This window comes from Cupriavidus pinatubonensis, assembly GCF_019602855.1.
Classification (GTDB): Bacteria; Pseudomonadota; Gammaproteobacteria; order Burkholderiales; family Burkholderiaceae; genus Cupriavidus; species Cupriavidus pinatubonensis.
The window spans coordinates 2,556,250-2,612,438 of sequence record NZ_CP080766.1; the positions used below are offsets into that span (position 1 = coordinate 2,556,250).

General features: G+C 65.4%; 53 protein-coding genes and 1 pseudogene (2 of these 54 only partly in view). 19 read left to right on the forward strand and 35 right to left on the reverse strand.

The features are described from left to right. A protein-coding gene (locus tag K2O51_RS11580) for a hypothetical protein (protein WP_140950245.1) crosses the window boundary here: on the forward strand, positions 1-167 show its 3' portion. 52 nt of this gene lie to the left of the window's left edge; the window shows 167 of its 219 coding nt (coding positions 53-219); its start codon lies beyond the left edge, outside the window; its stop codon occupies positions 165-167. A 6-nt stretch (positions 168-173) separates the two neighbouring features. Here K2O51_RS11580 and K2O51_RS11585 read toward each other — a convergent pair whose 3' ends face one another. From K2O51_RS11585 to K2O51_RS11595, 3 genes are read right to left on the reverse strand one after another with little or no spacing between them, the layout of a single operon-like run. Next, positions 174-3,074, reverse strand: a complete 2,901-nt coding sequence (locus tag K2O51_RS11585; protein ID WP_220630261.1) for an FAD-binding and (Fe-S)-binding domain-containing protein — start codon at positions 3,072-3,074, stop codon at positions 174-176. Further along, complete coding sequence (locus tag K2O51_RS11590) at positions 3,056-4,156, reverse strand: enolase C-terminal domain-like protein (RefSeq protein ID WP_011300558.1); 1,101 nt, start codon at positions 4,154-4,156, stop codon at positions 3,056-3,058. The genes K2O51_RS11585 and K2O51_RS11590 overlap by 19 nt, the downstream gene beginning before the upstream one ends. Beyond that, positions 4,153-5,967: a thiamine pyrophosphate-requiring protein gene (locus tag K2O51_RS11595; protein ID WP_041680220.1), complete on the reverse strand. Its 1,815-nt coding sequence runs from the start codon at positions 5,965-5,967 to the stop codon at positions 4,153-4,155. The genes K2O51_RS11590 and K2O51_RS11595 overlap by 4 nt, the downstream gene beginning before the upstream one ends. Positions 5,968-6,238: 271 nt before the next feature. Here K2O51_RS11595 and K2O51_RS11600 point away from each other — a divergent pair, with 271 nt between their 5' ends. Together K2O51_RS11600 and K2O51_RS11605 are read left to right on the forward strand one after the other, a co-directional pair. Beyond that, on the forward strand, positions 6,239-7,249 hold the full coding sequence (locus K2O51_RS11600) for an SDR family oxidoreductase (protein WP_220630262.1): 1,011 nt from the start codon (positions 6,239-6,241) through the stop codon (positions 7,247-7,249). A 45-nt stretch (positions 7,250-7,294) separates the two neighbouring features. Beyond that, positions 7,295-7,525 carry a hypothetical protein gene (locus tag K2O51_RS11605; RefSeq protein ID WP_041680219.1) on the forward strand — a complete coding sequence of 77 codons (231 nt, stop codon included), beginning with the start codon at positions 7,295-7,297 and terminating at the stop codon, positions 7,523-7,525. On the opposite strand, the gene K2O51_RS11610 is transcribed toward K2O51_RS11605, so the two are convergent. From K2O51_RS11610 to tolA, 14 genes are all read right to left on the reverse strand, one after another. Continuing rightward, a complete protein-coding gene (locus K2O51_RS11610) occupies positions 7,522-7,851 on the reverse strand; it encodes a cytochrome C oxidase subunit IV family protein (protein WP_140950249.1) in 330 nt (109 codons plus the stop codon). The genes K2O51_RS11605 and K2O51_RS11610 overlap by 4 nt on opposite strands. Then, the gene (locus K2O51_RS11615; RefSeq protein ID WP_220630263.1) at positions 7,848-8,477 is read right to left on the reverse strand and encodes a cytochrome c oxidase subunit 3 family protein; all 630 of its coding nucleotides are present in this window, start codon (positions 8,475-8,477) and stop codon (positions 7,848-7,850) included. Before K2O51_RS11615 ends, K2O51_RS11610 begins: the two co-directional genes overlap by 4 nt. Then, positions 8,474-10,111, reverse strand: coding sequence for a cytochrome c oxidase subunit I (gene ctaD, locus K2O51_RS11620; RefSeq protein WP_140950251.1), 1,638 nt, complete (start codon positions 10,109-10,111; stop codon positions 8,474-8,476). The genes K2O51_RS11615 and ctaD overlap by 4 nt, the downstream gene beginning before the upstream one ends. After that, the gene (gene coxB / locus K2O51_RS11625; RefSeq protein ID WP_220630264.1) at positions 10,092-11,042 is read right to left on the reverse strand and encodes a cytochrome c oxidase subunit II; all 951 of its coding nucleotides are present in this window, start codon (positions 11,040-11,042) and stop codon (positions 10,092-10,094) included. Before coxB ends, ctaD begins: the two co-directional genes overlap by 20 nt. Continuing rightward, positions 11,039-11,821, reverse strand: coding sequence for an SCO family protein (locus tag K2O51_RS11630; protein ID WP_011300551.1), 783 nt, complete (start codon positions 11,819-11,821; stop codon positions 11,039-11,041). Before K2O51_RS11630 ends, coxB begins: the two co-directional genes overlap by 4 nt. Beyond that, entirely contained in the window at positions 11,818-12,159 is a 342-nt protein-coding gene (locus K2O51_RS11635; RefSeq protein WP_011300550.1) for a hypothetical protein, read from the reverse strand. The genes K2O51_RS11630 and K2O51_RS11635 overlap by 4 nt, the downstream gene beginning before the upstream one ends. Beyond that, the gene (locus tag K2O51_RS11640; RefSeq protein ID WP_011300549.1) at positions 12,156-13,070 is read right to left on the reverse strand and encodes a hypothetical protein; all 915 of its coding nucleotides are present in this window, start codon (positions 13,068-13,070) and stop codon (positions 12,156-12,158) included. The genes K2O51_RS11635 and K2O51_RS11640 overlap by 4 nt, the downstream gene beginning before the upstream one ends. Beyond that, positions 13,067-13,669, reverse strand: coding sequence for a c-type cytochrome (locus K2O51_RS11645; RefSeq protein WP_041680218.1), 603 nt, complete (start codon positions 13,667-13,669; stop codon positions 13,067-13,069). The genes K2O51_RS11640 and K2O51_RS11645 overlap by 4 nt, the downstream gene beginning before the upstream one ends. Continuing rightward, positions 13,666-14,187 (reverse strand): DUF3341 domain-containing protein, encoded by a 522-nt coding sequence (locus tag K2O51_RS11650; RefSeq protein ID WP_041680217.1) that lies wholly within the window; start codon positions 14,185-14,187, stop codon positions 13,666-13,668. The genes K2O51_RS11645 and K2O51_RS11650 overlap by 4 nt, the downstream gene beginning before the upstream one ends. Beyond that, a complete protein-coding gene (gene nrfD / locus K2O51_RS11655; RefSeq protein ID WP_011300546.1) occupies positions 14,184-15,584 on the reverse strand; it encodes an NrfD/PsrC family molybdoenzyme membrane anchor subunit in 1,401 nt (466 codons plus the stop codon). Before nrfD ends, K2O51_RS11650 begins: the two co-directional genes overlap by 4 nt. Then, entirely contained in the window at positions 15,581-18,418 is a 2,838-nt protein-coding gene (locus K2O51_RS11660; protein ID WP_166487085.1) for a 4Fe-4S dicluster domain-containing protein, read from the reverse strand. Before K2O51_RS11660 ends, nrfD begins: the two co-directional genes overlap by 4 nt. A gap of 11 nt (positions 18,419-18,429) precedes the next feature. Continuing rightward, positions 18,430-19,080 (reverse strand): cytochrome c3 family protein, encoded by a 651-nt coding sequence (locus K2O51_RS11665; RefSeq protein WP_011300544.1) that lies wholly within the window; start codon positions 19,078-19,080, stop codon positions 18,430-18,432. A gap of 230 nt (positions 19,081-19,310) precedes the next feature. Next, entirely contained in the window at positions 19,311-19,595 is a 285-nt protein-coding gene (locus K2O51_RS11670) for a hypothetical protein (protein ID WP_140950254.1), read from the reverse strand. A 138-nt stretch (positions 19,596-19,733) separates the two neighbouring features. Beyond that, positions 19,734-20,495 carry a cell envelope integrity protein TolA gene (gene tolA / locus K2O51_RS11675; RefSeq protein ID WP_220630265.1) on the reverse strand — a complete coding sequence of 254 codons (762 nt, stop codon included), beginning with the start codon at positions 20,493-20,495 and terminating at the stop codon, positions 19,734-19,736. Between the two features lie 299 nt (positions 20,496-20,794). Here tolA and ligD point away from each other — a divergent pair, with 299 nt between their 5' ends. Genes ligD through K2O51_RS11690 form a run of 3 tightly spaced genes read left to right on the forward strand, consistent with a single transcriptional unit; the run spans position 20,795 to position 25,036 of the window. Continuing rightward, a complete protein-coding gene (ligD, locus tag K2O51_RS11680) occupies positions 20,795-23,272 on the forward strand; it encodes a DNA ligase D (RefSeq protein ID WP_011300541.1) in 2,478 nt (825 codons plus the stop codon). Between the two features lie 40 nt (positions 23,273-23,312). Beyond that, positions 23,313-24,218, forward strand: coding sequence for a non-homologous end joining protein Ku (gene ku / locus K2O51_RS11685; protein ID WP_011300540.1), 906 nt, complete (start codon positions 23,313-23,315; stop codon positions 24,216-24,218). Between the two features lie 2 nt (positions 24,219-24,220). After that, positions 24,221-25,036 (forward strand): tetratricopeptide repeat protein, encoded by an 816-nt coding sequence (locus tag K2O51_RS11690; protein WP_011300539.1) that lies wholly within the window; start codon positions 24,221-24,223, stop codon positions 25,034-25,036. 518 nt (positions 25,037-25,554) lie between these two features. On the opposite strand, the gene K2O51_RS11695 is transcribed toward K2O51_RS11690, so the two are convergent. Beyond that, a complete protein-coding gene (locus K2O51_RS11695) occupies positions 25,555-26,664 on the reverse strand; it encodes a CaiB/BaiF CoA transferase family protein (protein ID WP_140950258.1) in 1,110 nt (369 codons plus the stop codon). Positions 26,665-26,671: 7 nt separating this feature from the next. After that, positions 26,672-27,673 carry a tripartite tricarboxylate transporter substrate binding protein gene (locus K2O51_RS11700; protein WP_011300536.1) on the reverse strand — a complete coding sequence of 334 codons (1,002 nt, stop codon included), beginning with the start codon at positions 27,671-27,673 and terminating at the stop codon, positions 26,672-26,674. Between the two features lie 101 nt (positions 27,674-27,774). Here K2O51_RS11700 and K2O51_RS11705 point away from each other — a divergent pair, with 101 nt between their 5' ends. Beyond that, complete coding sequence (locus tag K2O51_RS11705; protein WP_011300535.1) at positions 27,775-28,743, forward strand: LysR family transcriptional regulator; 969 nt, start codon at positions 27,775-27,777, stop codon at positions 28,741-28,743. Between the two features lie 99 nt (positions 28,744-28,842). Here K2O51_RS11705 and K2O51_RS11710 read toward each other — a convergent pair whose 3' ends face one another. After that, complete coding sequence (locus K2O51_RS11710; RefSeq protein ID WP_011300534.1) at positions 28,843-29,310, reverse strand: cupin domain-containing protein; 468 nt, start codon at positions 29,308-29,310, stop codon at positions 28,843-28,845. A 213-nt stretch (positions 29,311-29,523) separates the two neighbouring features. Continuing rightward, positions 29,524-29,994 (reverse strand): annotated as a pseudogene (locus K2O51_RS35185) (chemotaxis protein CheB). Positions 29,995-30,305: 311 nt separating this feature from the next. Here K2O51_RS35185 and K2O51_RS11725 point away from each other — a divergent pair. Beyond that, positions 30,306-31,676, forward strand: coding sequence for an FAD-binding oxidoreductase (locus K2O51_RS11725; RefSeq protein WP_011300533.1), 1,371 nt, complete (start codon positions 30,306-30,308; stop codon positions 31,674-31,676). Positions 31,677-31,735: 59 nt separating this feature from the next. Here the strand turns inward: K2O51_RS11725 and K2O51_RS11730 are convergent, their stop codons facing one another. Both K2O51_RS11730 and K2O51_RS11735 read right to left on the reverse strand, forming a co-directional pair. Further along, on the reverse strand, positions 31,736-32,560 hold the full coding sequence (locus tag K2O51_RS11730; RefSeq protein ID WP_011300532.1) for a substrate-binding domain-containing protein: 825 nt from the start codon (positions 32,558-32,560) through the stop codon (positions 31,736-31,738). A 69-nt stretch (positions 32,561-32,629) separates the two neighbouring features. Continuing rightward, positions 32,630-33,538 (reverse strand): tripartite tricarboxylate transporter substrate binding protein, encoded by a 909-nt coding sequence (locus tag K2O51_RS11735; RefSeq protein WP_011300531.1) that lies wholly within the window; start codon positions 33,536-33,538, stop codon positions 32,630-32,632. A gap of 174 nt (positions 33,539-33,712) precedes the next feature. Between K2O51_RS11735 and K2O51_RS11740 the strand changes: the two genes are divergently transcribed. Then, a complete protein-coding gene (locus K2O51_RS11740) occupies positions 33,713-34,615 on the forward strand; it encodes a LysR family transcriptional regulator (RefSeq protein WP_011300530.1) in 903 nt (300 codons plus the stop codon). 59 nt (positions 34,616-34,674) lie between these two features. Here K2O51_RS11740 and K2O51_RS11745 read toward each other — a convergent pair whose 3' ends face one another. Next, positions 34,675-34,860, reverse strand: coding sequence for a hypothetical protein (locus K2O51_RS11745; RefSeq protein ID WP_041680213.1), 186 nt, complete (start codon positions 34,858-34,860; stop codon positions 34,675-34,677). A 226-nt stretch (positions 34,861-35,086) separates the two neighbouring features. Between K2O51_RS11745 and K2O51_RS35560 the strand changes: the two genes are divergently transcribed. The 5 genes from K2O51_RS35560 (at position 35,087) to K2O51_RS11765 (ending at position 40,171) form a co-directional block, all read left to right on the forward strand. Then, positions 35,087-35,212 carry a hypothetical protein gene (locus K2O51_RS35560; RefSeq protein ID WP_258234600.1) on the forward strand — a complete coding sequence of 42 codons (126 nt, stop codon included), beginning with the start codon at positions 35,087-35,089 and terminating at the stop codon, positions 35,210-35,212. Between the two features lie 70 nt (positions 35,213-35,282). Next, the gene (locus K2O51_RS11750) at positions 35,283-36,521 is read left to right on the forward strand and encodes an Nramp family divalent metal transporter (protein WP_245001808.1); all 1,239 of its coding nucleotides are present in this window, start codon (positions 35,283-35,285) and stop codon (positions 36,519-36,521) included. A gap of 250 nt (positions 36,522-36,771) precedes the next feature. Next, on the forward strand, positions 36,772-37,656 hold the full coding sequence (locus K2O51_RS11755) for a manganese catalase family protein (RefSeq protein ID WP_041680212.1): 885 nt from the start codon (positions 36,772-36,774) through the stop codon (positions 37,654-37,656). 209 nt (positions 37,657-37,865) lie between these two features. Beyond that, on the forward strand, positions 37,866-39,437 hold the full coding sequence (locus tag K2O51_RS35645; protein ID WP_342394089.1) for a YihY/virulence factor BrkB family protein: 1,572 nt from the start codon (positions 37,866-37,868) through the stop codon (positions 39,435-39,437). Positions 39,438-39,811: 374 nt separating this feature from the next. Next, positions 39,812-40,171, forward strand: a complete 360-nt coding sequence (locus K2O51_RS11765) for a hypothetical protein (protein ID WP_086004453.1) — start codon at positions 39,812-39,814, stop codon at positions 40,169-40,171. Between the two features lie 122 nt (positions 40,172-40,293). On the opposite strand, the gene K2O51_RS11770 is transcribed toward K2O51_RS11765, so the two are convergent. The 5 genes from K2O51_RS11770 to catA all read right to left on the reverse strand — a co-directional run bounded on the left by K2O51_RS11770 (position 40,294) and on the right by catA (position 45,073). Further along, positions 40,294-41,079: a 1,6-dihydroxycyclohexa-2,4-diene-1-carboxylate dehydrogenase gene (locus tag K2O51_RS11770; protein ID WP_011300524.1), complete on the reverse strand. Its 786-nt coding sequence runs from the start codon at positions 41,077-41,079 to the stop codon at positions 40,294-40,296. A gap of 5 nt (positions 41,080-41,084) precedes the next feature. Further along, on the reverse strand, positions 41,085-42,104 hold the full coding sequence (benC, locus tag K2O51_RS11775) for a benzoate 1,2-dioxygenase electron transfer component BenC (protein WP_140950858.1): 1,020 nt from the start codon (positions 42,102-42,104) through the stop codon (positions 41,085-41,087). A gap of 63 nt (positions 42,105-42,167) precedes the next feature. Then, entirely contained in the window at positions 42,168-42,659 is a 492-nt protein-coding gene (gene benB, locus K2O51_RS11780; RefSeq protein ID WP_011300522.1) for a benzoate 1,2-dioxygenase small subunit, read from the reverse strand. Beyond that, entirely contained in the window at positions 42,656-44,053 is a 1,398-nt protein-coding gene (benA, locus tag K2O51_RS11785) for a benzoate 1,2-dioxygenase large subunit (protein ID WP_220630267.1), read from the reverse strand. The genes benB and benA overlap by 4 nt, the downstream gene beginning before the upstream one ends. 96 nt (positions 44,054-44,149) lie before the next feature. Beyond that, the gene (catA, locus tag K2O51_RS11790; RefSeq protein WP_011300520.1) at positions 44,150-45,073 is read right to left on the reverse strand and encodes a catechol 1,2-dioxygenase; all 924 of its coding nucleotides are present in this window, start codon (positions 45,071-45,073) and stop codon (positions 44,150-44,152) included. Positions 45,074-45,245: 172 nt separating this feature from the next. Here catA and K2O51_RS11795 point away from each other — a divergent pair, with 172 nt between their 5' ends. Together K2O51_RS11795 and K2O51_RS11800 are read left to right on the forward strand one after the other, a co-directional pair. Beyond that, positions 45,246-46,169, forward strand: coding sequence for a LysR family transcriptional regulator (locus K2O51_RS11795; protein ID WP_041680497.1), 924 nt, complete (start codon positions 45,246-45,248; stop codon positions 46,167-46,169). A 100-nt stretch (positions 46,170-46,269) separates the two neighbouring features. Next, a complete protein-coding gene (locus K2O51_RS11800) occupies positions 46,270-47,388 on the forward strand; it encodes a muconate/chloromuconate family cycloisomerase (RefSeq protein ID WP_220630268.1) in 1,119 nt (372 codons plus the stop codon). Positions 47,389-47,406: 18 nt separating this feature from the next. On the opposite strand, the gene K2O51_RS11805 is transcribed toward K2O51_RS11800, so the two are convergent. From K2O51_RS11805 to K2O51_RS11815, 3 genes are all read right to left on the reverse strand, one after another. Beyond that, positions 47,407-48,492, reverse strand: coding sequence for a calcium:cation antiporter (locus tag K2O51_RS11805; protein ID WP_011300517.1), 1,086 nt, complete (start codon positions 48,490-48,492; stop codon positions 47,407-47,409). Positions 48,493-48,699: 207 nt separating this feature from the next. Then, positions 48,700-48,858: a hypothetical protein gene (locus tag K2O51_RS11810; RefSeq protein ID WP_166487083.1), complete on the reverse strand. Its 159-nt coding sequence runs from the start codon at positions 48,856-48,858 to the stop codon at positions 48,700-48,702. Between the two features lie 458 nt (positions 48,859-49,316). Then, positions 49,317-49,697: an NUDIX domain-containing protein gene (locus K2O51_RS11815; protein WP_011300515.1), complete on the reverse strand. Its 381-nt coding sequence runs from the start codon at positions 49,695-49,697 to the stop codon at positions 49,317-49,319. A 317-nt stretch (positions 49,698-50,014) separates the two neighbouring features. Here K2O51_RS11815 and K2O51_RS11820 point away from each other — a divergent pair, with 317 nt between their 5' ends. The 3 genes from K2O51_RS11820 (at position 50,015) to K2O51_RS11830 (ending at position 54,083) form a co-directional block, all read left to right on the forward strand. Continuing rightward, positions 50,015-50,638, forward strand: coding sequence for a UdgX family uracil-DNA binding protein (locus K2O51_RS11820; protein ID WP_011300514.1), 624 nt, complete (start codon positions 50,015-50,017; stop codon positions 50,636-50,638). A 194-nt stretch (positions 50,639-50,832) separates the two neighbouring features. After that, entirely contained in the window at positions 50,833-51,327 is a 495-nt protein-coding gene (locus K2O51_RS11825) for a CBS domain-containing protein (RefSeq protein WP_245001809.1), read from the forward strand. A gap of 35 nt (positions 51,328-51,362) precedes the next feature. Beyond that, entirely contained in the window at positions 51,363-54,083 is a 2,721-nt protein-coding gene (locus K2O51_RS11830) for an ATP-binding cassette domain-containing protein (RefSeq protein ID WP_011300512.1), read from the forward strand. Here the strand turns inward: K2O51_RS11830 and K2O51_RS11835 are convergent. The 3 genes in view from K2O51_RS11835 to K2O51_RS11845 are tightly spaced (at most 51 nt apart) and all read right to left on the reverse strand, a layout consistent with a single transcriptional unit that may run on beyond the window. After that, positions 54,080-54,955 (reverse strand): glycosyltransferase family 2 protein, encoded by an 876-nt coding sequence (locus K2O51_RS11835; RefSeq protein ID WP_011300511.1) that lies wholly within the window; start codon positions 54,953-54,955, stop codon positions 54,080-54,082. The genes K2O51_RS11830 and K2O51_RS11835 overlap by 4 nt on opposite strands. Next, entirely contained in the window at positions 54,952-55,662 is a 711-nt protein-coding gene (locus K2O51_RS11840; RefSeq protein WP_235679798.1) for a PIG-L deacetylase family protein, read from the reverse strand. Before K2O51_RS11840 ends, K2O51_RS11835 begins: the two co-directional genes overlap by 4 nt. Positions 55,663-55,713: 51 nt before the next feature. Then, a protein-coding gene (locus K2O51_RS11845) for a UDP-glucuronic acid decarboxylase family protein (protein WP_220630270.1) crosses the window boundary here: on the reverse strand, positions 55,714-56,189 show its end. The gene runs 577 nt beyond the window's last position; only the last 476 of its 1,053 coding nucleotides appear in the window; the start codon falls outside the window, past its right edge — the gene reads right to left on this strand; its stop codon occupies positions 55,714-55,716.

Consider the following 56,189-nt stretch of genomic DNA (forward strand, 5'->3'; position numbering starts at 1 on the left):
AGATCAAGGCCATGCTCAACGACACGTTGCAGCACTTGCGCGACGATGTCACCAAGGTCACCGACCCGAAGGCGCAAGCATTGTTTGAGACCTCTGCCGAAGTGCTGCAGGGTTTGCTGACGGCCTATGACCATTTCGAGCAGCGTAGCGAACCGGCATGGCGTTAGCGCGGCTCACCCCGTTGATGCGGTTCCGGCGCGCGCCAGCATCTGCGCGATATGAAGCGGAACGGTGCCCGCGTGGTGCCGGATCTGCAGGCGGCAACTGAAGCCGTCGGCAACGACCATCGTTCCGGCTGATTTCGCCAGGATCTTCGGGATCAACGTCCGTTGCGCGCACGCGTTCGACACCGTTTGCTTGTCCGGCAGAAAGCCGAACGATCCGGCCATGCCGCAGCAACCGGAATCGAGCACGGTGGGCACGACGCCCACCGCACGCAGCGCTTCTTCCTCGCCCGCGGTCTTCCAGATCGACCGGTGATGGCAATGCGCGTGGACGAGCGCGTTCCCCGACAACGTGTGCATGCCGCGCAGCGCGTCCCGCTGGCACAGGAAATCGGGCAGCAGGAAGGATTGCTGGCGCAGGCGCATTGCCTGCTCGTCGCCGCCCAGCAGTTCGCGCATTTCCTCGTGGAAGACCGACAGGCAGGCGGGTTCCAGCACGACTACCGGCGTCCCGCGGCGGATATCCTCGGCCAGGGTATCGAGCACGTCGCGCAGATACGCGCGCGCCCGGTCCAGCATGCCGTACTCGTAGAGTGGGCGGCCGCAGCATAGCGGCTGGGGTGGAATGTGCACGTCGTGGCCGGTGGCTTCGAGCACCGATACGGCGTCGCGCGCGATGTCGGGCTCGAAGGCATTGGTGAATGTGTCCGGCCACAGGATCACCCGGCGCCCGTGCGGAGCCTGGCGCGGCCGGGTGGCAAACCAGTCCCGGAACGATTGCTTCGCGAAACGTGGAATCTCGCGGCCGCTCGCGACGTTCGCCAGCTTGTGGGCCGCCAGCGACAGCAGCGGCGCGTGCGTGAGCAGGTTGAACAAGCCAGGCGCATGCATGCCCAGGCGCGCCCATTGGTCGACCAGCCCGAAGGCGAACGCTTCGCGTGGCCGGTGGCGGCGTTCGTAGTAGTGGGCCATGAACTCGGCACGGTAGATCGCCATGTCCACGTTCACGGGACATTCGCCCCTGCAGCCCTTGCATGACAGGCACAGGTCCAGCGCCTCATGCACGGCCTCGGAACGCCAGCCGTCCTGTACCACCTCGCCCTTGAGCATCTCGAACAGCATGCGGGCGCGGCCGCGTGTCGAATGCCGTTCCTCGCCCGTTGCCATGTAGCTCGGACACATCACACCCTTGTTCTTGCGGCATTCGCCCACGCCGACGCAGCGCAGCACCGCACGTGGAAAGCTGCCGCTGTCCGTGGTGTAGTGAAAATAGATGGGCTGCTCGGGCGGGTTGTAATCCGTGCCGATCCGCAGGTTCTGGTCGATATGCCAGGCGTTGACGACCTTGCCTGGGTTCATGCGGTTGAGCGGATCCCATATCTGCTTGAACCGGCCGAACGCGCGCATCAGCCGTTCCGGGTACATGATCGGCAGCAGGTCCGCCTTGGACTGGCCATCGCCATGTTCGCCGGAGATGGAGCCGCCAAGGCTGACGACAAGATGTGCGGCGTCCTGCAGGAATCGCTGCCATATTTCGATGCCCTGCGCCGTTTCCAGGTCGAAATCGATGCGCGTGTGCACACAGCCCTGGCCGAAGTGGCCGTACAGCGCGCAGGCGTAGCCGTAGCGATCAAACAATTCGCGCAACCGGCGCAGGTATTCGGCCAGATGCCTGGGCGGGACGGCGGAGTCCTCCCACCCTTCCCACGTGATCTTCTGGTTGGGCACATGCGCGGTCGCGCCAAGGCCGGATTCGCGCACGCGCCAGATCAGCTGTTCCTCGGCGGGGTCGTCGAAGAGCTTCATCGAAGGCGCGTCGCTGCCGGCCTTGAGCGTGTCCATCAGCTTGCGTGCACGGTCGTCTGCCTGCGCCTTGTCGTCGCCGCCGAATTCCGCGAGCAGCCATCCGTTGCCCGGTGGCAGCAGCGCTACGTCTTCGGGGTGCAGGTGCAGTGCGGTCATGTCGGCAATCAGCCGGTCGTCCATGCCTTCCACGGCGATCGGGCCGGACGCCATGACATCGAGCACGTGATCGGCGGCATGGAATACATCCGGATAGCCAAGTGCGAGCAACGACCGTGCGCGCGGACTATCGACCAGGCGCAGCTTCGCTTCGAGCACGATCACGCACGTGCCCTCGGTGCCCACCAGCGAATGGGCGATATTGCCGTTGTACTCCGGCAGCAGTGCCTCCAAAGGGTAGCCCGAAACGCGTCGCGGAATGCGCGGCATGTGCTGGCGGATGTCGTCCTGGTATTCATCGCGCAGCGTGCGCAGCAGCCGGTAGATCTCGCCGACGCGGTCGCTTCGTGCGGCAAGCGCGTCCCATGCCTGCGGCGTGGTGGCGCCGACGGTCAGCCGGGTGCCGTCGTACGTGAGGATGTCGAGCTCGATCACATTGCGGATGGTCTCGCCCCCCATCACCGAATGCGGCCCGCACGAGTTGTTGCCGATCATGCCGCCGAGCGTGTTGTGCGTATGCGTGGCAGGGTCCGGTGCAAACGTCAGGTGATGGGCTTCGGCCGCATCGCGCAGGCGGTCGAGCACCACGCCGGGCTGCACGCGGGCTGTCTTCTCCTGCGGGTCGATGGACAGGATGCGGTTGAGGTACTTCGAGAAATCGAGCACGACCGCGACATTGCAGGTCTGCCCGCACAGGCTGGTTCCGCCCCCGCGCGACAGCACCGGTGCGCCGTGCCGGCGGCACAACGCGACGGTATCGATGACGGCCTGCACGCTGCGCGCAATCACCACGCCGATCGGTACCTGGCGGTAGTTGGATGCATCCGTCGCATACAGCGCGCGGCTTCCCGCGTCAAAGCGGACTTCCGCATCGACGGTATCGCGGAGCGCCGTCTCCAGCGCGGCGAAGCCTTCGCCGTGGGCCGAGGCTAGCAGGCCAGGTGACATCGTGCATCCCCTTCGCGGAAGCGCAGGCCGAGCCCGGGCTGGTTCGCGTGCGGGCACAGGTTGCCGTCGTGCAGCGTGGGTATACCGTCGAAGTACTGCGCTTCAATGTGGGCATGATCCTCGAACACTTCGACGTGGACGGCCGGAGAGGCCGCGCAGCACAGGCTCGCATGCAGCGCAGGGGCACAGTGGCTGGACAGCGGCACATGGAAGGCTTCGCAGAGGTTCACGGCGCGCAGCCATCCGGTGATGCCGCAGCGTGTTGCATCCGCCTGCAGTACATCCACGCAACGCGGCTCCAGCAGTCGCCGGAAATCGTCGCCCGTAAAGCCATACTCGCCCGCCGCGACGGCGAGCCCCGGTGGCGTGTGCTCGCGCACCGCGCGCAGGCCCGTAATGTCGTCCGACGAAACAGGCTCCTCGAACCATGTGATGCGGAACGGTGCGAAGGCCTGCGCCATCTGCAGCGCCTGCGCGACCGTGTACGCGCCATTCGCATCGACAAACACTTCGACCTCCGCGCCAACGGCATCGCGCACCGTGGCGACGCGGGCCGGGTCGTCGTCGGGGTGGCGCCCGACCTTTATCTTCACGCGCGAGAACCCCGCGTCGCGCCAGGCGCGCGCAGCGTCGTGCAGCGCTTCATGGGACAGGCTGGTGAACCCGCCGCTGGCATAGCCGGGCACCGAGGTGCGCGCGGCGCCGAGCAACTGCATGAGCGACACGTCGAGCAGGCGCGCCTTCAGGTCCCACAGTGCAATGTCGACGGCCGAAATCGCCTGGGCGCACAGCCCCGATACGCCGAGGTTGCGCACGGCGCCCTTCATGGCGCGCCAGCTGGCGTTCGTGGCCATGGCGTCGGTGCCGAGCAAACGCGGCACCAGCAGTTGCGCAATGATCGGGATGACGGCCTGGTCGGAGTACCCATACCCGCACCCGGTGACGCCGCCGGCGGCGGCATGCACCACCACCAGCGTGACATGGTCCCACTCCAGCGTCCCGTCGGATTCCGGAGCCGGCAAGGGAATCCGATAAGCCCTGGCTTCGATGGACCGGATCGGCGTGGCATGCGAGCGTGTCACGGCGTCGCATCCTTGTCCGCATGCCGCTTCGACGAAGCCGTCAGCGATTCCCAGACCTGCCGGAACGTCGCGCGCAGCGTGCCACCGGCATCGGTATCGCCATGGAGCATGGCCGCGATGTAGTCGCGTGCCTGCTTCGCCGAAATATGCGGCGGCAGCGGCGGAACATCGGGGTCCGTGACCATTTCGAGCACGGTGGGGATCCTGGCGGCCAGTGCCTGGTCCAGGGCCGGGCCAATCCCCTCGGGGCGGTCGACGCGCACGCCCTGCAGGCCGAGCAACTGCGCGAACGCCGCATACCCGAACACGGGCAGGTCCTGCGACACGGCAAACTTGGGGTCGCCTTCCATGACGCGCTGCTCCCAGGTGACCTGGTTCAGGTCGCCGTTGTTCAGCACGATGATGGTCAGTGATCCGCCCGACCAGCGCTTCCAGTCGCGCGAGATCGTGATCAGCGCGTTGATGCCGTTCATCTGCATGGCGCCATCGCCAACCATCGCAATCACGGGACGATCGGGGTGCGCGTACCTTGCCGCAATCGCATACGGCACGGCTGGCCCCATCGTCGCGAGCCCGCCGCTCAGCGATGCCATCATGCCGCGACGTATCTTCAGGTCGCGCGCATACCAGTTGGCGGCGGAGCCAGAGTCGCAGGTCAGGATGCAGCCGTCGGGAAGCCGTTCGGACAGTTCCACGAACACGCGCTGTGGATTGATCGGGTTGGCCTTGGCGGCAGCGCGCTGGGCCAGCACCTGCCACCACTCGGCGACGTTGTGTTCGATCTCCTGCTGCCAGGCGAGCGGCTTCTGCTCCAGCATCGGCAGCAGCGCACGCAGGGTGGCCGCGCTGTCGCCCTCCAGGCAGATCTCCATCGGGTAGCGCAGGTTCAGCATGCGTGCGTCGATGTCGATCTGCACCCCGCGGGCCTTGCCTTCTTCGGGCAGGAACTCGGAATACGGGAAGGCCGAGCCCACCATCAGCAAGGTGTCGCATCCCGTCATCAGCTCCCAGCTTGGCTTGGTGCCGAGCAGGCCGATGCTGCCGGTGACAAAGGGCAGGTCGTCCGGCACGGCGGCCTTGCCCAGCAGCGCCTTGGCCACCCCTGCGCCGAGCCGGCGCGCCACCTCGATGACTTCATCGGTGGCTTGCAGGGCGCCGGCGCCCACCAGCATCGCCACCTTGCTGCCCGCATTGAGCACGTCGGCGGCGCGGCGAAGATCCGGCTCCGGCGGCACCAGCGCGCGCGCGGTGTAGCCGATGCCGGTATGCACCGTGCCGTGCTCGCGTGGCGGCACGGGTACGGCAGGCAGGTTCTGCACGTCGTTCGGAATGATGATGCACGTGACCGTGCGCCGTTCGATGGCGATGCGCATGGCGCGGTCCACCAGGTGACGCATCTGCGCGGGATCGATCGCCATCGCCACGAAGTCGCGCGCCACGTCCTTCATCAGCGTGGTCAGGTCGACCTCCTGCTGATAGTCGCCGCCCAGCGCCGCGCGCTTTTGCTGGCCGACGATGGCCACCACGGGCTGGTGGTCCATTTTTGCGTCGTACAGGCCATTGAGCAGGTGAATGGCGCCGGGGCCGGACGTGGCCAGGCATACCCCGGCCTCGCCGGTGAACTTGGCATGCGCGCACGCCATGAAGGCGGCCAGTTCCTCATGGCGCGCCTGGATGAACTCCGGGTCGTTGTCGGCGCGACCGAACGCTCCCATCAGCCCGTTGATGCCATCGCCCGGGTAGCCAAATACACGCCGGACGCCCCATTCCCGCAAGCGCTTGAGCACAAAATCCGAAACAGTCATTGCCATGGCGGTCTCCATCCTATTGGACACCGCCATGCATCACGCATGCCGATGACCACGGGCGCCGGTACGCACCCGGCGATACGCAACGGCCGCAATCGTGAGCGCAGCGCACAGCGTAGAAAGTGCGCGTTCCGGTAAGGATTGCATGTCGGGTTAGCGCGGCGGGGGCTTGGGGGCCATGTGCGAAATGCGAAGCGCAACGCATGCCGGGCGACATATCACACTGGGATGCATCTTGCATGGGTTACCGAAGTTGTCCGTTGGAAAACGCAGCATGGCTGATGCTAAGCCCGTTCAAAGCGCCCGTTGCGTGGTCATCACCGGTGCCTCGGCCGGCATCGGGCGCGCCACGGCGCGCGCGTTCGGCCGCATGGCATGGCGCGTGGGTCTGCTGGCGCGCGGTCAGGACGGGCTGCGCGCAGCGGCATCGGAAGTGGAGCGGAGCGGTGGGGTCGCCCTGCCGATCGTCGTGGACGTCGCGGACCATGACGCCGTGGAACGGGCCGCGGCGCGGGTGGAGGCCGAACTGGGGCCGATCGACGTATGGATCAACTGCGCGATGGCGACGATCTTCTGCCGCGCCGACCAGATAGCACCGGCGGACTTCGTCCGCGCGACGCACGTCACCTACCTGGGCGCCGTGTGGGGCACGCTGGCGGCGCTGGGCCGCATGAAGACGCGCAACCGGGGCGTGATCGTGCAGGTTGGCTCGGCGCTCGCGTATCGCTCGATTCCGCTGCAGGCGCCGTACTGTGGCGCGAAAAGCGCGTTGCGCGGCTTTACCGATTCGCTGCGTTCGGAGCTGATTCACGACGGCAGCCGCATCCACCTGACCATGGTGCACCTGTCGGCGTTCAATACGCCCCAATTCGACTGGGGCCGCACGTGCATGCACCGGCAGCCGCAGCCCGTGCCGCCGATCTTCCAGCCAGAGGTCGCCGCCGACGCCATTGTATGGGCGGCGCTGCATCATCGCCGCGAGTCATGGGTGGGCTGGCCGGCGGTGCAGGCCATCATCGGTACGCGGCTGATTCCTGGTGTGCTCGACCGCTTCCTGGCGCGGCACGGATTCGATTCGCAGCATACCGATCAGCCCTTGCCGCGTGACCGGCCTGACAACCTGTACCACCCCGTCAAAGGGGACCATGGCGCGCACGGCAGGTTTTCCGACCGTGCCGCGCGCAGCAGCATCCAGTGGTGGCTCAATACGCATCGCTGGGTGATGGCTGCAGTCGTGGTGATCGTGATGGCGCTGGTCGCGGGGTGGCTTTGGCGAAGCCGCTGACAGGCCGGCGCCATTTGGGCAGGGAATCAATCAAGGAGAACGAACATGCTCAGCGATACCGAATTCCGACAACGCCTCAGGCAAGCCCTGGCGCAGGTTCCGGTGGACAAGCGCCGTGCCTGGAACGAAGAGGAACTCATCACCTGGTGGAACACGATGGCCATCCAGGACGAAGCACTCGTCTCGTGGCAGCCTCCCGGCGACGAACTGCCCACGGCAATGCTTTGGAGCCTCTGCAACGACCTCGTCGGGCCACACGCGGCGGCGCAGCCTTAGCGGCCGGCGGAGGCTTCGCGCGGGGGCACCTGCCAGGCCGCGGGCACCTTGATGCGGCTCGCGTAGTCGCCGTGCGCCAGCACGAACAGGATGGCGAGGATGGCCACCGGTACGGCGCTGGCCAAACGGAGCAGCGCGTGAGCACGGCCCAGGTGCATGAAGAAGACAGCAACCAGCAGGGCCTTGAGCACGGCGATGGCCAGGTTGATGACCATGTTCCACGTGCCGAGGTGGAGGAAGGACGTGCCGATGGTGATAGCGAGCAGCACCACCAGGCATGCCCACACGCCGAGCTGGCGGGGCGTGTCGGAAGCATGCGGCTTCATGGGCCACTCCTTCCCGGCAGGTAGAGCAGCGCGAACAGGAACAGCCAGATCATGTCGACAAAGTGCCAGTACAGGCCAACGATCTCCAGACGCCCCGGATCGACCGCCAGCGGCCGGCGCTGGCGCATCGCCAGTGCGAACACCACGACCAGGCCGATGCCGATGCACAGGTGGATGGCGTGCAGGCCCGTCATCGCGAAGTAGAGCAGGCGGAACATCTGCCCGGTCGGTCCGCCGGCGCCCGAAGCATTGCCCGGGACGAAGCCGGAAGCAATGTCCTTGGCATACTCCCAGCCCTTGATGAGCAGGAAGACCAGCCCCAGTGCCGACGTGGCCCACAGGCACCGCACTGCGGCGCGGCGGCGGTCTTCGTGTGCGGCCGAAACGGCCATCGCCATGCCGAGGCTGCTGGTCATCAGCACCAGTGTATTCAGGCTGCCGAGCAGCAGGTCGGTCTGCCGCGCCGCCAGCGGCAGCGCGACGGGGTCTGTCGCGCGGACGAAGTAGTACCCCATGAAGAGCGGGCCGAAGAACATCAGCTCGGTGCCCAGGAAGACCCACATGCCGAGCCGCGAGGCCACAGCTTGCTGTCCGGTACTGTCGAACTGGAACGGCGGCGCGCTCATTGCGGCGTCTCCTTGCCCGAAACGGGGTCGTAGCAGTAAGGGTCGGCACCGACCTTGGGCACTTGCGCAAAGTTGCGGGTCGGCGGCGGCGATGTGGTCTGCCATTCAAGGCCTGTGGCATGCCATGGGTTGGCTGGCGCGCGTTCTGCGCGGAACAGCGAGTGGATCAGGTAGACCAGCGGCATCAGGTAGCCGATCGCGAGGATCGAACCGCCCGCGGAAGACAGGATATTGAGCACCTGGAATTCGGGCGGGTAGGCGTGGTAGCGGCGCGGCATCCCTTCGAAACCGAGCAGGAACTGCGGAAAGAAGGTCAGGTTGAAGCCGAGGAAGATCACCACGGCCGCGATGCGCGCCCAGTTCTCCGGGTAGCGGCGGCCCGTCATTTTCGGCCACCAGAAATGCAGGCCGCCAAGATAGGCCATGACCGCGCCGCCCACCATGATGTAGTGGAAATGCGCGATTACGAAGTAGGTATCGGTCAGGTGGACGTCGAGCGCCAGCGCCGCCAGGATCAGCCCCGTAAGGCCGCCTATCGTGAACAGCCCGACAAAGCCGAGCGCGTACAGCATCGGCGCGGACAGGCGGATGCTGCCCTTGTACAGCGTCGCGGTCCAGTTGAAGACCTTGATGGCCGACGGCACCGCCACCAGAAAGCTCAGCAGCGAGAACGTCACGCTCGCGCGGTAGGACTGGCCGCTCACGAACATGTGGTGGCCCCATACCAGGAAGCCGAGGCTGGCGATGCCGACGATCGCCCACACCATGGCGCGGTAGCCGAACACGGGGCGCCGCGCAAAACACGGGATGATCTCGCTGGCCACGCCCATCGCGGGCAGGATCATGATGTACACGGCGGGATGCGAGTAGAACCAGAACAGGTGCTGGAACAGCAGCGGGTCGCCGCCTAGCGCGGGGTCGAAGATGCCGATATGCGCGAGCCGCTCGAGCGCCACGAGGCAGAGCGTCATGGCCAGCACCGGCGTGGCCAGCACCAGGATCAGGCTCGTGCCGTAGGCCGCCCACACGAACAGCGGCAGGCGCAGCCACGTCATGCCCGGCGCCCGCAGCGTATGCACCGTAACGATGATGTTCAGGCCGGTCAGGATCGAGGAAAAGCCAGTAACGAATACGCCGGCCAGCGTCATCACCACATGGCTGTTCGAGAACATGGTCGAGTATGGCGTGTAGAACGTCCAGCCGGTATCGACGCCGCCGGCGATCATCGCGCCAAGCGTCAGCAGGCCGCCCGCCACGTACAGGTACCAGCTCGCGAGGTTCAGCCGCGGGAACGCCATGTCGCGCGCGCCGATCATGAGCGGCACCAGGAAGTTGCCCAGCACCGACGGAATCGACGGGATCAGGAACAGCCAGACCATGATCACGCCATGCGCGGTGAACAGACGGTTGTAGGTATCGGCCGCCATCAGCGAGCCTTGCGGCGTGACGAGATCGAGCCGGATCAGCGTGGCCGCCGCGCCGCCGATAAAGAAGAACAGCGTGATCGCGCCCATGTACAGCCACGCAATGCGCTTGTGGTCCGTCGAGCCCAGCCATGAGGCGAGCGAGAAGCCGTCGCTCAGGTAATCGGGCTGCGCCACGGTGCTGGCGCGTTCAGCGGCTTGTGCTCGCATCGGCGGCTCCCATGCTGCGCAGGTATTCGATGATGGCGAGAATGTCCTGCTCGTCGATCTGGCCCTGGTAGGTCGGCATGATGGGCGCATAGCCCGCGACGATGTCCTTGTGCGGCGTCAGGATCGCGTCGCGTACGTAGGCCGCGTCGGCGGTCACCGTGCGTCCATCCTGCAGGGTGACCGTGCGGCCCATGAGCCCGTCCAGCCTCGGTGCCTGCACCGTTGCGCCGGCGTCGTGGCAGGCGGCACAGCCATAATGCCGGAACAGTGCGCTGCCGCGCGCCGCCGTGGTTTCAGGGCCCACGTCCGCGTCCAGCCATCGCGCAAACTCCGCGGGCGGCATCACCACGATGCGCCCCTGCATGGCGGCGTGGTCGGTGCCGCAGTACTCCGCGCAGAACAGCCGATACACGCCGGCATGCGTCGCGGTGAAGCGCAGCGTGGTGTAGCGGCCCGGCACCACGTCCTGCTTGATCCGGAACGCGGGCACGTAGAAGCTGTGGATCACGTCCTGCGAGGTCATCGTCAGTTGCACGGCCTGCCCCAGCGGGACATGGAGTTCGTTGATTTCACGCTTGCCGTTGGCGTGCTCGAGCTTCCACATCCACTGGCGTGCCACCACGGTGACGGGCAGCGCGCCCGCGGTCTCTTGCGCGAGCAGCGTGTAGTCATGCGCGGCCCAGGCGAAGATGCCCAGGAAGACCAGCAGCGGGATGGTGGTCCAGGCAATTTCCAGCGGCTTGTTCGCGAGCGGCGGATGGCTGCGGTCCGCCGGCCGGTGTTCGTGGTAGCGGATCACCGAGCCTGCTATCGCCACCAGCACCGCGAGCGCGACCACACAGAGCAGCGCGGTGAGCGACAGCATCAGGGTGTCGTAGCGCCCGGCTGCCAGCGACGCACTCTCGGGAAACAGATGGAAGCTGCTGTTCATGATGAGCGCCGCCGCTGCCGGTGTTGCCACAGCCACCAGCCGGCCAGCGCGGCGAACGCGCCAAGGAACAAGGCCCGGATGCCGTCGAGGATCGTCACGGTGTAGCGTCCGGTCAGCGGATCGAAGTGGACGCAGCGCATCAGCAACTGCTGCGCCGGAGAGCCGACCTTCCCGGCCGAGGCGCGCTCGATGGCGGTGCGCAGGGCCGATGCATCGAAACGCACGCCGTTGAAGGCCTGGGCGATGCGGCCGTCGGGGGTCAGCACGGCAAAGCCCGCGGCATGGGCGATCTCGCTTGCGCCGGGTGGGCGGGAAACGCGCATGCCGATGGCCTGCATCAACGTGCCGACGGCTGCGGTATCGCCGGTCAGCATATGCAGGTTCCCGCCGGAAGCGGCCACCAGCGCGCCATAGCTTTGCTTCTTCGCAGCGGCCACGGCGACTGTCTCGCCGCTGTCGATGCTGAAGGCGACCACGCGCCACGCGCCGCGTGGCAGATGTGCCTGGGCCAGCGATTCCAGCACGCCATCCATGACCGTGCTGCACAGGTTGGGGCAATGGTAGTAGCCGGGGACGAGAATCACCGGCCGATGCGCCGACAGTTCGCGCAGCCGAACCGGCGTACCGTCGTCGTCGCGGAAGACCAGATCGAGCGGCACCTGCTTGCCCAGAGTCGGCGCGAATGCCATATCGGGCGGATCGGGGAGCGCGAGCGGGCTGGCCTGCGCGTACAGCGTGAGGCAGGTGGCCGTGAGGACGCAGATCCATCGCAGGTTCATCGTGCGGGCTCCGGCGGTGTTTCGGCCATCAATGCCATGGCCCGCTCCACCGGGATATGGGCGACACCGGCGCGCTTGTCGACCCAGCCCCAGCCTTTGAGCACGGCCTGCTTGTCAGCGTCGAAACGCGCGCGTTCGGTTTGCGGGGCGCTCTCCGACAGCGGCAACGTGGCCTCCGGCGTGGTTGGCGTGGGCACGCCGAGCCGACCTGAGGGATTCAGGTGGCGTCCGTATAGCCGGCCGAGGGCGGCTGCCAGCATGATCGCGACGAGCAGGACCGCAGCGCCGGCGATCACCGCGCGCGGGCTGACATGGCGGGCCTGGCGCACGCGGGTCATGTCTGGCCTCCCGCTCCCGTGGAGGGCAGCACCAGCCAGCATGCGTCCAGCAAATGCATGACGAGCAGTGTTGCCGCCACCGTGGCCAGTCTGGCCGGCGATCGCTTCAGGCGCCGCGACAGCAGTGCAAGCATGGGCAGAACGAAATGCCCAAGCGCCAGCGCCCACGCCAGCAAGGGCCAGATGCCATGGCGGCGCACCAGATACCAGCCGGTTTCGTGCGGAAGATCTTCCGCCCAGATGATCAGGTATTGCATGAATGCCAGGTAAGTCCAGGTGATGACCGCCGTCAGTAGCAGATTGCCCAGGTCCTGCAGTACCTGGGGCCGCGCGCCGCGCCGCGCTGCTACCCACGTGCCGAGCGCCAGGCCCGCGCAGGCCTGCCCGGTGGCCAGCAGCAGGCCGAACACGCTCGAGTACCAGAGCGGCATCAGCGACATGATCCAGTCGACAGCCGCGATGCTGACGGTGATGCCGTAGACGATCAGCGCCGCCGCGGCGAACCGCGCGGAGCGCGTCCAGCGCGCGGAGCGGCTCATCGCGGCCAGCACGATCCAGACGACGAGCACCACGACGCCGCGCAGCACAAAGGCCAGCGGTGTCAGCCACATCGACTTGAACGCGGCATTCGCGGGCGCGATCTCGTGCGGCCAGCGCCGGATGCCCAGCGCTGCGTCGGTTGCCCATGGATACAGCACGGTGGTGCCGGCCAGAACCGGCACAAACAGCAGCGCCAGCAGCCATGTATGGCGTGACAGGTCCAGCAGCGGCGCGCGCAGCGGTTCGCCCCAGGCGCCCCCGCTGAGGTTGTGGATCCACACCATGACCAGTCCGCCCAACACGATGCCGATGCAGCACCACCACGCGCAGAGGTACAGCGCCAGCGCCGTCGTGCCGGGGTGTGCGCTCATGGCGTCGCTCCTTCATCGAGATGCTGCAGGTCGTTCGCCGTCAGCCGCGCCGCGGGCGCGTGCTGGCTCAGCTGCAGCGCGCGGATATACGCGACCACGGCCCAGCGGTCTGACGGGGTCAGTTGCGCGGCATAGGGGGCCATGGGGCCACTGCCACGGGTGATCGCGTCGTACAGCTGCGCGTCGGGCGCACGGCGCAACGCGTAGGTGTGGAACGAGAGCGGGTGCGGAAAGCCGCGCCGGACCACCATGCCATCCCCATCGCCGGTCGGGCTATGGCAGGGCGCACAGTGGATTTCATAGCGCGAGCGCCCGCGCTGCAACTGTTGCAGTGTGAGCGGCGGCCGGTCGCCGGTGCCAGACCAGGCCTGGCTTCGGCCGCTCGACATCGCGGCAAAGGGCCCGCCGGGCACCGGCACCGAGTTGTCGGGCAGCGGGCGCGCCGATGTACCGTCGGCAAAGCGGTCGCTGCGCGCGTACGGTTTGTACTTTGGCTGGTCATACATGTCCTGCCGCGCGCGTTCGCATGCGTTGAGCGCGATCAGCATGCAGGGCAGGGCGAGGTAGCGCAGCAGGTTCAGCACGCGTGGGGAGATCATTGCGGCACCTCGCTCACGCGCAGCGGCGCGGTCGTGGCAAGCATGCGGAACGCCGCCGTCGCCTGCGCGGCTTCGGGCCGGATGCAGAGGAAGAAGCGGTGCCGGGACGCCTGTTCGAAATCGGGCGCGTCGAACAACGGGTGCCGCAGCCGCGGCAGCCGGTTCGCCACCAGCATGCCGATCACCGTGGTCAGCGCCGCGCCCAGGATCGTCAGCGAGAACGTCACCGGTACGAACATCTGCCAGCTGCCGGCAGGCCGGCCGCCGATATTGAGCGGGTAGTCGATCACGGCCGCATACCACTGCAGCAGGAATCCTCCAAGTCCGCCGGTCAGCCCGCCCAGCAGCGCGAGCAGCGGCATGCGGTCCGCCGTCATGCCGATGGCCTCGGCCAGCCCCTCGACCGGATACGGCGTGAAGGCCTCCAGGTGCGTGAAGCCCGCCGCGCGGGCGCGCCGGGCGGCATCGAGCAACGCAGTGCCCGTGCGGTATTCGGCAAGCACGCCATATTGGCTCATGGCGCCTCCTTCGTGCTGGTGAGCACGAGCTCGCGCATTTCGGCGATCGAGATCACCGGCAGGCAGCGAATGAAGACCAGGAACAGCCACGCAAACATCGCAATGGAGCCCGCGAGCATGATCCAGTCCCAGCGCGTCGGATAGAACATGCCCCACGACGACGGCAGGAAGTCGCGGTGCAGGCTCGATACGACGATCAGGAACCGCTCCATCCACATGCCCGTGTTGATGACGAGGCTCAGCACGAACAGCACGGCGGGGCTGTGCCGCACGCGGCGCCACCACAGGCACTGCGGCGCGAGCACATTGCAGGTCATCATCGCCCAGTAGACGCCCGCGTACGGCCCGGTCCAGCGGTTCTGGAACAGGAACATCTCGTAGCGGTCGCCGCTGTAGAAGGCCGTAAAGATCTCGCTCGCATAGCCATAGGCGACGATCAGACTCACTGTCAGCATGATCTTTGCCGCATTGGCCAGGTGGCGCGTGGTGATGAAGTCCTCCAGCCCGTACACGCGCCGCAGCGGGATGGCGATGGTCAGCACCATGGCGAAGCCCGAGAACAGCGCGCCGGCGACGAAGTACGGCGGAAAGATCGTCGAGTGGTAGCCAGGGGTGTTCCCGATCGCGAAGTCGAGCGACACGATCGAATGCACGGCGATCACCAGCGGCGTCGCCAGTCCGGCCAGCAGCAAATAGGCGCTTTCGTAGCGGGCCCAGTGGCGCGCATCGCCCCGCCAGCCGACTGCCAGTAGCGCGTAGGCCTGCGCGGTGCGGCGCCGTCCGCGCAGGCAGGCGCGGTCGCGCAGCGTGGCCAGGTCCGGGATCAGCCCGACGTACCAGAACAGCAGCGACACGATCAGGTAGGTGCCGATCGCGAACAGGTCCCACACCAGCGGACTGCGCCATTGCGGCCATACGTTCATGACGTCGGGGTAGGGCACGAGCCAGTAGAAGAACCACGGCCGGCCAAGGTGCAGGATCGGGAACAGGCCGGCAATCGCGGCGGCAAACAGCGTCATGGCCTCGGCGAAGCGGTTGACCGACGTGCGCCACTGCTGCCTGAGAAGCAGCAGGAACGCCGAGATGAACGTCCCCGCGTGGCCGATACCGATCCACCAGACGAAGTTGCCGATCGCAAAGCCCCACGCCACCGGAATGTCGACGCCCCAGATGCCGACGCCGCGCGCGAACAACCACGCTGTGGCGCCCATGAACACCAGCATCCCCGCGAAGGTCAGCAGAAAGGCGCTGAGCCAGGGCAGGCGTACCGGCCGTTCCAGCACCAGGCCGGCGATCTTGTCGGACACGCTCGCATAGCCCCACCCGGGCCGCAGTACCCCGATGTCTTTCGAAACGGGGGGCGTATCGTATCGATCGGTGCGATCTGCCATGGTCATGCGAGCGCATCGTCGGGATTGGTCACCAGCGCCGCATAGCTCGTACGCGGCCGGGTGTTCAGTTCGGCAAGCAGGTCATAGTTGCGCGGCCCGCGCTTGAGCCGGCTGACCTGGCTGTCGGGATCGTCGAGGTTGCCGAACGCAATCGCTTGCGTCGGACAGGCGGCCTGGCACGCCGTCACGACATCGCCATCGCGAACCGGCTGGCCGAGCTTTTCCGACTCGATCCGCGCGCGCGTGATGCGCTGCAGGCAATACGTGCATTTTTCCATCACGCCGCGGCGGCGTACGGTGACGTCCGGGTTGAACGCAGGCGGCGGGCGGTCATTGCCCTGGTTGCTGTACTGCAGGAAGTTGAAGCGCCGCACCTTGTACGGGCAGTTGTTCGAGCAGAACCGCGTGCCGACGCAGCGGTTGTACACCTGTACGTTGAGGCCGGCGCTGTCATGCACCGTAGCGCCGACCGGGCATACCAGCTCGCAGGGCGCGTCCTCGCAGTGCATGCAGGGCACGGGCTGGAAGACAATGCGCGACGCGCGGCCGTCGGTATCGCGCGCGTCGTCGTAGCGGTCGACGCGTATCCAGTGCATGACCCGGCCGCGCGAGACCTCTTCCTTGCCGACGACAGGGATGTTGTTCTCGGCCTGGCAGGCGACGGTGCAGGCGTTGCAGCCAATGCACGCGTTGAGATCCACGTTCATGCCCCAGCGTTCGGCAGGGTAGGGCCAGCGCGGATAGAGCGAAGGCCTGTCGGCAGCGGGCTGCGCGAAACGCGGGTTGCGCCGATACTCGCTCACGGTGGCGAGCGGTGCCACCTCGCGCCCTGCCATCGATGTCTGCGTCTGGACCACCGCGAACGCATGGCGGCGCCCCGTGGCTTCGACGGTGATCTCGTGCGGGCCATCGACCGTACGCAATGCGTAGGCGTCGAAGCCCACGCCGTTGCCGACGCGCCCCGCATGGCGGCGGCCGTAGCCGAGCGGCAGCGACACGACGCCCTCGGCATGGCGGGGCAGCACCCACACGGGCGCCTCGATCGGGTTGCCCTGCCGGTCCGTGCGCCGGATCACGACAATATCGCCGGTAGACAGACGTCGCGCGCGCGCCGTCAGCGGCCCGATCAGCGCGGCATTGTCCCAGGTGTGCCGCGTCAGCGCGCGCGGCAGTTCCTGCAGCCACGCATTGTTGGCCAGTTCTCCGGCATCGGTGGCGGGGTCGGGCATGAACCGGGCAACCAATGGGGGCGCCGCGAATGACGGTGGCGTGATGGGCTGGCGCATGTCGGTCGTGGCTGGCGGCGCGGCGGTATCCGCAATCACGCCGGTTCGCAAGGCCTGTTCCCAGAAGGCATCGAAGTCGTCGCGCTGGCGGGCACGCCAGTGCGCGCGCACGAGGTCATAGCCTGACTGGTGTTCATCGACAGCGGCGGACAGAAGCTCATGCGCCGAACGGCCACCGTTGAGCGGTGCGATCACCGGTTGCACGATGGATGCCGTGCCGTCCCACGCACGCGCGTCGCTCCATCGCTCCAGGTCATGGGCCATGGGCGCATGCCAGGTCGTCAGGCGCGCCGTTTCGTCGCGATACACGCCCATATGCGATGACCATGGTACATGCCGGAGCGCGGCATCGAAGCCGAGACCGCACGGCGCGTCGTAGGCGGGATTCACATCGATCATGAGCAGCGCCGAGACTGCGCCGGCCCGCATGGCCTCGGTCAGTGCGCCAATCGAATGCGCTTCGCCCAGCGGACGCCTGGGGGTGCCCGCGACCGGGCGCACCGATTTGCCGAGATTGCCCAGCCGGGCATTGAGCCGCCAGACCAGTGCTCTTGTCGGACCGGACAGGGCACCGCCAGCGATCAACAGCGAACTGCCTGGCGGTGCCTCGCGCAGTCGCCGGGCGAGCACGGCGATCCAGTGTCTTGCGGTGTCGGACGCAGGCTCGGGCGTGTCGACGGGAACGTCAGGCACGCCGAGCTTGCGCGCGAGCGACCACGCGAGGCGTTCGATCTCGTGAGGTGGCAGCGCGAGCCGGTTGTCGGAGATCTCGCCTGTCAGCGTCGGCGACGATTCGATCGCGTAGAGCCGGCACGCCAGCATTGGCGCCACGCCGCGGCGGTCCGCCATGAAGTCGTGCGCGTGGCGCACGGCAGCCGGACCATGACCGACCAGATCGGCATCGAGCGTCACGATCGTCGTGGCCGGCTTAGGGTCGATCAACAGGTCCACGTCGTCGCCGAACGCCATGCGCGGCGAGGGATCCTCGTCGTAGAGCGGGTCGTGCACGTGCCACACGGCCTTCGGATAGCGATCGAGCCATTGCGCAATCTGGGCGGACAGCGTCGGCGAGCCTACGTTGCCGGTCAGCAGCCGCAGGCCTTCGCCGTCACGGTCGCGCCACTGGACCCGCTGCGTGGCCAGCGCCGCGTCGAACGCTGCCCAGCCCGACAGCGCACCGCCGCGATACGGCGCCTGGCTGCGGTCGGGGTCCCAGAGCTGAAGTACGGCGGCCTGATCGAACGGATGCGTCGCACCGAGGCTGGCGGGGTGACGCGGGTTGCCCTCGATCTTGGTCGGGCGGCCCATATTGGTTTCGACGAGAACACCCATCCCGTAGCCGTGGCGCGTCAGTGCCGTGGCGTAGAACAGCGGCCGGCCTGGGACGATGCCTTCTGGCATCTGCACGTAGGGGACGATCATCTCGGCTGGCGGCCCGCTGCATGCGGCGCCCGCGAGCGCTGCCGAAGCCGCCATGGTCGTACGCAGGAAATGGCGGCGGGCAGGGCTGCGGGGCGCATCCGATGGCTCATCGACCGGCACGAGGGGGATCACGCGCGCCCTTGTCATCGATGACAAGTCGAACAATCGGTGAGCCGCCGCGTGTCCTGCAGGTGATACATCTTCTGCAGCAGCGCGATTTCGTCGGCGGAAATCGGTGTGGGATCGCGCATCGTGACGATATCCGTCGGCGCATGCAGATGCCTGGCTGGGTCACGGTGGCAGGCCAGGCACCATTGCATGTCGAGCGGCGCCACGCGGCGCATCAGCGGCATCTGGTCCACGCGCCCGTGGCATTCCTGGCAGGCAACTCCCTTGGCGACATGGATGCTGTGATCGAAGTAGACAAAGTCAGGCAGGTCGTGCACGCGCGTCCAGACCAGCGGGCGATTGTCCCGCAGGCTTTCGTGAAGCGGCGCGAGCATCGGGGCGTCACGAAACAGCACGCTGTGACAGGTCAGGCATACGCTGGTGCTCGGCATGCCCGCGAACGCCGACGTTTCCACGGACGCATGACAGTACCGGCAATCGATGCCGTCATCGGAAACGTGATGCTTGTGGCTGAACGGTATGGGCTGCTCGACAGGTTCCTGCATCTCGATCGCGGGCGCCATGGACCACCGGGCCATCCCGAGGGCCCCGGCGACAAGCACGGCCGCACCAATGCCCAGCAGCTTGAGGACAAGCAATTCCGAGCGCGTGAATGCTTGCGCCATGGCGTTCTTTATTGGGGCAAAACGCTTGTGTGCTGCAATCCGGATGCCAAGCTGGCGTGCAATGAGCGCTCCGCTGACGGAACGATGGACGTAATGCTTGCGCTGAAGGTTGCGTATGTAAGCTTTACATCCGGGTCCCGATTTTCTCGGGTGTCGAACAGCGGAGGCAGAGGCGTAGCAGGCGAATCACATGGGGTCGGCGATGGACCCGATGGCCCCGGCTGCGAACTTCAGGATGCCTGCCGGCCGACCGCTATCACGCTCGGCAGGCCTGCGATCCCTTCGATGCGCGGCAGCTCGCCGGTGGCAATGCGCTGCCTCACCGCCGTCATAAGCTCTGTCGTGTCCCAGTTGCCCTGGATGATTTCTCCATAGGCTTCGCCCGTGACTGAAAAACGCCCGCCGCAACGCGCGCATCGGTAAATACGGCCTTCGAGCACGTGATCGTGCCGATCGGACCAGCGTCGGGCGAGTTCGCCACACAGTAAGCAAGGAACAACAGCAATAGCGCTCACGATAAACCTGCCTGAGTGGTCCTGAAGGGACTCAGCATGACAGAAACTCGGAGCAAGGCCGTTGTACGGAAAGGATCGATTCCGGACCACTCGCGTTGCCGATCGCGCACGAACAACGGCAGCGGCGATTGCCGATGATCAGCCACCCTGGTCCTTTGGCCAGAAGGTGATCCGGATTTCCGACGGTGCGACGCCGTTTTCGTCCCGTGGCAGCGGATCGGAGCGCGACACCGCGCGCAAGACCGCATTGTCCCAGTCGGCGTTTCCGCTTGATTTGGCAAGCCGCGTCGACAGCACAGATCCGTCCGGTGCCATCTGGACGGCTACCACGGCGGCTGGATTGCCGTTGACTTCCTCGTTGAAAATAATATTCGGCTTGACCCGCCGCCGGACGCGCTCGGCATAGCCGGACGAAGGCTTGCCGGAGGTACCGGTGCCTGCATTCGCGTTGGCGCCGCCGGCCTGCGCACGCAAGCGGGCCAATTGGCTCTGGTGTTCGGCATTGCTCGCCTGGCGCTGCGCTTCCATTGCCTCACGCTGTGCCTCGCGTTGTGCCGCCTTGCGCTCGGCCTCCGCGCGCGCCTGCTTTTCGCGTTGCGCTCTGGCTTCGTCGCGCGCTGCGCGCTCGGCCTTGCGCCGCTGCTCCTGCAGCGAGATATCGGCGGGCTCTTCTTCAGCCGGCTTCACGCTCGGCGTCGGCGCGACCGCGGGCTCGTTCGGAACGGCCTCCGCGATGGGTTCCCACAGTTCGGCAGAAACCCCTTCCGGTGCCGCGCTGCGCCAACGTACGCCATAGTAGAGCAGCGCGCCGAGCAGCATATGCATGAACAGCGCCGCCAGGAAACAAATCAGGGTGCGCTGTTCTCGCACGGGATGATACGGATATGCGCTGGCCTGCATGGTCACCTGCCTCGCCGCTGCCCCGGCCAGCATTGCATGCACGCTCTGGCCGATGGCAACACGTTCCTCCAGCCGATCAGAACATCGGGCTTCAGGGCAATCGCCGGGGAAGCCAAAAACTTGATGGCTGCGCTCCTACACAGAACCATATTACAAAGTGCGCTGAAAAACAGGAGCGGAGCCGGGCCATGGCTCTGATGCGACACCTCCCAAGCGGCGAGCGGGAACCGGGTCCACGTGTTGGGGATGGCCCGATCCTTCATCTACGAGACAAGCAAGCGTGCGCCTATGCTGTTTTCATGGCACGAACTTCCCTTGACCGATACCGCGAAAAACGTGATTTCCGCGTCACGGCCGAACCGGGCCCGCGCACCCGTGCCCCCCGCGCCCCGGGGCCGCTGCGCTTTGTCGTGCAGAAACACTGGGCGCGACGCCTGCATTACGACTTCCGGCTCGAGCTCGATGGCGTGTTGCTCAGCTGGGCCGTTCCCAAGGGACCCAGCTTCGATCCGGCCGAGAAGCGCATCGCCATCCACGTGGAAGACCATCCCGTCGATTACGCGGCGTTCGAAGGCACCATCCCGCCGAAGCAGTATGGGGCGGGGTCCGTCATTGTGTGGGACAACGGCACGTGGGAGCCGGTGGGCGACGCGCAGGCCGGCATGGCGAAAGGCAAGCTCGAATTCGCTTTGCACGGGCAGAAGCTCGCCGGCCGCTGGGAACTGGTGCGTATCTCGAAGCCGGGCGATGCCGATGACCAGTGGATGTTGTTCAAGAAGCGGGACCGGTGGGCGCGGCCGCATGCGGAGTTCGACGTCATTACGGCGTTGCCGGACAGCGTCGTCGCGCATCCACTCGGGCAGGTCGAGGAACGCGAGAGCAGCAGTGCATCGCCGTCTGGTACCCCGGACTTGTCGGCCGCGGTACGGGCACCGCCGCCGCCGCGCCTGGCTCCGCAACTGGCGACACCGACCGCAAAACTGCCCAGTGGTAGCGGCTGGATCATCGAGACCAAGTTCGACGGATATCGGCTCCTGTCCCGGATCGTCGATGCCAGGGTGCACCTGATCACGCGCAACGGCCACGACTGGACGCGCAAGCTCGGCGGTCTCGCCAAGGAAGTCGAGAAGCTGGATATCTCGGAAGGATGGCTCGACGGTGAGATCGTGGTGCTGCGCGACGGCCTGCCCGACTTCAATGCGCTGCAGAACGCCATCGACAGCCATCGCACCGAATCGATTGTCTACTTCCTTTTCGACATTCCGTACTGGGAAGGACGCGACCTGCGCCGCGTGCCATTGCGGGAACGTCGGGCGCATCTGGCGCGCCTAGTCGATGCCCGCTCCGAACGCGTGCGCTTCAGCGAAAGTTTCGAGGCGCCGGCGGATCAGGTCTTTCAGGCCGCGTCCCAGTTGGGGCTGGAGGGCGTGATGCTGAAACGGGCGGACTCCGCCTACAGCTCTTCGCGCAATGCCGACTGGCTCAAGGCCAAATGCCGGCTGCGCCAGGAGTTCGTGATCTGTGGCTATGGAGACAGGGAAGGTGCGCCCGGCGAAGTCGGCCGCCTGATGCTCGGCGTCTATGAGGACGGGCAACTGCGCGATGCCGGCAACGTCGGCACGGGATGGGACAGCAAGACCGCCGCCGCGTTGCGGACGCAGCTCGCAAAGCTGAAGACCGATACGGCGCCGTTTGCCGCTGCCTCGAAGGGCCGCAGCAGGTGGGGATCGAACAGGAACAGTACGCCGCATTGGGTCAAGCCGTCGCTGGTGGCGGAGGTCGAGTTCGCCGAGTGGACGCCGGCGGGCCAGGTACGCCAGGCATCGTTCAAGGCGCTGCGCAGCGAAACGCCGGCGCGGGATGTCCGCAGGGAAGCGGTGCAGGTCGAGCCGGGTTCCACGCGCGCCGCCGTGAAAGTGACGCACCCTGAGCGAGTCATTGATGCCACCACCGGCATCACCAAGCTCGACCTCGTGCGCTACTATGAGAGCGTGGCAGACTGGCTGCTGCCGCATCTCATGGCGCGGCCCGTGGCGCTGCTGCGCGCGCCCGATGGCATCGGCGGCGAGCTCTTCTTTCAGAAGCACGCTGAAACCACGAAGCTGCCGGGGCTGACCGAGCAGCCTGCGTCCCTGTGGCCAGGGCATAGCCGCCTGCTGACGATCGACTCGGCCGAAGCGCTCGCCGGCGCCGCGCAACTGAATGTGGTCGAACTCCACACATGGAACTCCACGGCGGCCGATCTCGCCCACCCGGATCGCGTCATCTTCGATCTGGACCCTGGGGAGGGCGTGTCCTGGCAGCATGTACAGGAGGCAGCGATCCTGGTGCACACGCTACTGGGGGAGCTGGGGCTTGCAGCGTGGCTCAAGACCAGCGGCGGAAAAGGGCTGCACGTCGTCGTGCCATTGGTGCCGGAACTCGACTATGACGCGGTAAAGTCCTTTTCCCGCGCCGCCGTGCTGCACCTGGCCAAGACCCTGCCTCAGCGCTTCGTGGCCAGGTCCGGCGCAGGCAATCGCAAGGGTAGGGTGTTTGTCGACTACTTGCGCAACGGCACCGGGCAGACCACCGCCGCAGCATTCTCGGCGCGTGCGCGACCCGGCATGGGTGTGTCGATGCCACTATCATGGGAGCAACTGCCGCAGCTCAAAAGCGCCGACCAGTGGACGGTCCGGAACGCCAGGGAATACCTGAGCTTCCGGACGAATGATCCATGGAGTGACTACTGGTCGACGACGCAAAGCCTTCAAGATGCCATGGAGGCACTCGGCTGACGGTGTTCGTGATTGTCCTTCGTGACGTGGAGATTGCATTATGGCTGCGCGATCACTTGCTTCGCTTTCCCTCTCTTTCGGCCTGGTCTCGATTCCGGTGAAGCTTTACACTGCGACGGATTCCGGAAGCACGGTGCGCTTCAACCTGCTCAGCAAGGACGGCTCGCGGCTGAAGCAGCAATACGTCTCGGAGCAAACGCGGGAAGTGGTGCCACGCGAAGAGATGGTGAAGGGCTACGAATTCGAGAAGGACCAGTTCGTGATCTTCAGTCCCGACGAGCTCAAGGCGCTCGAAGAGGGCGCGAGCCATATGGTCGAAATCGTCTCGTTCGTGCCGGAGAAGGGTGTCGATCCCATCTACTACGACAAGACCTACTACATTGCCCCGGACAAGCGCGGTGGCAAGCCATACAGCCTGCTGCGTGCCGCCATGGCAAAGACGGGCCGGTGCGCGATTGCCAAATGGGCGTCCAAGGGCAAGTCGCATATGGTTCAGATCCGGCCCATCGAGGGCGGGCTCGTGTTCCAGCAGCTGCTTTTCGCGGACGAAGTCCGGTCCATTGACGAACTGCATGTCGAGGACGTCGCCGTGTCTGATGCCGAAATGAAGCTCGCCGTCCAACTGATCGAGCAGGCGTCGGAGGATCACTACGATGCCAGCCAGTATCGCGACGAAGAGAAGGAGCGCGTCCTGGCGGCGATTGATGCGAAGATCGCCGGCAAGGAAATCATCTCTCAGGAACCGGTGGAGATTTCACCGTCCGGCCAGGTGATCGATCTTGTGGAAGCGCTGAAGAAGAGCCTATCCACTGGCAAGCGGTCGGCCGCAGCGAGCAAGACAGCCACGGCCAAGGCGCCTGCCGCGGAGTCACCCGCGCCGCGCAAGAGCGCCAAGCGAACCACTGCCACTGTGGCAGCCATTCCGAAGCGCGCGAAGAAGGCCTGAGCATGCAGGCGTTCAGCTTGCGCGACGTCCAGACGCTGGCTGGCATTTCGCGTTCCATGGTCCAGGCGATGGTGGCAGCGGGCATCGTCACGCCGGCCCGTGGGCCGGGGAGCCAGTATCGCTTTTCCTTCCAGGACCTGCTGTTGTTTCGCACGGCGCAATCGCTGCGTGCCGCCAATGTCCCGCCGCGGCGTGTCGTTCGATCGCTCAAGAGGCTGGATGCGCTTGCCACGGGCAGGCCTTTGACCGGCATCCGTATCACGGCGCTGGGCGGATCCGTGGCCGTGAAGGACGCGCACGGTCCATGGCAAGCGGAGACCGGACAGCGGATCATGGACTTCGATACGCCTGACCGCTCCGCGCCCGTGCTTCCATTGAGTCCGCTACCGGCTACTGCCGTCGGCCTGAGCGGCCATGAGTTGTTCGAGATTGCGCAGGAGTTCGAACGAGAAGATCCCGAAGAGGCCGAGCTAGCCTACCGCAGGGCCATTGCCGCTGATCCTGGCCTGCTGGACGCCTATGTGAACCTGGGGTGCCTGTTGTGTGACCGGGCGCGCTACGCGGATGCCGTCGATCTGTATCGCGCTGCGCTGGAACAAGGCCTCGACGGGCCCTTGATTCGATTCAATCTTGCCGTTGCGCTGGAAGACAGCGGATACGCTGAAGCGGCACTTGCCGAATACCACGCCTGTATCGCACTGGCGCCTGATCTGGCCGACGCGCACTACAACGCCGCGCGGCTGCATGAAGCCATGGGCGACCATCAGCGCGCGATCCGGCATTTTCACCAGTACAGGCGGCTTGAACCGGTCCGGTGATCGGTGGCGACGTCCGTCTCCTGCGAACCTGGGCCCGGACATTCCCATCCGTTATGGCGTAATGCCTCTGAGCGTCTTGTAAGGGGCGATTCCTGCTTTTCATACTCCTTCCTGCGGCCGCCGTCGTGGCGCGCGGCGCGGCATCAGGGCGCGAGGAAAACTTCACCACGCTCACCCCCTTTGCCGGATTGATGTAGATTTTCTGCCCGAATCGCCCGCCGGCCTCGACGGACCCGTCGCCGTCGTTGACCTGGTACCAGTAGTCGCCGTAAGCGTAGCCGGGCTTGCCCGCCGCGAGCCGGCCTCTGGAGAAGCCCGCCTGATTGGCGGCCTGCCGCAAGGCAAGGCGGACTGCTTCAGTGGAAATCCCCGCGCTGGCAGGCACACCCGTATCGCCTGGCCGGACGCTGGAATCGTCAACGGCGCTCATTGCGGCAATCCGGGCGATCTACGCGGCCATACCGCGCTGAGGCGGTCCGGACGACCGCCTCGGCCCTGCCACGTTGCGAAAGGCGCGTTCAGCGATGCGTCCGCACCCCGAAGCCAAGCCCCGGAGAGATCACCGAAGCGTCTTCGTCCTTCAGCATGACGGTCGATACGCGTCCATGCCGCTGCGCTTCCGTGGCGAACTCGCCGAGCTTGCGCACTTTGGCGGCTGGCACGCCGCGCGGGCCGAGATGGTGTTCGAGGTCTTCCGCCCCAAGCGTCCTGACGCGGTCGGCGATCACGGCCTTGAGCCGCGCGGGATCGACGGAGCGTACGAACGATACCGGCGTGTCCGGGTCCAGTGGCTCGGCAAAGTAAGCCGGATCGGACGCGAGGTGCGACAGGTCGAGCACTTCCAATAGCCGCATCAACTGGCGCGGCGTATTGGCGCCGAGCGCGATCCAGCCATCCTCGGTGGCAAAGAAGTCGGCAGTCGGGCTGCCGGAATAGCCCTGGTTGCCGACGCGCGGCGGCGTCGTGCCGCTGGTCAACGCCTCGCACGCGAACGAGTACATCAGCTGCAGCGCGGCACCTGTCATGGACACATCGAGCTGCACGGCGCAGCCAAGCCGGTCCCGCTCGCGCAGCCCGGCCAGGATCGCCAGCGCGGCCTGCATGCCCGTCGCGGCATCGACGACCGGAAAGCCGGTCTTGATCGGCGGGTCGTCTTCGGTGCCTGCCATGAAGGCCATGCCAGTGGCGGCCTGGATCACGTGGTCGTACGCCGGCCGGCCGGTGACGTCGCCGCTGTGCTGGCCATAGCCCGAGATCGTGCAGTACACGACTTTCGGGTTGACCGCGCGGATCGCCTCGAAGCCAAGCCCGAAGCGCTCGAGCACGCCGGGGCGCAGGTTGTCGACGACGACGTCGCAGGTTGCCGCCATCTCCAGCGCGCGGGCCAGGTCTGCCGCGTTGCCAAGGTCTACCGCATGGCTTTGCTTGCCGGCGTTCAGCGCGACGAAGCCCTGCCGGCCTTTCTCGGTGCGACGCATCACGTCGCCACCGTTTGCGTTTTCCATCTTCAATACCGTGGCGCCGAGTTGCGCGAGGTAGAACGTGGCCAGCGGCCCTGCGATGACGTGCGAGAAGTCGAGCACGCGGATCCCGCTCAGCGGGGCGAAGGAGAGTTCTGACGAATTCATGTCGGCCTCACTGCAACGCAATATGACTCTGTTTGACGATGCGACGATATTTGTCCGTCTCGTCGGTGATGAAGCGGTCGAACGCTTCGGGGCTTGGCGTGGGGTCGATGATCGTGCCGGCCTTCTGGTAGAAGTCGCGCACGCCGGGGTCGTTGAGCGCCTTCAGGAATGCCGCATGCAGCCGCGCGACGACCGGCTTCGGCACGCCCGCGGGTGCCCAGATGCCAATCCATGCGTCGAGCGCGAGATCCTGTCGGCCAAGCGCCTCGTTCAGCGTCGGCACCTGCGGCAAGCCCGCGAGCCGGTGCGCGGACGTTACCGCCAGCGCCCGCACCGCGTGGTTCTGCAACTGCGGAATGGCGGTCGACGCCACCGGAAAGCCGACTGTCGCGTCGCCCCGGATCAATGACGGCACGATTTCGACGGAACCCTTGTATGGCACATGGACCAGATCGACGCCTGCCGCATTGGCAAATGCCGCACCCGCCAGATGTGCCGCGCTGCCGATGCCGCCCGACGCGTAGTTCAGCGAGCCGGGCGACTTGCGCGCGGCCTGAACGACATCAGCCACCGTGCGATAAGGCGCGTCGTTCTTCACGAGCATCACCTGCGGGCTGAACCCCGACCGGATGATGTGGGTGAAGCTCGTGACCGGATCGAACTTGACGGATGGCTGAAGCAGCTTTTGCGTGATGTGCGTGGAAGCCCCGAGGATCAGCGTGTAGCCGTCGGCCGGCTGCTGCGCGACCACCTCCGCCGCCAGAATGCCGCCGGCACCGACCTTGTTCTCGACCACCAGGGGCTGCCCGAGTTCGCGCGCTGCAACCTCCGCCAGCTTGCGCGCCTGGATATCGGGTCCGCCGCCGGCTGCGTAGGGAACGATCAGCCGGATCGGCCGGGTAGGAAAAGGGCTGTCGGTGGCCTGAGCGGCCGTGGCGGCCGTCCAGGAGGCGCCGGCAACGGCCGCCGCCAGGCCCAGCCTGGCCAGAAGTCTTCCTGTCGTGCGCACCGTGTTGTCTCCTTGTCATGGTCTGGAAGATGGTGTCGATTGTGGGAGTGCTGGCATTTCCTGTAAATTATTAGTTGTTAATCAGGTCATCACAATTTGTTATGAGTGCCAATACGCCGGCGATGCGCCAGGCACGGCTTGCCGGTCGCCTCGACCGCCTTCGCATCCGCCACTTGCGTTTTCTGGGGCTGATCGAATCCCATGGCTCGCTGTCGGGCGCGGCCGCAGAGCTTGGGCTGAGCCAGCCTGCCGCCACCAAGATGCTCCAGGAGATCGAAGCGGTCTTCGGCGCCGAACTGGTCGCGCGCACGACACGCGGCGCGGCGCTGACGCCGGCGGGGCAACTGGCGCTCGGGCGCTTGCGGATCGCCCTCAATGCGATGTCTGCCGCGATGGAGGCCATCGATGCCGCGCCGCCGGTACCCGTGGTGCGTCTCGGCATCCTGCCGCTGGCCGGCGTCGTCGCTTTGCCCATGCTGCTTGCGAAGATGACCTCGCGGCCCGACTGCCCACACCTTGTGGTGCACGAATCCACGGTTGCCGGCCTGCTCGGCATGCTCGACCGCGGCGAACTCGACTGTGTGATCGGCCGTGTCGGCAGCAGCCTCGAAGCCAGCGCAACGCGCGAGATGCGCGTGACGCCGCTCTGGGAAGAGCGGCTGGCCATTGCCTGCGCGCTGGCCCATCCGGTCGCAAAGAAGCGGTCGCTGGGGCTTTCCGACCTGTGCGAATACGACTGGGTGATCACGCCGCGCGGCGCCCATACGCGTACGCTGTTTGAAGCACCGTTCCTCAACGCTGGCATCGTGCCACCTCAGCCCACGGTCGAGTCCTTTTCGTTCCACACCAATCTCTGCATCGTCGCGCGAAGCGGCATGCTGACGATCGCGCCGGAAAGCGCCGTGCGGCACTACGCGCAGCTGGGCATGGTGCGGCAGGTTCGGGACGGCGCCTGGTTCGCGGCCGGACGGACGGTGTTCATTACGCGCGATGAGGCGGCGGGGGCGCCTGGGGTGGCGGCGGTCAGTGAGGGGTTGGCCGAGTTGATGGAGGAGGCCGATTGGGATTGAGGTGGGCGAGCGTGGCATGGGCGCTGCTGCGCCGGCGTAGCCGGCGCAACAGCCTTTGTGTCCCGCGAATCCCGATATACCGCTGCGCCTGGCGATACTTCACGGAACCAGGTGTGTATCCCCAGCCGCCTGCGGCGGCAACTTGATGGCCAGTGCCTTGAAATCCCCGCTCGTTGCAATCGACCCCGCATGCGCGACGCCTTTGGGGATGACAATCAGATCGCCGGGCCCGACTTCGCGCTGCTCGTTGCCCAGCCAGAACGTGCCCTTTCCTGCAATGACATATTGGATCTCGTCAGCGCTCGTATGGTAGTGCTTCGGGACATTGCCCGCTTGCACGCCAACGGTTCCTTGTGGCGTCGTCACCAGCGTTTTCGAACGTAGCGTGCCCATATTGGGCACCTGCGGTCCGATGTCTTCCTGGCTCATGGCAACCAGGTTGATAATCTGCGGCGCCAACGTGGCGGGCGGCGTTTGCGCGTGGGCTAGCGGCAATCCCGCATTGGCGGCAAGGTAGCCGCAGGCAAAAGCGACCGGGACAGCGAGAAAAGCGGCAAAGCGACGCATGTTTGTCTCCCTTCGGTTGGCCAGCGAACGTCGGATCGCCACGACCAGCGATCGTGCGACAGGAACGGATTGTCTCACTACGATCGCGGGCCAGAATTGAGGGGAAACCCGGGACAAGCCAAGGCACTCACGACAACCACTCACGCCGACTGATGGCTGGAAATGATGATGTCCGCCGTTTGCGTAAACGCGGCAGCCAGTTCGAGGTCGAGGCTAGTCGGCTCCCGCGCAGATTGCACCGGCTGTGCCATTCATGCCCGTTCCGGAAAGCGCCACGGCGATCAAGCGCGAATGCGCGTGCCGCGCGAGGCTTTCAAAGAACGCGTCGATGGAATCGATGCCTGGGCGTCTGCTGCCACCTTCCGCCGGCCGGTGCTGAATTGACCGTCTTCAAACGTAATTAATGGGGTCGGGGGCCGGGACGTAGATATGGTTTGGCTCGGGATGCATGCCTTCCAAGGCGGCCAGTACCGGAAGGCGCGTCCACATTCCAAGCAGTTCGGGCAAACGGCTTGGGTGATCGGGCGGCAAGTGCTGAAGCACAACCATGGCATAGGGGACATCGGCAGCGATCGACTCCAGTAGTCGATGCAAGGCACCGATGCCACCCGCCGACGCGCCGACCGCAGCACCTGACGGGTGTTCGCGGTACACGCAGCATGCGGCGTCATTCTCCGACCTCACATATCAGGGAGGCACGGGCCGACTTGATGTGCCAGTGGCACGCTTTTCATACCACTCTGCCGACGACTGGACGTCAGCCGGTCCACGCTTCGTCTTCATTGTAGAAGGCCAGCGCGAGCTCCTTCCGGCAAGGGTGTTGGAGCACTATGCTTTTTATCGAGTGAGGTGCGGGGCTGATCACGAAAACGGCTGCCGCTCTCGCGGATGCCGTTTGATCACACGTCGTTGTCAGCGATACCGCACCGAGGCTGCATGGTGGGACAGCCGTTGCGCGGGGCGCGCGATGGGTCACTCTTCAAGGAGGGAGCGCCATGGACGAGTTTGCGATTCAGGGATTCCGCGGCAGGCTGATCGGCCCGTCCGACAAGGACTACGACGACGCGCGAGCGCTGTACAACGGCATGATCGACAAGCGGCCCAAGCTGATCGCCCGCTGCACGGACGCCGCCGACATCATCGCTGCGGTCAACTACGCGCGTGAGAACAAACTGCTTCTCGCAGTCCGCGGAGGCGGACACAACGGGCCCGGTCTGGGCAGTTGCGACGGTGGGCTGGTCATCGACCTGTCACAGATGCGCAGCGTGCGCGTCGACCCGGCGAGCGGCACGGTGCGTGTCGAGCCGGGCTGCACAGCGGCGGATCTCGATCACGCGACCCACGCCTTTGGCCTTGCCGTACCGCTGGGCATCGTTGGCAGCACGGGCGTGGCAGGCCTGACGTTAGGCGGTGGCACCGGCTATCTCACGCGCAAGTACGGCCTCACGGTCGATAACCTGCTGGAGGTGGATGTCGTGCTCGCCGACGGCTCGTTCGTCACCGCCAACAAGGACGAGCACGTCGACCTCTTCTGGGCAGTGCGAGGGGGCGGAGGCAACTTCGGCGTGGTGACGAGCTTTCTGTTTCAGGCCCACCCGGCAAAAATGGTGTTCGCCGGTCCCATCTTCTGGGACGCCAGGGATGCCAGGCAGGTCATGTCGACGTACCGCGACTTTATTCCCAATGCGCCCGAGGAACTCGGGCTGTTTGTCGGGCTGAAGACCGTGCCTCCCACCGATCCATTCCCTCAGGAGCACTGGAACAAACGTGCGTGTGCCCTGATCGGTGCTTTCAACGGACCGATCGATGCGGGCAAGCAACTGGTGGATTCGCTTCTGGAGAAACTGCCGGCCCCGTTGTTCAACTGGATGGGCGAGATGCCGTGGACTGCCATCAACAGTCTGTTCGACCCGTTCTTCCCCAAGGGCTTGCAATGGTACTGGAAGGGCGACTTCGTCAAGGCGTTGCCAGATGAGGCGATCGATGTGCACATCGCCAATGCGATCGAAGCACCCACCCCGTTCTGCCTGATGCACCTTTACCCCATAGACGGCGCCGTTCGGCGGATCGGCAGGGACGCCACGCCATGGAGCGCGCGAGACGCTTCGTTTTCCATGGTCATCGCGGGGATCAGCCCGGATCCCAAGGACGCAGAGGCGCTCAAGACCTGGGGGCGCGCCTACTGGAGCGCTATCCACCCGTTCAATCTGCAAGGGGCCTACGTCAACTTCCTGGATGCCGACGAGGCCGAGAACCGGGTCGAACTGAGCTACGGCGAGAACTACACGCGCCTCGCTGCGATCAAGGCGAAGTACGATCCCGACAACTTGTTCCGGGTCAACCAGAACATCAAGCCGAAAGCGTGAATCGACACGGCGCGGGCTTGCGTGCCCGCGCCGTCTAGTGGACTCGGTCTTGCGTGCGTTCAGGGCTTCGACGGTTGCCCCAGCTTCGGCGGCGCCGGCGGAGGCAGTGGCGTCGCTACCGGTTCCAGGCCGGTGCTGCTGACGATCGCCGCCGCTGCCGGAGAAGCCAGGAAGCTGACAAAGCGCGAAGTGGCCGCTGTTTGCCGGCCTGCAACCGTTCCGGCCGAGAAGAAGACCTTCTGTTGGAGATCATCTGGCAACGGGCCGACGTAGTCCAGTTCCTTGAACGGCAGCAACTCGCTGACTTGCTGGAACCCGATTTCCGCATCACCACGCGCCACTACGGCGCCCACACGTTCGCTATAGATCTTGTGGGCCTTGTCCCGGATCTTGTCAGCGACGCCAAGCCGGGGAAACAACTCGTTGGAAAGATAGGTGCCGCTGGCACTGGCGGAATATGCAATCGATTTGGCCTGGAGCAGGGTTTGCTTTACCGCTTCCGTGCTGCTGATATCCGGCTTTGGCGCGCCCTTGCGCACGGACATGCCGATCAGCGAGCGCGCGAGGTCGACCCGGCTGCCCGCTGCCACCTTGCCGTCCGCAATCAGCTTGTCGAGCCCCGAGTCGGCCAGGATCACGACATCGAATGTCTCGCCCCGTGCCAGCCGGCTGGGAATGGAATCGGGTGCATTGCCCATCGATGCACCGTAGGCGGTGATGACGTGGTCCTGCGTGGCGGCCTCGTACAGTGGCACGAGCTTCTGGTAGGCCGCCGTAAAGCCGCCCGAAGTAATGACGCGGATCTCATCCGCCCAAGCCGGACTGGCCAGCCAGAGCAGCACAACCAGCGCGCCATGCTTGGCTGCAGCGCTTGCGAATTTCATGGGGTCTCCTTGATCGACGTGCGCGAGTGCGATTTGCGATTTACGCTTTTGCGATTCGCGCGCCGCGTGTCAGTCTTCTTTCATGTTGGCAGCACGTGCGATCGGGCCGAGGCGGGCTTTTTCTTCTGCCAGGAACTTCGAGAAATCAGCCCGTGTCCCGCCCATGGGCTGGATGCCTTGCGGAATCAGCCTGGCACGCAGTTCCGGCGACTTGATCGCGGTATCGATGGCTTTGTTCATCTTGTCGAGGATGGCCTCAGGCGTACCGCGCGGGGCGAATACCCCAGACCAGTGGCCAATGAAGATGGTGGGGTAGCCGAGTTCGGCCGTGGTGGGCACGTCAGGCATCGCGGCAATGCGCGTATTCCATGTTGAGGCCAGGGCCCGAAGCTTGCCGCCCTTTACCTGCGGGAGCACCACCACACTGGCCTCCGAAGTCGCGTCGACCTGCTTGCCCACCACGGCAACCATGCCCTCCGACCCGCTCTTGTAGGGAATGATCTCGACCTTGACGCCGGTTGCCAGCTTCAACATCTCGCCGACGAAGTGCGGCGTGCTGCCGGTGCCCGCCGTAGCGAAATTCAGGCCCTTGCCGCCTTTGCCAAGCGCGATCAGGCTCTTGAGGTCCTTGATCGGCGAGTCAGCGGGGACCACGATGACGGACGGGCTGACCGCCAGCATGGAGACGGGCACCAGGTCCTGTTCCTTGTACGGCAGGTGCGCCTTGATCATAGCGTTGGTAATCACGCCGCCTGCCGGCGCCAGGAAGGTATAGCCGTCCGGGGCGGACTTGGCGACATAGTCGGCACCCAGCACCGAGCCGGCGCCAGGCTTGTTTTCCACGATGATCGGCTGGCCCAGCTGCTTGGACGCCGCGTCAGCCACAGCGCGGGCGACCAGATCGTTAGCGCCGCCCGGACCGAACGGTACGACGAACTTCACTGGCTTTTCCGGCCAGGTTCCAGCGGTCGCGGTCATGGCGCAGGCGGCGAGTGTCAGGGCGAGCCCCAACTGGCGAACAGCAATTTTCAATCTAAGTCTCCGGTAGTTCTGATATGTATTTCGAGGCCCATGCACAGGGCCCACGTGGACATTGCAAGCATATTGCGTCATGATTGATCTGTAAATTGCAACGTTTTGAATAATCGATGCATGTCACGCATTAATTTCGGCTTGGAAGACCTGCAGGCATTTGTGGCGATCGCCGAAAAGGGCAGTTTCCGCATGGCTGCGGAGGCTCTCCACATTTCCCAGCCAGCGCTGAGCCGGCGCATCGAGAAGCTGGAAATGACACTGGGCTCGCGCCTGCTTGAGCGCACTACGCGCCGCGTGGACATGACCCATATCGGACGCCAGTTCCTGGAGGAGGCTCGCGCCGCTCTGGACATCCTCGATAGCGCGGTACTGCGGCTCGGCGACGAGGTTGGGCTCCAGCGCGGACTGGTGACCGTGGCAGCGATACCCTCCGCTGCGTTGCATTTCCTGCCCGACGCCATCTGTCGGTTCGGCAACCGGCATCCGGGCGTGCGCGTACGTGTGATCGACGAGAACGCGAACGCTGTGCTTGCCAGCGTACTGTCGGGAGAGTCCGATTTCGGGCTCAATTTCATGGGCGGGCAGGAGCCCAACATCGAATTCCGCGCAATCCGCGCCGAGCCTTATCGGCTGGCATTGCGCCGGGACCATCCGTGGGCCGGACGGGATTGCATCGCGTGGGAGGAACTCGCGGGACAGAGGATGGTGAGCGTGTCGAAGCAAAGCGGCAATCGCGCCTTGATCGAAAATGCCATCGCCCATCTCACGCGACGCCCCACGATTCACTACGAAGCCAACCACGTGGTTGGCGTGCTGGCCCTCGTCGAGGCCGGCCTGGGGATGGCCGTGCTGCCTGGCATGTCGCTACCGCGGGATCATCCACGGCTTTGCGGCATCGAGCTGGTCGAACCTTCCGTGGATCGGGTCCTGGCGCTGATTCGGCGCCGTGACAGGCCTTTGCAGCCTGCCGCAGAGGCGTTGTATGAAATCCTGACCTCGGACACGGGACCGGCCGCTTGAATCCGGTGGCGGCGGCCGGCGCGCAGGCGTAGCCCTCCCTTGCAAAGCCTGAAAGCCGCCTAGCGTCCCCCGTGTCGCTGTTTTGCGCCTCCGCCGGCGCCGTGGTGCTTCTCCGCCTTCACGTGGCTCGCCGCATGCCGCCCGCTCTGTGGCCGCTTGCTGTCGGTTTCGGCAGCCTTGCCGGAATTCTGCGCGGCCCGGTCATCTTGCTCGGTGCGGTTGGTGGCGGGTGCCTTCTTGTTCATGGCTTTCTCCTTGTCAAAGGGTGAGATCGGTTCAGCGCAATGCGCTGCAGTGCAGACGCGAGGCCCGCCGCCGTGGCCGGTCCGGACTTGACACCGGCGGACGCATCGAACGTGCCTGCATAGAATTCCTGCCCGGGATGGGACCTTGCGCGCGCGATGGCATGGATCCTGCGCGTTCGCGTTGTTTCGAACGTCGCAGGCGCGCCCGCGCCGATGGAGGTTCGCCATGTTGCCTGATCATCGTGTGCACCGGTTCTGGCGCGTTCATCCATTCCGGATGACAGCTGGCATGCTCGTGCTGGGCGGCGGCGCGCTGTCGTTGCTGAGCCGCCTTTGCGCCTTCCTTGGCTGAGATGCCGCCACCGGAACACTGCGCGCCAGCAATAGCCCGGGCCTGCACGTCTCCTGACGGCTGGCGGGGCATGCTGCGCTTTGCCGGCCCGGGGTACCTCGTTGCCGTCGGCTACATGGATCCGGGAAACTGGGCCACCGACCTGGCCGGCGGTTCAGCCTATGGGTATCGCCTGTTGTGGGTCATCGCCATGTCGAGCTGCATGGCGGTGCTGCTGCAGATACTCGCGAGCCGGCTCGGCCTGGTGGCGGGCATGGACCTCGCGCAAGCGTGCAGGCACCGTAGTTCGCGGCTGTCGGCCCTGGCGCAGTGGGTGCTGTGCGAGATCGCGATCTGCGCCGCCGACCTCGCCGAAGTGCTCGGCACGGCCATAGCGCTGAACCTGCTGTTCGGGCTGCCGCTGGCGTGGGGGGTCGCGCTGACGGTGTTCGACGTGCTTCTGGTGCTGGTGCTGCAACAGCGCGGCTATCGCCGCCTGGAAGCGTTCGTCATCAGCATGGTGGCGCTGGTGCTGTGCTGCTTCATCCTGATGCTGCTGATCTCGCGCCCCGCATGGCCCGACGTGGCGGCCGGCCTGGTGCCGTACGGGCCGACGATGCGCGATCCGTCCGCGCTTTATATCGCCATCGGCATCATCGGCGCGACCGTGATGCCGCACAACCTCTACCTCCATTCGGCGGCGGTGCGCACGCGTGCGCTGGACGGAAGCCCCCAGGATCTGCGGCGGGCACTGCGTTTCATCGCCATCGATACCGTGATTGCACTGTCGCTCGCGTTCGTCATCAACGCTGCCATCCTGATTACGGCTGCCGGCGTGTTTTTCAAGGCCGGCCGTACCGACGTGGCGGAAATCCAGGAAGCCTACCGGCTGCTCAGCCCGCTGACCGGCGCGGCCTGGGCGAGCGTGGTGTTTGGCGTGGCCCTGCTGGCCTCGGGACAATGTTCGGCGGTCACTGCCACGCTGGCCGGGCAGGTCGTGATGGAGGGTTTCCTGCGTACGCGGCTGCCGCCGTGGCTGCGGCGGCTTGCGACCCGCTGCGTCGCTATCGTTCCGGCATTGGTGGTCGCGATCCTGTACGCGGAACGCGGCATCGCTCAGCTCCTGCTGGCAAGCCAGGTGATCCTGAGCCTGCAGTTGCCGTTCGCCGCCATTCCACTGGTGCGCAGCACAAGCAGCTGCGCGCTGATGCGCGAGCACGTGAATCCGCGCTGGCTCGCGGTGCTGGCCTGGATCGCAGTCGCCGTCATCGTGTCGATGAACGCGACCATGCTCTGGATGCTGGCGGGCTCTCCCGCTGCAGGCGGTTGAGGGCTGAGCAATTTCCGCTGGGGGCCACCGCGGTAGCGAGCGACATCACATCATGCGAGCCGTTGAAATTGCTACATCGCTGCACCTGAAGAACAAGGCGGAAGCGGGCGGGGGAACGCGCCGGGAAGGGTCGCCCGGGAGAAACAACTGATTACCCGCATGTGTGCGGCAGCGCTGGCACGGTCGATGCAGCGGCACGGCAGCCCGGCCGCGGCGGCGGGGTATGTCTCGACCCATCCTGGAGCTGACCATGTTCATCCACAACAAGCGATTGCAGTACACCGTGCGCGTGTCGCGCGCCGACCCTGGCCTGGCCAACCTTCTTCTGGAACAGTTCGGCGGCCCGCAAGGCGAGCTGGCAGCGGCCACGCGGTACTTCACGCAGGCGATCGCCGAAGAAGACCCAGGCCGCAAGGACATGCTGCTGGATATCGCGACCGAGGAACTGAGCCACCTTGAAGTGATCGGCTCCCTGATCGCCATGCTGAACCGCGGCGCTAAGGGCAAGCTGGCTGAAGGCACGGAGCAGGAAGCGGATCTGTACCGTTCGCTGTCCGGCGCGGGCAACGACAGCCATGTCACGCAGCTTCTGTACGGAGGCGGCCCGGCGCTGGTGAATTCCGCCGGCGTGCCATGGACCTCGGCCTATATCGATACCATCGGCGAGCCCACCGCGGACCTGCGCTCCAACATCGCGGCGGAAGCGCGCGCCAAGATCATCTACGAGCGGCTGATGAACCTCAGCGATGATCCGAGCGTCAGCGAGGCACTCGGTTTCCTGATGACGCGCGAGATCGCGCACCAGAAATCGTTCGAGCGCGCGCTGTATTCGATCGCACCGAACTTCCCGCCGGGGAAGACGCCGGGCGACGAGCGCTTTGCGTCGGTCTACTTCCGGATGTCGCAGGGCACGGAACCACAGCGCGGACCCTGGAATGACGACAAGACCTTCGAGTTTGTCGAAGAGCCGGCTCCTGCGGTCGATGGCGGAGATGGCCTCGCTTCGGTCACGCTCTCGCCGGACGAAGAGGCAGCTGTCGACGCGTTTGCCATGCGCGCAGCGTCGGACGTCAATAGCGACCCCGTCACCGGCGCGGACCTCGGTTCGGACGACGCCGAATCCGAAAAGGCCTAGCCACTGCAACATGCGGCCATGCCTGGCACAGAGCGAACCGGTGCCGCCCCCTGAGTTCAGGGGGCACGCATCGATGCAGCCACGGCCCGCGCCCCGCGCCTTAACGTGCCGCTCAGCGGCTTGTGCTTGTCCGCTGACGCACGACATCCTTCCTTTGCCATGGTGATGTCCGGGTCGATGTGCTGGCAGCGGGCACAGGGTTTGTGAGCATGGCATATGCCGTCGCGAGGAAAGTGCCGCGAACGGCCGTATTGCCCACGATGCTGCCGTCGGCTGTCGGCTGTCGGCTGTCGGCTGTCGGCTGTCGGCTTTGGGGACGGGGGCCCAACGACAGTGTCATTTCTGCAGGGGATTCTCACGTGCTCTGCAATGCCTGCCCGCGAGCCTCCATAGGCCATGCAGTCGCAAGTGTCACGCCACATCGGAGTGGCGTTACGGACGCCCTGTGCAGCGGCCTGGAGCCCGCACAGGAATGGCTCTTGCTTGATCCTGCGGAGATGTTCCGAGAGCGTCCCATGCTTCTCCCTGGCTCCGTTTTCACACGTACCGCCTCCCAACTCGTCCGCGAAAGCATCAATTCGTGGATCGACGACTACGCGCCCAGCATGGGCGCTGCGCTCGCGTACTACACCGTCTTCTCCATTGCCCCATTACTGATGATTGTCATCAGTATTGCGGGCGTGATATTCGGTCCCGACGCGGCGCGCGGCGAGGTGGTAGGCGAGCTGAATGGACTGATCGGCTCGGAAGGCGCGCAGGCCGTGGAAGAGATGCTGGTGGCCGTCAGCAAGCCTGCGGCCAGTACGGTGACGGCCATCCTTGGTGTGCTGGCGTTGCTCGTCGGCGCTACCACGGTGTTCTCGGAGCTGCAGTCGGCACTCGACAGAATCTGGCGCGTTCCGCAGCCCGAAAAGATCTCCGGCCTGTTTTCGCTCATTCGCTCCCGCTTGCTGTCGTTCGGCATGATCCTCGGCATGGGCTTCCTGCTTGTCGTTTCGTTGCTGCTCAGTGCCGGTATCTCGGCGATGGGCCGGGAATGGGGGCCGCTGCTCGGCATACGGGAGGCCGTCGGGCACGTCCTCGACACCGTCGTGAGCCTGGTCTTGACGACCGTGGTGTTCGCGATGATCTACAAATTCATGCCGCGGACGAAGGTTCGATGGTTCGACGTCTGGCTCGGCGCCGTCGTCACCGCGGCGTTATTCACGCTGGGAAAGTTCCTGATCGGCCTGTACATCGGCAAGAGCGGTGTTGCCAGCGGTTATGGCGCCGCAGGGTCGCTGGTGGTATTGCTGCTATGGGTGTACTACGCTGCGCAGATCTTCCTGCTCGGAGCCGAATTTACCTGGCATTTCGCACAGCGTTTCGGGTCATTGCGGCACAGCGGCCAACTCGCGCCGCCCGCGCGCATCTTGTACCGGCGCGAGCACGCAGGCGTGGACCAGACTGTTCAGCGCGATGCCGGACACCATCCGCTAAACGGTGGGGATGGCGTCACCACGCCCATCGTCGCTGTTTATGTCGATGAAATCCTGAGTGCTGCCTGCCGGGCCGGGGAACTAGGACAGGTGACGGCCACTGCTATCGCAGACGCCGCGGAAAACGCGTTCATGCACTTCCAAAGCCTGGCGAGGACAGATAAGCGGGAACTGCGCGAACGGCTGCGCGAGCTGTCGCTGGCTTTGTCGGTCTTTGCGGAAGCGGGCGATCTTTCGGCCGAAACGCGGGACCTGATCAAACTTGGGGTGGCGGACGTAAGGGCCTACCTCGACTCCGTTTAAGCTGGGGTCCTGTCAAGAATTACGAAGCTCCCTTCGATTTTTTGCAATCTGCCGGCGTAGCGGTTCCCGCGCAGGGGGTCCCGTTGCCTTTTCCATGCCAGACTGCAGCCCGCATGACGGAGAGGCCGCCCTACGGCATGTCCGGGCACGAATAGGCCTGGACCCTGCCCATGTCGGTGCAAGAGACGGGCAGGCATTCGTTTTGCTCACGCGTGGATGGCATAAGCATGCGCTTGTGCGAACCGGCACTCAGGAGGAAGACAATGGAATCGACGGAATCGAGCGCAACAGGCAGTAGTTTCACGCCAGGCGCACATAGGGAGACATCGTATGAAGACGTGGGGCAGTCTCCGCGCCCTGCCTCTGCAAATACCATGACCCCGGATGCGAACGCTACAGCGGAAGCGAATGCATCGCGAGACCTGTCACGCGAGTTGGACAGGTTGCTGGAGCGACTTCCCGGTCTTGCCGGTGAGGATAGGGACAAGGCGAAAGCGGAGTTCCTGAAATTCGCCGCGAAATCCACCAGGACCACCGCCGAACTGGTAGCCAAGTCAGCGGACGTCGCCAAGCGTGTCACCGGACGGGTAAAGAATGAGTGGGAGACGGGACGAGAATGCGCTGAATCGTTCGTCAACGCGCATCCGCTTCGGGCCGCGTGGATGGCGTTGGGGGTCGGCATACTGCTCGGTGCGAAGCTCTTTGGTCACTCACACCGCGATGGTAGCTTTTAGTCGTACGACGCCAATGCGTCGTAGCTGCCGAGGTCAAGATTAAAAAGACGCCAGGGCGCCATGGCGCCACTGGCTGGACAGCGCGGGCAGCGACGGACGCCACCCCACGCAGGACAAACGGCTTAGCCCTGATCTCCGCCACCAACCGGCAGCACCGTCCCGGTAATGTAGGACGCCTCGTCCGACGCCAGGAACAGGATCGCGCCGACCTGCTCGTCGATGGTGCCGTAGCGGTGCATCAGGCTCGAGCCGATGGTCTGATCGACGATGCCCTGGTACCACTCGGCTTCCTGCGGCGTTTGCTCGGACGTATTGCGCGGGATGCGGCGCGGCGGGGCTTCCGTGCCGCCGGTGGCGACCGCATTGACGCGGATACCTTCGCCGGCGTGTTCGAACGCAAGGCTAGCAGTCAGCGCATTGACGCCGCCCTTGGCCGCGGCATACGGCACGCGGTGGATACTGCGTGTAGCGATCGACGACACATTGACGATTGTGCCCTGGCGCCGCTCGACCATGCCGGGCAGCGCCGCGCGGCAGCTCCACAGCGTGGGGAACAGCGAGCGGCGGATCTCGGCTTCGATCTGCTCTGCTTCGTAGTGCTGGTAAGGCTTGGCCCAGATGGTGCCGCCGACATTGTTGATGAGCACGTCGACACGACCGTGCGCAGAGAGTGCCGTATCGATCATGGCCCTGGCGCCGGCATAGGTTTCCAGGTCGACGATCACCGCCGTGGCGCGGCCGTCCTGCGCGGCAATTTCGGCCACAACCTCATGGACGAGTTCCGACCGGTCAGCGAGCACGAGGATGGCTCCCTCGGCCGCTGCGCGCAGCGCCACGCCGCGGCCGATGCCCTGTGCCGCGCCGGTGATGACGACGATCTTGCCTTCAAAACGATTGGAAGTGCTCATGACAGTCAGGCCACGCTGCTGGCCGAGAATTTTTCGTAGTAGAAGCCTGCCGGCTCGACGCCGCTTTCCTTGAGCCAGTTCCGCACCGCATCGACCATTGCCACGGGGCCGCACAGGTAGATGTCGACATCGCCGCCGTTGAGCCATTCGGGTTCGACATGCTGCGTGACATAGCCCTTGCGGTCGTGGCCGCTCGCGGCGCTGGCTACGCAGGTGCGGTATTCAAAGCCTGTCAACTGCTGTGCAGCACCATCGATGCGTGGCAGTTCGACGAGGTCGATGTCGTTGGTGACGCCATACACCATGCGCACCGGATGCGGATTGCCGTTGCTGGCCAGCACGTCGAGCATCGACAGGAACGGTGCGATGCCCGTTCCGCCTGCGAGCAGCAGGACAGGGCGCTGCACCGGACGCAGGTAGAAGCTGCCGTAAGGACCGGAAAACGCAATGCGCTGGCCGGGCTGGGCATCGTTCGTCAGGTAACTGCTCATGCGGCCATCCGGCACGTTGCGCACGACGAAGCCGGTGCGGCCGGCGCCGGGCGCGGAGCTGAACGAGTACGAGCGCGTCAGCCCGCTGCCCGGAATCTCCACGTTGACGTACTGCCCCGGCAGGAAGTCCAGCGCGCCGGCATCGTCCAGGTCGATCGAGAAGCCGATGGTGGAATCCGACAGCTTGTCGACGCTGGCAATGGCGCCTTCGAACTTCGTGACGCCGGTCTTGCACGCCGTCGACGATGCCGCGATGCGGATCACGCAGTCCGAACGCGGACGTGTCTGGCACGCCAGCACATAGCCTTGCGCGGCTTCTTCCGAGGTCAGCGCGTCTTCGATGTAGCTGGATTCCGGCAGGTCATAGCTGCCCGATTCGCACAGGCCGCGGCACGTGCCGCACGCGCCGTCGCGGCAATCCAGCGGGATGTTGATCTTCTGGCGATATGCCGCGTCCGAGAGGGTTTCGTTCTCCCCGCAGGTGATGAAGCGGGTAACGCCGTCCTCGAATTGCAGTGCGATCGTGTGTTCCATGGCCTTGTCCTCCAGCCGTGTCCGCTGGCCCGAACGGAATCTCCGCGGGCCGGCGAACCCTACTCAGATGTGATAGATGTCGATAACCTGGTTGATGTAGTCGTTCTTGAGCACGACATACTTGTCCAGGATCTGCGGGTGCGCGCCGGCAAAGTCGATCACGTAGCGCGACATGCCGAAGTAGCTGTAGTTGGTCTGGTACCGGTGCGCGAGCGTGTGCCAGTTGAAGCGTACGGTCAGCTTGTCGCCGTCGCGTTCCACGATCTCCACGTTGCTGAGGTTGTGGCACGTGCGCGTGTCCGGAATCGTCGCGCTCGAACGCTCGGTCTTGATGCGAAAGATGCGGTCTTCCAGGCCCTGGCGGCTCGGGTAGAAGATCAGCGAGATCTCGCGCTCCGGATCGGTGATGAGCTGGCCGTCGTCGTCCCAGCACGGCATCCAGAAGCGCGCCTCGGCGTGGTAGCAGGTCAGCCACTCGTCCCACTGCTCGTCGTCAAGCAGGCGGGCTTCGCGGTACAGGAACGCCTGGACGGCGGCGATGTCGACGGTGCTCATGCGGCGCTCCCGTTGCAGTCTTCCGTGTCTTGTTCGGCCATGGCCTTCTTCATGACGTCGAGCCAGTAGCGGTGTTGCACGGTGTAGAGCCCTTCATCCTCGGTCCGCACGCCGCTCATGACGGGGTTCAGGCCGATGCGTTGCGCCGCTTCATCGGGGCCTTCGATCCAGTGCTTGGAGCCGCGGCACATGTCGTTCCAGGCCAGCGCGCTGCCGTTGTAGCCCTGCTGACAGGCGCGGAATTCCTCGAGATCGTCCGGCGTGGCCATGCCGCTCACGTTGAAGAAATCTTCGTACTGGCGGATGCGGCGCGCACGGGCGTCGTCGGGTTCTCCCTTCGGCGCGATGCAGTAGATCGTGACTTCGGTCTTGTCGACCGACAGCGGGCGCAGCAGGCGGATCTGCGAGCCGAACTGGTCCATCAGGTACACGTTCGGGTACAGGCACAGGTTGCGCGAGTTCTGGATCATCCAGTCCGCGGTTTCCTCTCCGCAGCGCTCGGCGAATTCAGCGCGGCGCGCGAAGTTGGGCCGGTCTTCCGGGTTGGCCCAGCGCGTCCACAGCAGCATATGGCCATGATCGAACGCGTAGAAGCCGCCGCCTTGCTGGCCCCACTTGCCGGCATCCATCGCGCGGATCTTGTCTTCGCGCTCGTTCTGCTGCTTGCGGTGGTTGGTGGTGGCCGCGTAGTTCCAGTGCACGGCGGATACGTGGTAGCCGTCGGCGCCGTTTTCGGCCTGCAGCTTCCAGTTGCCTTCGTAGGTGTAGGTGGACGAGCCGCGCAGCACTTCCAGGCCATCGGGCGACTGGTCGGCAATCATGTCGATGATGCGTGCCGCATCGCCGAGGAAATCCTTGAGCGGCAGCACTTCGTCATTGAGGCTGCCGAACAGGAAGCCGCGGTAGTTCTCGAAGCGCGCCACCTTCTTCAGGTCGTGCGAGCCTTCCTTGTTGAAGCACTCGGGGTAGCCGGCGCCTTCGGGGTCCTTCACCTTGAGCAGCTTGCCGCTGTTGTTGAAGGTCCAGCCGTGGAACGGGCAGGTGTAGGTGGCCTTGTTGCCGCGCTTGTGCCGGCACAGCATGGCGCCGCGGTGGGTGCATGCGTTGATGAAGGCATTCAGTTCGCCCTGGCGGTTGCGGGCGATGAACACGGGCTGGCGGCCCATGTGCGTGGTGTAGTAGTCGTTGTTGTTCGGGATTTGGCTTTCGTGGGCCAGGTAGATCCAGTTGCCCTCGAAGATGTGCTTCATCTCGAGTTCGAACAGTGCTTCGTCGGTGAACGCGCTGCGATGCAGGCGGTAGTCGCCGGTCTCATGGTTTTCGACGAGGAACTGGTCGAGCGAGAGGCGCGGGCGAGCGGGGGCCGTGCCCCGGTCCACGTGGATGGGGATCATGGAATCGTCTCCTGATTCGGTGTCTTTCGGCCCGTTGGTGGAACCGGGCGGCCGTCCCCGGTGGGTGCTGCCTGCCGGCAGCGTCATCTGGAAGCCTCAGGCGGCAGCGCGGGTGCGCTCGACTTCGGCCGAAGGCGCGTTGTCGCGCTCGTTGTTCAGGCGGAAGTCGAAGTCGATCGAGGCGAACGGCTTGTCCACGCCATGCTTGTCCAGTGCTGCCGGGTCGCTCACGCGGGTCACGGCCGGCACCAGGCCTTCACGGCTGGCGAACGCGAAGTCGTCCCACAGGTACTCGTCGCCGTCGATGTTGATTTGCGTGGTCAGCTTGCGGTGGCCCGGCGCGGACACGAAGAAGTGGATGTGCGCGGGACGGCGGCCGTGGCGCGCCAGTTGGTCCAGCAGGCGCTGCGTGGTGCCTTGCGGCGGGCAGCCATAGCCCATCGGCACATTGCTGCGGAACTGGTAGCGGCCCTTGTCGTCGGTGACGATGGTCCGGCGCAGGTTGAAGTGCGACTGCGTCTTGTCGAAGAACGAGTAGTTGCCCATCAGGTTGGCGTGCCACACCTCGACCTTGGCGCCCGGCAGCGGCTTGCCTTCGCCGTCATAGACGGTGCCCTGCATGAACAGCACTTCACCCTTGTCGGCTTCGCTGCCGTCGTCCAGGCGGGCGAAGCCCTTGCTTTCCGGTGCGCCGGCCACGTACAGCGGGCCTTCGATGGTGCGCGGGGTGCCGCCGGAGATACCGGCCTTGGCGTCGGCCTCGTCTGCACGGACGTCCAGGAAGCGTTCCAGACCCAATCCTGCCGCAAGCAGACCCAGTTCCTGCGTGGCGCCGGCCTCGGCCATGTACTCGATACCCTTCCACACTTCGCTCTGGCTCAGGTCGAGGTCTTCGATGGCCTTGAACAGGTCGGTGGTCAGGCGCAGCACGACCTGCTGCACACGTGCGTTCGCGGTGCCCTGCGTGGCGGTATCGACGATGAATTGCTTGGCCAGTGCCTCGATCTCTGCATGCGTCATTTGTCTGCTCCGGGGATGTGATTGTCTGGTAGTGTCGGGGTCGAACGGTCAGTCAGATAATGCGTTTGGGGTATCAAGACTTGCCGTTCGACTTGGTACGGAGCATAGTTGACGGGTATTTGAGGCGTCCAACACTGATTTAGTATCTTCTTTATACCTGCTGGGTATGACCATAGAATTGAGACACCTGCGCTACTTCGTCGCCGTCGCGGAGGAACGCAACTTCACCCGCGCGGCCGAGCGCCTGCATATTGCGCAACCTCCGCTGAGCCGCCAGATCCAGCAATTAGAGGAGGTGCTCGGTGTCCAGTTGTTCGAGCGCAATACGCGGCCGCTGCGGCTGACCGACACCGGGCGCTTCTTTTACACGCACGCGCTGCAGCTGCTAGCGCAGACGTCGGAGCTGGAGGCCATGACGCGGCGCGTGGCCAAGATAGAGCGCAAGATGTCGGTCGGCTTTGTCGGCTCCACGCTGTACGGCATGCTGCCGCGGATCATCCGGCGCTTTCGCACCGAGCATCCCGATATCGAGATGAGCCTGCACGAGATGTCGACCATGGACCAGATCAAGGCGCTCAAGGACGGGCGCATCGATGTGGGCTTCGGCCGCATCCGGCACGACGACCCGGCCGTGCGGCGCGTGGTGCTGCGCGAGGAGCGCATGATCGTGGCGTTGCCGCTCGGGCACCCGCTGGCTGCGGGGCGAAAGACGCTGTCGCTGCATGACCTGGTGGAGGAGTCGCTGATCATCTTCCCCAAGGCGCCGCGGCCCAGTTTCGCCGACCAGGTGCTTGCGGCGTTCCATGATCGCGCCTTGAAGCCGCGCCGGCTGCATGAGGTGCGCGAACTGCAGATCGCGCTGGGGCTGGTCGCGATGGGCGAGGGGATTTCGGTGGTGCCGAGCAGTGTGTACGGCCTCAAGCGCGACGATGTGAGCTATGTCGAACTCGACGACCCGAGCCTGGTGTCGCCGATCATCATGAGCATGCGCATGCTCGATGAATCGCAGGACCTGCGTGAGATGCAGGCGATGATCTACCAGCTCTACGAAGAACTGGGCATTCCGTACAACCCGCCGGGCCACGAGAGCGCTTAAGCCATACCTAACGGGTATGCGACGAGACATCATCGGTCTTGGACAGCCGGAAATCAGGCTCCCATACTTTCGCATACGACATCCACTGTATCGAGAAGGTATGAAAGCGACGATTTCTTCCATTGAGGCCATCCTGGTCGACCTGCCCACCATCCGGGCCCATCAACTGGCCATGGCCACCATGCAGCAGCAGACGCTGGTGATCGTGCGGCTGCGCTGCAGCGACGGCATCGAAGGCATCGGCGAGGCCACCACCATCGGCGGCCTTTCCTATGGCGATGAAAGCCCCGAAGGCATCAAGCTGGCGATCGACACTTACCTGGCGCCTGCGCTGGCCGGCGAAGATGCGACCAATGTCCATGCCGCCATGGCACGCCTGAACACGATCGCGCGCGGCAATCGCTTTGCCAAGTCGGCGCTGGAGACAGCGCTGCTTGATGCGCAGGGCAAGCGCCTCGGTGTGCCGCTCGCCACGCTGCTCGGCGGCGCCGTGCGCGCCACGCTCCCTGTCCTGTGGACGCTGGCCAGCGGTGATACGGCACGCGATATCGACGAAGCCGAGCGGCTGCTGGCCGAACGTCGTCACAACACGTTCAAGCTCAAGATCGGCCGGCGCAGCGTGCGTGATGACGTGGCGCATGTGTCCGCCATCAAGCGCGCGCTGGGTGACCGTGCACGCGTGACGGTGGATGTCAACCAGGCGTGGAACGAGGCCGATGCCGCGGGTGGTATTGCCATGCTCGAAGCCGCTGGCATCGACCTGATCGAGCAACCCACGCCGCGTGAGCAACGTACGGCGCTGGCCCGTCTGGCGGCGCGCTTCGTCGTGCCGATCATGGCGGATGAAGCGGTATGTGGCCCAGAAGATGCCATGGAACTCGCGCGCATCGGCGGTGCCGATGTGTTCGCGCTGAAGATCGCGAAATCGGGCGGCATCTTCGGCATGCTGCGCACGGCAGCGGTTGGCGATGCCGCGGGTATCGCGCTATACGGCGGTACGATGCTGGAAGGCAGCGTGGGCACCATCGCTGCCGCGCACGGCTTCTGCACGCTGCCGCAACTTGCGTGGGGCACAGAGTTGTTCGGCCCGCTGCTGCTCAAGGACGATGTAGTCGTGCAGCGGCCCGAATATCGCGATTTCAGCCTGCACCTGCCCGCAGGCCCGGGACTGGGCCTCGCGCTCGATGAAGACAAGCTCGCGCACTACCGTCGCGCGTGAGCCAGCGGTAGTGTCCGTTCAGGGCACTACCGACAGGAACAGGTAGGCGGCCAGGATCACAAGGTGCACGACACCTTGCAGGATCGTGGTTCGGCCCCTGCCCAGCGTGAGCGACGACACCACCAGCGTCAGCATCAGCAGCACCGTTTCCTTGGCGCCGAGTCCGAGTTCGAGCGGTTGCCCGATCCAGATGAAGACTGCCGCCACGGCCGGAATGGTCAGGCCGATGCTGGCCAGTGCGGAGCCGAGCGCGAGGTTCAGGCTCGTCTGGAGCCGGTCCGCTCGCGCCGCGCGCAACGCGGCCAGGCCTTCGGGCAGCAGCACCATGGCCGCGATGATGATTCCGACCACCGCGGCGGGCGCGCCGGCACGCAACACGGCGGCCTCCACCGACGGCGACAGCAGCTTGGCCAGACCGACGACGAGCACCAGGCAGACCACCAGCAGCAAACCGCTGATCGCAGCCACACGGCCTGGCGGGGGCGGGGCGTGGACGTTCTCGTCCGAGCTGCCTTCCGCAAGGAAATAGTCGCGGTGGCGCACGGTCTGCACGAACACGAACGAGCCATACAGCACGAGCGACATCACGCCGGCAAAGCCAAGTTGCGCGGGCGTGAGCACCGGGCCCGGCGAACTGCTGGTGTAGTTGGGCAGCACCATGGTCAGCACCAGCAGCGCAGCCAGCACGGCCATGGCGGCATTTGCGCCCGGTGCCTGGAACACCTGCTCGCGATGGTGCAGCCCGCCGACGAACAGGCATAGACCGACGATGCCATTGCAGATCAGCATGACCGCGGCGAACACCGTGTCACGCGCAAGGCCGGCTTTCTCAGGCCCGGATGACAGCATTACGGAGACGATCAACGCAACCTCGATCACGGTCACCGCAATGGCGAGCACCAGCGTGCCGAACGGTTCTCCGACCTTATGGGCGACCACTTCCGCATGATGTACGGCGGCGAACACCGCGCCGGCCAGCGCGGGCGCCATCAGCATGATCAGCCAGCCCTGGGTGGGCAAGCCAAGTCCGGCGGCGAGAATCGCCGCCGCGGCAAGCGGGGCCCACACGGTCCACGCCGGCAGCTTGTTGGAAGTCAGTGCCATCCCTGTTTTTTCCTTTCTAGTTTTATGTGGCCGCCGGGCGGCGGCATCGAGACGTGCGGGTGATTGATGCCCGGCACGAAGCAGAAGGGTGGCTGGCGCCGCATATAACGACGACAGCACTGGTATGGCAAGCCAAAGGACATTCAGTTCCCCGAGATTGTGCGAACTTGAATGGAATTCGCCGTGGTTCGGGTCTGATTTCCGGGGCTAGGTGCCTGCAGGCGTGGAGGAATCGTCTTTTTCGGCGGCGCGAGGAGGTGCTGCATCCCGCAATGCGGGGTGGTTGCGCGCAATCCAGCGGGCGGCTGCGAGCAATGCGATGAGGCAGGCGACGAAATAGGCGCCGTAAGCGACGACGTGCTGCATTTCCTGACCCTGTTCTTTTTGATTTTTTTGAACGGCTCTTGGGGCCGGTAAGGGCGGAGTATGGGCAGCATTCGTTACGTCGGACATCCCTCTTTAGGTGGGGGACGGATGGAGAGGTTACGCCGCTGGGCCGCATGGCCTGGCATGCGTGGCTGTTGCCGCCAAGAGCGATAGCCCGATCTCGCCCGCTTTCCAACTGCACCAAGAATAAAAAAGCCCTCGGCCGGGGTGGTCGAGGGCTTTAGGTGGTGGAGGCGTACCCGTTAACCGCCCCGCTTCCGAGTGTACCTCCCGAAGCCATGCTCAAAATGAGCCATTCCCACCGACTGTCGCGCTACAACGACGGTTAATCCAACCGATCACATTTCGCATTCCCCACACGCCACTTGACGCCGTAAACGTGTCGCATGCGATATGCGCGCGCGCGCCCATAGACCCGTTGCTTGCGCGACACGCTCCTACCGCATTTCCTCTTGAAAAAACTGCGACACAATCTGCCGCGTCGTCGGGCTCGTCTCGATGTCGCCGAGTTTGTCGTGAGGGAGCCACTGCAGGCACTTGATCTCTTGCCCTGGCTTGGGCCGTGCGGAGCTACCGATGGCAGCAGTGAAGACGTGATGCACCGTGGTTGCACCGATGAACTGGAACGCGCCGACCAGCTTGGCGTCAAGCGCTGTTTCCTGCTGCAGTTCGCGCCGCGCGGTTTGCTCTGGGGATTCCTGCTTGCCCGGACGGCCGCCGGGCAATGCCCATCGCACCCCATCCTTGGAAACGAGCAGCACGTGACCGTGCCGGATGCACACGATCGTGGACCGGACCTTGGGTTTCAGCGGTTGCATGTCAGCTCCCTGCAATAGCGCGGCGGTATCGCCTGCCGCGTGGTGCGCCGATGGAAGCGCGCTCCGTCTTCTTATTGCTGGCTTGGCGCTGCCTGCCGGGACAGGCGAACGCCATCCAGGCCGCACGCTTTTCGTTCTGATCAAGCTCGTAAGTGGCGGAGCACGATGGTACCCGCGTATGACCACTACCTGTCAATCGGCATCCGCACCCAGCATCTGGCGTGCCAGGCTCCGGCTGTCGGTTGCCGACATGCGCGGCTCGCGTCCGGCATGCATCTTGATTGGACACTGCGCATCTTTGCCAAGGATATCCACTCATGCCCAAACGCGCTGAGACGCATAGCGAGGCCGTACCGGCACGCGAGGAAGTCAACGCATGCCGGCGTTGCCCGTTGTGGCACGACGCTACGCAAGGCGTGCCGGGAGCCGGCCCCACCAGCGCGAAGCTGATGCTCGTCGGCGAGCAGCCGGGCAATGAGGAGGATCTGCAGGGCGAACCCTTCGTCGGGCCTGCCGGCCGCCTGCTGAGCGAGGCGCTGGAGCGCGCGGGACTGGAGCGCCATGACGTCTATCTGACCAATGCCGTCAAGCATTTCAAGTTCCAGTTGCGCGGCAAGCGGCGCCTGCACAAGACGCCGGGCCAGCTCGAGGTCGAAGCGTGCGGTATCTGGCTCGAACAGGAGATCAGGGCCGTCGAGCCCACCGTGATCGTTGCGCTCGGCGCGACGGCCACCGGCGCGGTGCTCGGCAAGAAGCGCGTGGCGCTGTCGACGCTGATGGACGCGCCGGTCGAACGGGAAGGGCGGATCGTCGTGGCGACCTACCATCCGTCGTTCGTGCTGCGGCAGCGTAGCGAAGAAGGCCGCCATGCCGCATTCGAACGCATCGTGGCCAGCCTGCGGCAGGCCGTGCGCCTCGCGGGTGCCGGGCGCAGGCGGTAATTCTTTCCATGGCGGACTGCAATTGCCCTTCGGCCTTACGAACCCGTCGCCCTGATTGCGTGCCGCTGTCGAGATCGCTGCGGACGGGCATGGTCGTTGCAATGCACATCCGTGCCTCGAGCCGCCCCAAGTGACGGTGACGGCGATCCGACGACCAGACAAAGCGCAGGCAAAGCGCAGACATGGAGAACCAGATGGCCACCCAGATGCAAACGCAGCGTACGCAGCATAGGCGGCAAGCTGCCACGCCCACCTCGTCGCTGCGGCTGCGCGACGTGATGACCGCCAATCCCCAGTACATCACGCCTGACTGCACACTGCAGGAAGCCGCAAAACTCATGGACGACCTCAATGTCGGCACGCTACCCGTGTGCGTCGACGGACAGTTGCGCGGGATGGTGACGGACCGCGACATCACGTGCCGGTGCATCGCCGTGGGCAAGGACCCGCAGACCCGGATCGTCGACGCAATGTCCGAGCGGCCGCTGTGGTGCCGCGATGACGACACCATCGACGATGCGCTCGCAAAGATGGCCGAACGGCAGATTCGCCGTGTGCCCGTGATCGACAAGGACGACAGGCTGGTCGGCATTGTGTCGCTCGGCGATATCGCGACCAAGTCTGGCGACATCGCCAAGGCCGGCGATACGCTAACCGAGGTCTCGAACCCGTCCGAGCCGGACCGCTGATAGCGCCCGGGCTAATCGAATCCCTGAAAGCGGGAATGCCGGGAATAACGCCTCGCGTCTCGCGCCGGAGGATCGCAGGCGAGCTGTGGCGCGCGATCTGGCGGTTTCGCACACGCGTGCTCGTTGCCGTGGCGCTGCTGCTGCTGGCGAAGGCGGCGGTGGTGGCGGTGCCGCTCGTCCTCAAGCTGATCGTCGACGAACTCACGCCGATCCAGTCGCTGGTCGGCGCGGCGCCGGTCGGGCATGCCGGCTCGGTCACGCGCCTCGTCGTGACGATGCCAGCGTACCTGGTGCTCGCCTACGCCGTATTGCGCCTGCTTGGCAACGCGTTCAACGAACTGCGCGACGTGGTCTTCGCCAGCGTCGCACAGAATACCGTCGCCAGCTTCATGGCCCGCACTTTCGCGCATCTGCACAAGCTCGGCGCAAGGTTCCATGCGCGGCGCGAAACCGGCGGCGTGATCCGCGACCTGGAGAAAGGCACCGCCGCAATCGGCTTCCTGCTGGGGGTGTCGGTCTTTACCATCGTGCCGACGTTGCTGGAGATAGGCTCGGTGCTCATCATCATGGTCGCAGGCTATGGCGCGGGCTTCGCACTGATCATCGTCATGGTGTTCGCGCTCTACACGATCTGCACGGTGCTGCTCGCGCGGCGGCGCATGCGCGTGCAGCGCGAAGTCAACCGCGTGGAGGCGAAGACCAACAGCAAGGTGGTTGACAGCCTGCTGAATTACGACACCGTCAAGTACTTCGCGCGCGAGTCGTTCGAGTCGGAGCGGCTCGGCGGCCTGCTCGGCCGCTGGACCGACATCAGCGTGGAAAACCAGTATGCGTTGTCCACGCTGCATATCGCGCAGAGTGCCTGCATTGCCGTCGGCGTGGCCGGCGTCATGCTCCTTGGCGTGGACAAGGTCCTGCATGGGACGCTGACGGTCGGCGACCTGGTCCTGATCAACGCGTACATCATCCAGGTCGTGCTGCCGCTCAATACGCTGGGCTTCATCTTCCGCGAATCGAACGACGCCATGACCAATGTCGAACGGCTGTTTGCGCTGCTTGACGCGAAAGGTCGCGCCGGCGAGGACGACGATGCCCCAGGCGCGTCGCCATTGCGGGTCAATACCGGCACCATTGCGTTCGAGCACGTCAACTTCAGCTATGACCCAAGCCGCCAGACGTTATGGGATGTGAGCTTCCAGGTCGGGGCCGGACAGACCGTGGCTGTGGTCGGCGGCAGCGGGTCGGGAAAATCGACGCTGGCGCGGCTGCTGTTCCGGCTCTACCAGCCGGATTCCGGCCGAATCCTCATCGACGGGCAGGACCTGCGGCTCGTCACGCAGCGCAGCCTGCGCGAACGGGTCGGCATCGTGCCGCAGGACACCATCCTGTTCAACGACACGATCGCCTACAACATCGCCTACGGGCGCGAAGGCGCGACGCGTGCCGACGTGGTGGACGCCGCGCGTGCCGCGCAGCTCGATACCCTCGTCGACCGCTTGCCCGACGGCTACGACACCATGGTTGGCGAGCGGGGCGTGAGGCTTTCCGGCGGCGAGCGGCAGCGCGTGGCCATTGCCCGCGCCATGCTGAAGAAGCCGCCGATCATCGTGTTCGATGAAGCGACTTCGGCGCTCGACACGCGCACGGAACGCGCGATCCAGCAGGAGCTTGCGGAAGTGTCGAAGGGCCGTACTGCGTTCATCATCGCCCACCGTTTGTCGACGATTGCCGAGGCCGACCACATCCTCGTCATGGAACACGGCCGTGTCGTGGAAGCCGGCACGCACCAGGGCCTGCTCGCACGCGGCGGCGTGTATGCGCAAATGTGGCGGCTGCAGCAGCAGCAGCGCGAACTCGAACGCACGGAAGAACGCCTGGCCATGCAGCCGATCCGGCTCGAGACGCTGGTGGCGGGCGTGGTCGATGGGCTGCGCGACATCATCGCCGAGCGCAATGTCCATCTGTTCACGATCATCGGCGAGACGGAGCTTCGTGTCACCGGCGATCCCGGTGTGCTGCAGCAGGGCATCTGGCAACTGTGCGAGAGCGTGATCGACAGCATGGACGAAGGCGGGCGGATCGAGTTGCGGCTCGATCGCCTCAATGGCGATGCGGCGCTGACATTGACGGCGACGCAGCCGGCCGAAGGGCGTCGCGTACCACCTGCGGATATCCAGCAGCTCCAGGGTCGGCTGGCCGAGGCGGGCGTGACGCTGACCGGCGACGCCGGCCGCCAGGCCTGGAGCTTCCGCATGCCGATGCGGCCGGTCCGCGAAGCTGTCGCGCCGCCGTTGCCATCGCCCGCGGATTACCCGGAGCCGGGACCACAGGCCCTGCGCGACTTGTGTGTGCTGGTGCTGGATGATGATGGCTCGACGCGCGAAGTCCTCGTCGAAGCCCTGGAGGATCTCGGCGCCCGCGCCTTCGCGTTCGGCTACGGCAAGGACCTGTTGCACGAGTTGTCACGTACGTCGCACGCAAATTGGCCCAATGTGCTGCTGTGCGATATCGCGCTCGACGAGGAAGACGGCTACACGGTGCTGCGCGAGGTGCGGCGGCTGGAAAGCGAGCGCCAGGTGCCGTTGCTGCGGCGGCTCACCGCCATCGCGCTGTCGGGACATGCGCAGCCGCAGGATCGCATCCGCGCGATGATGGCCGGCTTCCAGGTTCACCTGCCGAAGCCGGTCCGCATGGCTGAGCTGATCGCGGCGATCCAGGCGCACACCGCGCAACGGTCGGAGGTGCCAGAGCGCTAACGTTCGTGATGATGGCGCGCGCTGCGCACCAGCCGCAGCGCCGACACGACATGGCGCGGCACTACCTGACGTTCCTGCAGCACCCAGCGCATGCCGCGCAGCAGATCCATCCAGTCGTCGCGCTCCAGCTCCTTGGCCAGCGCCGGCAGTGCGGCGAGCGTTTCTGTCATGGCCATGGTTGCCGGCAGGCACAGCCATGCCGACCATACCGCGTTGCGCGCGAGCATGGCCCGGCGCTGCTGCGCATCGCGCGCCGCGCTCGGATAGTGATGCACGATCAGATCCGGCGCGTAGACGAGCGACCACCCGCGCGCGGCGAGCCGCAATGACAGCAGCGTTTCTTCGCCACCGATGAAGAAGCGCGGATCGTAGCCGCCCGCTTCCATATAGGCCGAGATACGGAACGCCGTGGCGCCGGCCATGATCCCCAGGATCATTCGTCCCGGCAAGCCGGCCGATGGCAGCGGGCTATGCGACATCGCCGTGCTGGTCGGATCTTCGCGCTGCGAATGGCCGACTAGGATACGGGCCGTCAGCGAGGCGATTTCGGGATTGGCGTCGAACATTGCGCAGGCGCGCGTGAGCGCACCGGCCTGCCACCAGCAATCGTCGTCGCAAAAGGCCACGTATGGCGTACTCGCCCACGCCGCACCGACGTTGCGGCCCGCGGCGCCGAGATTGGTGCGGCAGGGCAGGCAGGCCACCTCGGGGAATTGTTCCGCGAGCATGGCGCACGTGCCGTCGGTCGAGCCATTGTCGACCACGGCGACGCGCGGATGCTCCGGCAGCGCGCTGAGCTGGTGGAGCGTATGCGCGAGCGTATCGCGCCGGTTGTGGGTGAGGACCACCACGCTGATGCCGGGATGGGTCACGTCTGGCTCCGTCCCGCAAACGCCAGCGACCAGTAGCGCTCCGGTGCGCCGATATCGGCAATCTGGGAGGCGCTGAACAGCGGCAGCTGGCTCACATAGGCCTTTACCGCCTCCATCTTGCGCGGCAGAAATGGCGCGGTGGCAAAGTAGACCGGCGTTGCGATCAGGCCTTCCTGCCGCCACGCTGCAAGCTGGCTCTGCACGAGCCCGGGTAATCGGCGATAGATCGCGTCTTCATAGAACAGCCACTGCTGGGGCTCGGCACCGGTGTCGTCGCTGTCGTGGTCGCCCGCCATGGCCAGTGCGGGCCGGCACAACGACAGACTGGCCGCATGCGTGAGGATGTGGTCGCTGTGGAACAGGCCCATTGGCGCGATCACGGTGCGGCTTTCCTGCAGGATCTGGCAGACCCGAATACGCTCGGCCACCGCTTCGATCGTGTAGGGGTGCCGGTACTGGCTGTCCAGCAGGTCCAGCCACAGCGGGTGGCCGCCGAGCTGTCCGAGCGCGCGCGCGTCTTCATGGCGGCGCGACAGCACGGCCTCGCGCGCACTGCCGAAGCCGGCGGCGCGGTCCCATTCCGGCGGCTCCATATCCGGCGACGGAAGGCCCGCGAAGACGGTCAGCACGTTGGGGTTCCTGACGGCAGCGATCAGGCACCCGCAGCTGAAGACCGCGTCGTCGAGGTGCGGGGAGAGGATCGTCATCCGCTCCGGAGCATGGGAATTTGGCATCGTTCCTTGGAAGGCTTGAAGACTTCAGGAGACGTCGGAAGCGGGCGATGGCTGTGGCGCTTGCCGCGATGCTTCGGCGGACTTCGCGAGCGGCACGGCGCGATTGGCGGCCTTCAGCCGCCGCGCGCGTTCGGCCCGACGCGAGACGAAATACGCCACGGTCAGCCGCAGGCCCTCCGACAAGGTTGTCGCCGGGTTCCACTGCAGCAACGTGCGTGCCAGTGTGATGTCGGGGCAGCGCTGGCGCGGATCGTCCTCCGGCAGCGGCCGCGTCTCGATGGCCGAAGCCGACCCGGTCGCCTGCAGGATCTCGTTCGCGATTGCATGCATCGTGCATTCGCACGGGTTGCCGAGATTCACGGGCGTTGCCGCGGCGTCGGACTCCATCAACCGCATCAGTCCGTCGACGAGATCATCGACAAAGCAGAACGAACGCGTCTGCGAGCCGTCACCGTAGAGCGTCAGCGGCTCGCCGTCCAGCGCCTGCGAAATGAAGTTCG

Coding starts and splice junctions, on each gene's coding strand:
- K2O51_RS11585 (WP_220630261.1), bottom strand. CDS start 3,074: ATGTCACCTGGCCTGCTAGCCTCGGCCCACGGCGAAGGCTTCGCCGCG.
- K2O51_RS11595 (WP_041680220.1), bottom strand. CDS start 5,967: ATGGCAATGACTGTTTCGGATTTTGTGCTCAAGCGCTTGCGGGAATGG.
- K2O51_RS11600 (WP_220630262.1), top strand. CDS start 6,239: ATGGCTGATGCTAAGCCCGTTCAAAGCGCCCGTTGCGTGGTCATCACC.
- K2O51_RS11605 (WP_041680219.1), top strand. CDS start 7,295: ATGCTCAGCGATACCGAATTCCGACAACGCCTCAGGCAAGCCCTGGCG.
- K2O51_RS11610 (WP_140950249.1), bottom strand. CDS start 7,851: ATGAAGCCGCATGCTTCCGACACGCCCCGCCAGCTCGGCGTGTGGGCA.
- K2O51_RS11615 (WP_220630263.1), bottom strand. CDS start 8,477: ATGAGCGCGCCGCCGTTCCAGTTCGACAGTACCGGACAGCAAGCTGTG.
- ctaD (WP_140950251.1), bottom strand. CDS start 10,111: ATGCGAGCACAAGCCGCTGAACGCGCCAGCACCGTGGCGCAGCCCGAT.
- coxB (WP_220630264.1), bottom strand. CDS start 11,042: ATGAACAGCAGCTTCCATCTGTTTCCCGAGAGTGCGTCGCTGGCAGCC.
- K2O51_RS11630 (WP_011300551.1), bottom strand. CDS start 11,821: ATGAACCTGCGATGGATCTGCGTCCTCACGGCCACCTGCCTCACGCTG.
- K2O51_RS11635 (WP_011300550.1), bottom strand. CDS start 12,159: ATGACCCGCGTGCGCCAGGCCCGCCATGTCAGCCCGCGCGCGGTGATC.
- K2O51_RS11640 (WP_011300549.1), bottom strand. CDS start 13,070: ATGAGCGCACACCCCGGCACGACGGCGCTGGCGCTGTACCTCTGCGCG.
- K2O51_RS11645 (WP_041680218.1), bottom strand. CDS start 13,669: ATGATCTCCCCACGCGTGCTGAACCTGCTGCGCTACCTCGCCCTGCCC.
- K2O51_RS11650 (WP_041680217.1), bottom strand. CDS start 14,187: ATGAGCCAATATGGCGTGCTTGCCGAATACCGCACGGGCACTGCGTTG.
- nrfD (WP_011300546.1), bottom strand. CDS start 15,584: ATGACCATGGCAGATCGCACCGATCGATACGATACGCCCCCCGTTTCG.
- K2O51_RS11665 (WP_011300544.1), bottom strand. CDS start 19,080: ATGGCGCAAGCATTCACGCGCTCGGAATTGCTTGTCCTCAAGCTGCTG.
- tolA (WP_220630265.1), bottom strand. CDS start 20,495: ATGCAGGCCAGCGCATATCCGTATCATCCCGTGCGAGAACAGCGCACC.
- ligD (WP_011300541.1), top strand. CDS start 20,795: ATGGCACGAACTTCCCTTGACCGATACCGCGAAAAACGTGATTTCCGC.
- ku (WP_011300540.1), top strand. CDS start 23,313: ATGGCTGCGCGATCACTTGCTTCGCTTTCCCTCTCTTTCGGCCTGGTC.
- K2O51_RS11690 (WP_011300539.1), top strand. CDS start 24,221: ATGCAGGCGTTCAGCTTGCGCGACGTCCAGACGCTGGCTGGCATTTCG.
- K2O51_RS11695 (WP_140950258.1), bottom strand. CDS start 26,664: ATGAATTCGTCAGAACTCTCCTTCGCCCCGCTGAGCGGGATCCGCGTG.
- K2O51_RS11705 (WP_011300535.1), top strand. CDS start 27,775: ATGAGTGCCAATACGCCGGCGATGCGCCAGGCACGGCTTGCCGGTCGC.
- K2O51_RS11710 (WP_011300534.1), bottom strand. CDS start 29,310: ATGCGTCGCTTTGCCGCTTTTCTCGCTGTCCCGGTCGCTTTTGCCTGC.
- K2O51_RS11725 (WP_011300533.1), top strand. CDS start 30,306: ATGGACGAGTTTGCGATTCAGGGATTCCGCGGCAGGCTGATCGGCCCG.
- K2O51_RS11730 (WP_011300532.1), bottom strand. CDS start 32,560: ATGAAATTCGCAAGCGCTGCAGCCAAGCATGGCGCGCTGGTTGTGCTG.
- K2O51_RS11735 (WP_011300531.1), bottom strand. CDS start 33,538: ATGACCGCGACCGCTGGAACCTGGCCGGAAAAGCCAGTGAAGTTCGTC.
- K2O51_RS11740 (WP_011300530.1), top strand. CDS start 33,713: ATGTCACGCATTAATTTCGGCTTGGAAGACCTGCAGGCATTTGTGGCG.
- K2O51_RS11745 (WP_041680213.1), bottom strand. CDS start 34,860: ATGAACAAGAAGGCACCCGCCACCAACCGCACCGAGCAAGATGACCGG.
- K2O51_RS35560 (WP_258234600.1), top strand. CDS start 35,087: ATGTTGCCTGATCATCGTGTGCACCGGTTCTGGCGCGTTCATCCATTC.
- K2O51_RS11750 (WP_245001808.1), top strand. CDS start 35,283: ATGCTGCGCTTTGCCGGCCCGGGGTACCTCGTTGCCGTCGGCTACATG.
- K2O51_RS11755 (WP_041680212.1), top strand. CDS start 36,772: ATGTTCATCCACAACAAGCGATTGCAGTACACCGTGCGCGTGTCGCGC.
- K2O51_RS35645 (WP_342394089.1), top strand. CDS start 37,866: ATGGCATATGCCGTCGCGAGGAAAGTGCCGCGAACGGCCGTATTGCCC.
- K2O51_RS11765 (WP_086004453.1), top strand. CDS start 39,812: ATGACCCCGGATGCGAACGCTACAGCGGAAGCGAATGCATCGCGAGAC.
- K2O51_RS11770 (WP_011300524.1), bottom strand. CDS start 41,079: ATGAGCACTTCCAATCGTTTTGAAGGCAAGATCGTCGTCATCACCGGC.
- benC (WP_140950858.1), bottom strand. CDS start 42,104: ATGGAACACACGATCGCACTGCAATTCGAGGACGGCGTTACCCGCTTC.
- benB (WP_011300522.1), bottom strand. CDS start 42,659: ATGAGCACCGTCGACATCGCCGCCGTCCAGGCGTTCCTGTACCGCGAA.
- benA (WP_220630267.1), bottom strand. CDS start 44,053: ATGATCCCCATCCACGTGGACCGGGGCACGGCCCCCGCTCGCCCGCGC.
- catA (WP_011300520.1), bottom strand. CDS start 45,073: ATGACGCATGCAGAGATCGAGGCACTGGCCAAGCAATTCATCGTCGAT.
- K2O51_RS11800 (WP_220630268.1), top strand. CDS start 46,270: ATGAAAGCGACGATTTCTTCCATTGAGGCCATCCTGGTCGACCTGCCC.
- K2O51_RS11805 (WP_011300517.1), bottom strand. CDS start 48,492: ATGGCACTGACTTCCAACAAGCTGCCGGCGTGGACCGTGTGGGCCCCG.
- K2O51_RS11810 (WP_166487083.1), bottom strand. CDS start 48,858: ATGCAGCACGTCGTCGCTTACGGCGCCTATTTCGTCGCCTGCCTCATC.
- K2O51_RS11815 (WP_011300515.1), bottom strand. CDS start 49,697: ATGCAACCGCTGAAACCCAAGGTCCGGTCCACGATCGTGTGCATCCGG.
- K2O51_RS11820 (WP_011300514.1), top strand. CDS start 50,015: ATGCCCAAACGCGCTGAGACGCATAGCGAGGCCGTACCGGCACGCGAG.
- K2O51_RS11825 (WP_245001809.1), top strand. CDS start 50,833: ATGGCCACCCAGATGCAAACGCAGCGTACGCAGCATAGGCGGCAAGCT.
- K2O51_RS11830 (WP_011300512.1), top strand. CDS start 51,363: ATGCCGGGAATAACGCCTCGCGTCTCGCGCCGGAGGATCGCAGGCGAG.
- K2O51_RS11840 (WP_235679798.1), bottom strand. CDS start 55,662: ATGACGATCCTCTCCCCGCACCTCGACGACGCGGTCTTCAGCTGCGGG.